This window comes from Pseudoduganella sp. GW821-FHT12E03, assembly GCF_058807115.1.
Window position 1 is genome coordinate 139,513 of sequence record NZ_JBXAQJ010000001.1, and the last position, 57,671, is coordinate 197,183.

The following is a 57,671-nucleotide window of genomic DNA, read 5'->3' on the forward strand; positions in this document are numbered from 1 at the left end:
CCTTGTCTTTGGCCAGTTCTTCGCGGCGGGCGCGGATCGGCGCCAGCAATTCCTGCAGCACCACGTCCAGGCGTTTCTTGACGATGGAGTCGCCCAGGCCGCCGCGCTGGTAATGCGCTTTCATTTCAGCCAGCGCCGCCTTGTCGTTGTCGAACGCATCGAGGTAAATAAAGGCCACGTTGCCTTCCAGGTGGCCGGGATCTTCCACCTTCAGGTGCAGCGGATCGGTATACACTTTTTTCACGGCGGCGCGGATTTCGTCGGCGGTCGCGCCCAGGTTGATGGTGTTGCCCAGCGATTTACTCATCTTGGCCTTGCCGTCGGTGCCCGGCAGGCGGCCGATTTCCGGCACCAGCGCCTTGCACTCGACCAGCACTTCCTGGTTATACGTGCGGTTAAAGCGGCGCACGATTTCATTGGTTTGCTCGATCATCGGGATCTGGTCTTCGCCGACCGGCACCACCTGCGCCTTGAAGGCCGTGATATCGGCCGCCTGGCTGGCGGGGTAGGTCAGGAAACCGGCCGGGATATCGCGCTCGAAGCCGCGCAGCACGATTTCCTGCTTGACGGTCGGGTTGCGCTCCAGGCGCGCCACCGTGACCAGGTTCAGGTAATAGAACGTCAGTTCGGCCAGTTCCGGGATTTGCGACTGGATGAAAATCGTGGTCTTGGCGGGATCGATGCCGACCGCCAGGTAATCAAGCGCGACTTCCACCACGTTGCGGTGCACCTTGTCGATGTCATCCATGTTGTCGGTCAGCGCCTGGGAATCGGCCAGCATGACGAACTGTTTGTAGTCGTGCTGGTATTGCACGCGGCCGCGCAGGCTGCCGACGTAATGGCCCAGGTGCAGGGGACCGGTCGGGCGGTCGCCCGTCAGGATCACGGTGGGGGAGGTTGGGGCAGTGGTTGCTGCGTTGGTGACTGCGGCTGCGGGCTGGTCCATGCAAGGGTTCCTTTTGCTTGCCCCCGCTGTTGCGCCAACAAAAACGCCACCTGGCAGGGGCGGCGTTGACTAATCATTCACATCACTATTCAATGGCCGCGCTGGATCAGCGGCGCCACCAATATTGGCCACGCAATTGGCCTGGCTGGCAGAAGCGATGTGGTTGGGAAAATTTCATCCCGTTATGGTTGCACCTTGCCGCGGCCCTGTCAAGGCCGGGGCAAGGAGATCAGCCTTTCAATCGGCGCTCAATACCGGCGCGGATTGTTGGGTTGGGCATCGGCGCGGTTGGGCACGCCGTCATTGTCACGGTCGCGATCATAGCGGTTGGGGATGCCGTCATTGTCGCGGTCCCGGTCATAGCGGTTCGGAATCCCGTCGTGGTCGCGGTCACCGCGGGCCCAGCCGCCCCGTTCCGCCACCCAGCGGCCATTGCGCTCTTCCCACGTTTGTGGGCGATACACGTAGCCGGCCCGGTCACGGACCCATTTGCCGCGCATCCATACATAGCGGCGGCCATTCCAGTCCCAGTGTCCGGCCACCCAGGTGTAGCCCCGGCGCGCGTCGGGCACCACTTCCGACCGTGGTGGCGGCGGCGCGGTACGCACGATAATGGTGTCGGCCATGGTGGGCGCCGAGGTGGCGCCCATGGCGCCCGCGAAGGCGGCGGCAATCAGCAGTTTTTTCATGATGTGTCCTCCTGAACGTATGCCGCCACTGTAGGCTGGCTCTGCGGTGCGGTATGTGCGCGCACGCGCACAGTGTGGATGTTGCCGAAGGTAATCGTGTTCTGTACGATGGGACTTTGCTTAACGAGGAGCACATCCATGCCAATCCGCTTGCCGGGCGCCATGTCGTTGTCCCCGCTGTTGTCCCTGTTGTTGTCCAATGTGGCGCTGGCGCAGACGCCGCCGATGGCGCCGGACATCCCCGCCAGTTTCCAGGCCCCGGCCGGGCAAGCCGATTACATCCGCCGCGTGGTCATGATCCCGATGCGCGATGGCGTCAAGCTCAACACCATCATCATGATTCCCAACGGCGCGCAGCGTGCGCCGATGCTGCTGACCCGCACGCCGTATAACGCGGCGCGCCGCGTCCAGCGCAATGTCAGCCCGTCGCTGCTGGCGTCGCTGCCGCAGGGCGATGAATTCTTCGTGGCCGAAGGCTATATCCGCGTGTTCCAGGACGTGCGCGGCAAATACGGTTCGGAAGGCGACTATGTGATGACGCGCCCGCTGCGCGGCCCGCTGAATGCGACCAAGACCGACCACGCGACCGATGCGTGGGACACCATTGAATGGCTGGTGAAGCATGTGGCGGAATCGAACGGCAAGGTTGGCATGCTGGGGTCGTCGTATGAAGGCTTTACCGTCATGATGGCGCTGGCCGATCCGCATCCGGCGCTGAAAGTCGCGGCGCCGATGAGCGCCATGGTCGATGGCTGGCGCGGCGACGACTGGTTCCACAATGGCGCGTTCCGCATGCCGTCGCTGGATTTCGTGGCCAGCCAGACCACCGCCAAGGGGCGGGGCGAAGCCTTATCGAGCGGCATCTATGATGATTACGACAGTGTGCTGCGCTCCGGTTCCGCCTTCGGCTATGCCAAACGCTTCGGCCTGGACCGGTTGAATTACACGAAAAAACTGTTCGAACATCCGGCCTATGACCAGTACTGGCAAGAGCAGGCGCTGGACCGCCTGGTGGGCGCGCGCAAGCTGAAGGTGCCGACCATGCACATCGTCGGCCAGTGGGACCAGGAAGATATCTATGGCCCTTACGCGTCCTACGCGGCGATGGAACCGCAAGACCGCGACAACCGCATGAATTACCTGGCGATCGGCCCGTGGCGCCACAGCGGCGTCAATTACGAGGGCAGCAAGCTGGGCGCCTTGCGCTTCGAGGGCGACACGGCGCGCCAGTTCCGCCGCGACGTGCTGCAGCCATTCTTGAACCAGTACCTGAAGGATGGCGCGCCGGTGGCCGATACTCCGCCCGTGCTCAGTTACCAGACCGGCGCGGACCGCTGGCAGCGCTATGCGCAGTGGCCGCAATCGTGCGCCACGGGCTGCCCCGCCAGCGCGAAAACCTTGTACCTGCAGCCGGGCTTCGGCCTGGGTTTTGACGCGCCCAAACGCGATGGCCACGACGACTACATCGCCGATCCCATGAAACCGGTGCCGTTTGTGCCGCGCCCGGTGCGCCTGCATGATGAAAACGTGTGGAAGCCATGGCTGGTCAGCGACCAGCGCTTTGCCAGCGACCGGCCCGACGTGCTGGTGTACATGACCGCGCCGTTGACCGAAGCGCTGGCCATTGCCGGCGCGCCCCAGGTGGATTTGTTTGCCGCCACCACCGGCACCGATGCCGACTGGGTCGTCAAACTGATCGACGTGCACCCGGACGAAGTCCCGTCGCAACCGGAAATGGGCGGGTACCAGCAGGGCATCTCGATGGAAATTTTCCGTGGCCGTTACCGTGACAGCCTGTCGCAGCCGTCCGCCATTCCGGCCGGGCAGGTGCAGCGCTACCGGTTTGCGCTGCCCAATGCCAATCACGTATTCCTGCCGGGCCACCGCGTGATGGTGCAAATCCAGTCCAGCTGGTTCCCGCTGTATGACCGTAATCCGCAAACCTATGTGCCAAACATCTTTTACGCGCAACCGGGCGATTACCGCAAGGCCACGCACAGCGTGTATTACGGCGCGCAAGGCGCCAGCGCAATTGGATTGCCGGTGATCGAATACCGCCCGTAAGGAACAAGCAGGGCGGGGGCGTCAGCGCGCCCGCACGCTTTCGGCCAGCCACTCCTGCCGGTAGATGCGCTGGAACGCTTCCAGGATCGCCGGCGACTTCGCCACCTTTTCCATCAGCTCGCGCAGGGTGGCCTGGTCTTCCGGCGTCAGGGAATGACGGGAAATGTAGATGCCGCTGGTATTCCACTGCAATTCCGGAATCGGTTCCACCCGCAGCCGATCGCCGAGTCCCGCCACGCGCGGGTCGCGCTGCACCGCGCCGTGGAACGTGGTGGGGCCCATGATGGTGACGTCGATGGCGCCGGCCTGCATCAGGCGGGCGATGGCGACCGTGTCGACTTCCTGGTACAGGCGGCCCTGGCGCGCCAGTTCCCGCACCAGCCACTGGTATTGTTCACCGAAATCATAGCCGCGCACCACGGCCACCCGCAGTTCCTTGCGGTCCAGCAGCTCTTGCGCGGACGCCAGCGGCGCGCGCGCACCGTTGGCCAGCGACAGCAGGGTGGCGCGGTGGCTGATCATGGGGACGAAGATGCCGTGCTTGTCGCGCGCCGGCGTGCGCGACGCGGGCATCAGGATATCGGCCTTGCCCATTTCAAACAGCACTTCCAGCCGGGCGCGCGGCACCACGGAATACACGAACTTGCAGCCGGCTTTCAGCGCGGCGCCCTGAAACGCTTCCGGGTAAATGCCGCCCACGGCGCCATTCTCCAGCTGCGTGGTGCTCATGCCGATCAGCGCGACCGGCACCTGGATGTCGCGCGAGCAGGGCGTGGCCGTTTCGGCGTGGGCGTGGCCCGTCAGCGCTGCCGCCAGCAGGGCGGCAGTCATGAAGCGGTACATCATGCGGTTTGTCCCCGGGCGTGGCGGCGCGCGGCAAAATACCGGTAGGCCACCAGGATGGCAATGGCTTGCATGGCCGAACAGGTGAAGAAGCTGGCGCCGATGCGCCAGTCATCCGGCGGCAGATGGCTGACCTTGCCGAGCATGAAACTGCCCAGCAGCGGCATCAGGATGGCGCCCAGGCTGCTGATCGATTGCAGCGACCCCATCAGCTCACCTTGCTCGTTGGCCGGCGTGGCCTTGGAAATAATGCCTTGCAGCGAAGGGCCGGCGGCAAAGGCCAGCAAGTTGCAGCAGATGAACAGATACATCATCCAGCCCTGCGTGGCCAGGCCATACAACAGGTAGGTGACGCCGCCGGACGCCAGTCCGATCAAGGTCAGGCGCACTTCGCCGAAGACACGCATGAACACGCCCAGCAAGCCGGCCTGCACCACGGCCGCCGCCATGCCGACGCAAAACAGCGCGAGGCCGTTTTGTCCGGTACTCCAGTTGAAGCGGAAGCTGGTATACAGCACCCAGGTCGATTGCAGCATCATCTGCGCGCAGGTCATCAGCGCAAAGGCAATCACCAGGCCACGGATATCGTCCCGCGCGGCCAGCTTGATGACAGCGGCCAGCGGATTCACGCGCGCCAGCTTGAACGGCGCGCGCTGCGCTTCCGGCAAGGATTCGGGTACGCAGAAGTAACCGTACAGGAAATTGGCGGCCGACAGCGCCGCCGCCGCATAGAACGGCAATTGCAGGTTGACGTCGCCCAAGAGGCCACCCAGCATCGGGCCGGCAATGAAGCCCAGGCCGAACGCCGCGCCGATTTTGCCAAAACTCTTGGCGCGGTTTTCATGGGTGGAAATGTCCGACGCGTAGGCCGACGCCACCGACATGCTGGCCGACGACATGCCGCCGATCACGCGGCCGATGAACATGAAGGCCAGGCTGGGCGCCAGCGCTGTCGACAGGAAGTTGATGCACATGCCGGCCATCGAATACAGCAGCACCGGACGGCGTCCCACGCGGTCGCTGATCGCGCCCAGCATCGGCATGAAGATGAATTGCATCAGGCCGAATACCGCGCCCATCACGCCATACCACAGCGCCTGCGCTTCCTTGTCATGCACATATTCGCCGACCAGGATCGGCAGCACGGGCACGACAAGGCCGATGCCCAGCATGTCGATGAACACGCACACCAGGACGAAATTCAAGTTGCCTTTGGACGGCGCCGGAGTAGGTTCCACGGGTGCTGGCGTCATGCGGCGGGCACTTCAGGGCGTGGCGGGGCTCGCTGCCCACTCGGCAATGAAACTGTCGCGGAACGCGGCCAGTTCGGTCAATCGGGCCTGGCCCATGCGGCGGCCCGCCTCGGTCTGCATTTTCGCCGGCAGGGTCGCCAGCTTGACTTCGATGTGGTCGAGCGAATACATCTTGTCATCGAGTTCGCGGTGCAGCGCCATCGGGTCATCGGCGTGCGCCAGTGCGCACCCCATGCGGCCGGCCGTATAAAACATGCGGGCCAGGCCGACGGCGCCGAGCGCATCGAGGCGGTCGGCATCCTGCACGATTTTCGCCTCGATGGTTTCCGGCGTCAGGCCGGCGGAAAAACTGTGGCATTCAATCGCGTGCGCCACGGCAGCCAGGCGGTTCGACGGGAAGCCCAGCGCCGCCAACTGGCGGCTGGCCAGCAGCGCGGCCTGGCGCGAAGCCAGGTGGCGTTCCGGATGGTTTTTCGGCAGGTTAACGAGGTCGTGCAGGTAGCAGGCGGCCAGCACAACCAGCGCATCCGCTTCCGGATAATCGTCCATCAGCTGGGTGGCGTTGCGCCACACGCGATGCAGGTGATTGGTGTCATGCGCGCCATCGTCACCAAAGGCGCTGGCCGCCAGCGCCACCAGGCGCGGATGCCAACTGCTCAACAACGTATTCATTGGTCTCCAGTCATTCTGGCCACCCTGTGCTTGCGCAAGGCGGCGTTTGCCCAATTGTGGCATGGATTGCCAGTTGTGCCATAGGTGTTTTTATTGCTGCGCAAAATGTTGACGCACGGTAATATTATGGTTTCTTTATTCACTAATGTACTTACTTCTTGCAAGGAACCATGATGTCCACCGATGCGATTGCCATGACCAGTTCCGCCGACGCCGCCGAATACCTGGCCTTTACCCTGGGTAAAGAGGAATACGGCATCGATATTCAAAAAGTCAGTGAAATCCGCAGCTATGAAACGCCGACCCGGATTGCCAGCGCGCCGGAATTCGTCAAAGGCGTCATCAACCTGCGCGGCCTGATTGTCCCCATTGTCGATATGCGCATCAAGTTCGGCCTGGGCCAGCCCGGCTACAACGCGTTTACCGTGGTCATCATCCTGCATGTTGGCGGCCGCACGGTGGGCATGGTGGTCGACAGCGTGTCCGACGTGGCGATGCTGGCGCCGGACCAGATCAAGCCGGCGCCGGACATCGCTTCGGCCATGGCCACCGAATACATCACGGGCCTGGGCACGATCGAGGAACGCATGCTGATCCTGGTCGATATCGAAGGCTTGATGGGCTCGCCGGAGATGGGGCTGGCCGAGCCGCTGCGCAAGGCGGCGTAAGCGTATCAGCGCGGCACCAGCGCGGCATCAGCGGTGGTGCCGCCCGGTATTGCTCGACAGCAGCGCCGGAAAACGGTAGGCTGTCGTTTCGCGGCCATGTCCCCGCCGCTCCGCCACCACCGTGGTGGCCGCGCCACACCCTGTGGCGCCGCTATGTCCCCATCCCGCCATAGCTCCCGAGAAGTTTTCACGACCAGGAGCGAACAATGTTGAAAAAAATGACGGTAGGCGCGCGCCTGCTGCTGAGTTTCGTGTCGGTTACCGCGTTTGGCGCGATCGTCGCGGGGATCGGCATTTATAAAATGGCGCAAATGAACGAGCACGCGGAACTGGCGTACCAGCTCGATTTAATGGGAATTTCCCATATCAAAGATACCAATATTGAGCTGGCGTATATCGGCCGCGAGTTGCGTGGCGTGCTGCTGGCGCGCGACGACACGGGCCGTGGCAAGATGCGCGGGTTGCTGGAGACGCGGCGCAAGAACATGCATGCGTCGCTGGCCAAGGCCCGCCCGTTGTTTACCACCGATGAAGGCAAGGCCATGCTGGCCACCCTGGACAAGGCGCTGCCGGAATATGAAGCGGCAGTCGATGCCACCTTGCAAAAAGCCGCGCCCGGCACGCCGGAAGCGCACGACGAAGCCGTGCAACATGTGTTTACCGCGATCGCACCCAAGGTGGCGGTGGTCGATGGCATCCTGGAAAAACTCGGCGATATCAAGGAAAACAGTTCCGCCCAGTATGCGCAACTGTCGAAGGATAGCTACCAGTCCGGCCGTAACCTGATGCTTGGCCTGGTGCTGGCGTCGCTGGGCGCCGGTGCGCTGATGGGCGTGTTGCTGGCGCGCGCCCTGGGGCGCGATCTGGGCGGCGAGCCGGTTTACGCGCGGCGCATCGCCGGTGACATCGCGGCAGGCAACCTGGGCGGCAATATCGTGTTGCGCCAGGGCGATGACCGCAGCGTGCTGGCCGCCATGAAAACCATGCGCGACAGCTTGAGTGGGATCGTCAGCGAAGTGCGCACCGCATCGGACACGATTTCCACGGCGTCGGCGGAAATTGCCAGCGGTAATATGGATTTGTCATCGCGGACCGAGCAGCAAGCCAGTTCGCTGGAAGAAACCGCGTCGTCCATGGAAGAGTTGACCGGCACCGTACGCCAGAATGCGGAAAACGCGGAGCGCGCCAACCAGTTGGCGCAATCGGCGGCCCAGGTGGCGGTGCGCGGTGGCGCCGTGGTGGAGCGCGTGATGCAAACCATGGCGTCGATTAACGAATCGTCGGGCCGCATCGAAGCGATTATCGGCGTCATCGACGGCATCGCCTTCCAGACCAACATCCTGGCGCTGAACGCCGCCGTGGAGGCCGCGCGTGCCGGCGAACAGGGGCGTGGCTTTGCCGTGGTGGCGGCGGAAGTGCGCAACCTGGCGCAGCGCGCCGCCGCCGCGGCCAAGGAAATCAAGGGACTGATCGACGATTCCGTGGAAAAAGTCGGAGAAGGCGGCAAGCTGGTCGACCAGGCGGGCCAGACCATGGAAGAAATTGTCCGTTCCATCGAACGCGTGACCGGCATCATGGGCGAGATTGCCGACGCCAGCCGTGAGCAAACGCTGGGCATTGACCAGATCAACCAGGCGATTGCGCAAATGGATGAAACCACGCAGCAAAATGCGGCGCTGGTGGAGCAGGCCGCCGCCGCTGCGGGCGCCATGCAGGAACAGGCCGCCGCACTGGCCCAGGCGGTCAGCGTGTTCCGCATGGACGGTGTGCGCCATGCAGTCCATTTGTCGCTGGCCGCCTCCACCGAACGCGGCACGGCGCTGGCGCTGGCGCCGCAAGGGAGAATGTCGCGGCGGTTGCATAGCGTGTAACTGGCTGGCATGCGGCCTGCCGCAGACAATCGGCTGCGGCGCGTTGCGCGGTACATCGGGATACAGCGGAAAGCCGTTAACTGGCGCCGGCAGCCGCGCCGGGCGGGTTGTGTTGCGCGATTGCCTGCTGGGATAAGCGGTCGGCGTCGCCATTGCGGTGGCGCGGCACCCAGCGCAGCGTCACGCCGCCCAGCTGCGCCATCAGGGTGCGGACCTGGGCGCGGTATGCTTCTATGCCTTTGGCGGCCGCGCCGGCCGCGCCCACGTCGCCAATGACCACCTGGCTGTCGCCCGAGATTGCCAGCGGCGTGGCGCGGGCGGCACGCGCCGCTTCCAGCAGGGCGATTAACGCCAGGTATTCCGCATCGCTGCTGCTGCCATCGCCGGCGCGGCGGCTGATTTCCACCCGTTCACCGTGCGGCCCGCACAGCAGTGCGCCGATGCCGATCTTGCCGGGATTCGGGGTGGCGGAACCATCGAACCAGCCGCGCCAGCCGGCGCCGGCGGCGGGTTCGTGCCGGGCTTTGCGGGCCAGTTGCGCGGCGTGGCGCCGGGCGGCTTTGGCGGCGCGGCGCTGCTGGTCGAGATCGTTCAATGCAACGCGGTGGGCCAGCAAGGCCGCGACATCGGCAAAGCCGGCGCGCGTGGCCGCCTGCGCCAGCACGGCGTGCAGCGCCTGGGCTTCCGTGATGCCTTGCGCACGGGCCAGGCGGCGCGCGGCCACGCGTTCATTGTGAAAGGCGGACAGGCCGTCGTGGTTGGCAGTCATGGGAGAGCGGCGAAAAAAAACCGCCATCGTAGCAGATGGCGGCAGGGGGCAAGCAGGGCTTAATGCCGGCGCGGATTGTCCGGGCGCTCGTCGTAACGGTTCGGGACGCCGTCGCCATCGCGGTCGCGGTCACGGCGGTTCGGCACGCCGTCATTGTCGCGGTCCCGGTCATAACGGTCGGGGACCCCGTCATGGTCGCGGTCGCGGTCGCGGCCCTGGCGCTCATAACGGTCGGGGATCCCGTCGCGGTCGCGGTCGCGGCCCCGGCGCTCATAGCGGTCCGGAACGCCGTCGCGGTCGCGGTCTTCATAGCGGGCGTGGCGCTCATAACGGTCCCAGCGGCCATCTTCGCGCACCCAGCGGCCATCCCGTTCCAGCCAGCGTGGCGAGGTATACACGAAGCCTGGACGCTCGGCCATCCATTGGCCTGGCACCCATTCGTGGCGGTTGCCGCGCCATTCCCAGTACCCGCCGCTCCAGACATAACCGCGCCGTGGCGCGGGAATCACTTCATGGCGGGGAGGAGGCGGCGCAACGGTCGCATAATCCATGCGGATGTTGCCGCTGTTGAGTGAAATCCAGGTGCCTGGCTCCAGCCGCCAGCCGCTCGACTCGCGCACCCAGGTGCCGGGACGATATTGGTAGCCATGGCGTTCCGGTTCCCAGTGGCCGGATGCCCAGATGTGGCGGTGGCCGTTCCAGTTCCAATAACCCGGCACCCATACATAACCGCGGCGCGGTTGCGGGACGCTTTCGAAACGGGGTGGGGGCGGCGCATTGCCGATGACAAGGCTGACATCCACCTGGGCCAGCGCCGGGGCAGGCGCAGCGAAGCTGATGGCCAGCAACGCACATGCATATAGGGTGGGCTTGATCATGGTTTTCTCCAGTGTCATTGTCGCTGTAAATTCAATATAGCAAGCGACAATCCTGCGGAGAAAGAGAGATGCAACTTATTACAAAAGACACAGCGGCGCCACAAACATGTGTGCGCTTGCGAACAGACGAGTTAAAGGGGGAAAACGGTTCGCCTGCTACGCCAGCCGGGGCTGCGGTGCGTGCAGGCGAATGTTGTGGCGCATCATCGTTCAGATGCGGCTGGTGGCTTGGGAACCAGCCTTGCGTTCATCTTGCAGCGATTGCAGCTTTTGCTCGGCGGTCAGGCGCTTGGCGCTGACCACGATCACTTGCGTGTCTTTCACTGCGGCGTAGGCCAGGGTGGCCGGCGCTGCGGCGCTGGCGGTGACTGGCTGCGTTTCTTGTTCGTTGTCGATCACATAGTTGGCGGCGCATGCCAGGCCCAGGGTCACAACGAACAGGGCTTCAAAGTTTTTCAGGACGTTCATGATGGTTCCTTCCGTTTGTCGAGTTGTTGAATTGATTCGGTGTACTGCCTTTCGATGGTTGTACTTTAGCGAGCGCGGACGCAAGCGGCCACGGGATTGCGACGAGACGCAAATTTGACGGAATGAGTTGCAGGTAACGCGGATAAAGTGTTTTTTTCCACGCCCCCCGCTAGGCAAGGTGACACCATCACTGCGGGCGGGCGCATGCGACATCCATTTCAGCCATTTCAGTCATTACGTGCACTGTGCAATGCGCTGGCCGCGTGGGGCGTGCGGCGGCGGCGCCAGCGCAACTGGCGCGCCGGCGCTGTATCGGCGGCGGCAACGCCTTCCGCAGCCTCCGCACCCGCACCCTCAACCGCACCCACTGCATTTGCCGCGCCCCCGGCGCCGGCGGTCTATCGGTGGCGGCTGCCCGCATGGCCCACCGTGCTGGCAATCGTGGCGCCGGCATGCGCGGGTGCCGCCGTCATTGCCAGCCACGCCCTGCGGCTTGCCGATACCGGCGATACGGATGGTGGCGATACAGGCATTGCGGCGTATCGCGATGGCTTGCCTGGCGCGGTGATCGATGTGCCGGCGCAGGCGGGCGCCCATGTGATGACAGTGGCCGGTGGCCAGGTGCTGGCCTTGAATGGCATGCGCGGTCACGACCCGGTGCGGATCGACCTGTGCGGCCAGTTGCGCGCGGATGGCCGATTGCAACCATTGCGCCTGGGCCGGCACTGGGACGAATTGGCGGCGCGCGGCAAGTCCGTGCGCCATGCCTTGCTGATGTCGGGGGATGCTCCCGCCGTGCAAATTGACGGCAGGGCGGACCCGGAGGGAGCGTTGCGGCTGAGCTGGCGGGGGCTGCAGGCGTCCTGGGTGGCGCATGGGCGCGCGGGCAGTGGCAGCGCTGAAAGTCATGGTGAGCGCGCGGATGCCGGCGCTGGTTTCGGTGCAAGTGGAAGCGCAAGTGGAAGCGCAAGCGCAAGTGCGAGTGCGCGCGCCAGCGCCGGTGATGGCGAATTGTGGCGGCAAGGCTGGCTGGTCTGGGCTGGCGGCGCACTGCGCTTCGAGCGCCGGGCCGCCGCCGCGTGCCCTCAGGCGGGGGAACTGGTGGTGCAGCTGTTCCGACCGGCGGCGGCGCCGGCTGGGCGCTGCTGCACGGTGATGGCGTTTCCCCGGCACGGCGAAGTGGTGAGCGGGGTACTGCCGCCGGGACGGCACGTGGTGCCGGCCGCCCCGGTCACGCCGCGTTCCGCGCAGGAAGACCAGGCGCTGTTTGATGCGTTGCTGGCGCACGGCTTGTTGCGATTGCAGCCGGATGGCGTGCTCAGTGTCGCGCCCCGCGATGTGGCGGCATGGGCCGCCGCCGCGCCGCAAGACCGCGCCGTGCCGCTGGCAGGGTGGGACGGTGCGGCGCGCGGCGCCGATGCCATGCGCATCCTGAATCGCTTGTACCGGCAAGCGGATGGCGCGTACGTGCTGCGGCAAATTGATGTGTATAACAGCGAACGGTGCTTGCTGGCGTGGCGGGTGCCGCTGGCTGTTGCCGGGAAGCCTGCCGGTGATGGCGCATCGGCCGGCGGCATTGCCGGCGCCGCGGCGGGGGGACTCAACTCTTCCGGTGGATGGCAACTGCGGGCCGATGGCGCTGCGCTGGCCGATACCGGGGCGATGCCGGGCGCCGCCGCGCGCCTGTTTGCGGAATTGCCGCAAGGCTGGGCATCCTGGCGGCGCACCCCGGAGTGGCCGCAGGGCGCGGCGTTGTCGCTGGTTCATCCGGGCAGCGGCGCGCCGTTGCGGTTGATGGTGGCGGGCCGGATCGATGGCGTGCGCGGCGCGCGTATCCAGGCGCGGGTTGACGCCTGTACGGGCAATGGCTGCGCCACGCGGGCGGATGTCACGGAGCTGTGGCTGGAACCGGAGGGCGCCGGCCCGGTCACCGTCAGCGTGCGCCCGCTGGCGTCAGCCGTGGCGCCGGGCGATGCGCGCTATCGCCATATCCATGTCGAACGTGGCGCACCGGTTTGGCGCGCACTCGGCGGCGCCGGTGTTGCCGATACGCCGCGCCGTGTGAGCGAGGATCCGCAAGCGCTGGCCTACTCACCGGCGCACTCGCCGGGCCAGCCTCCGGGCCAGCCGCTGGGCCAATCGGTGCGGCAAGTCCGCATCGCCGACCGCAACGGCGCATCGCTGTGGTCCGATGGCGCCGCCGTGCGCGAGGCGCAGGCTGCGGGACTGTCCGCCATGCTGGGCGTGGCGCCGGAGCATGCGTCGGGCATCGCCGGCATGCTGGCCCGCATGCCCGGCGGCGGACCGCAGTCGGCGCTGCTGACGCTGGATTTGCCGTTGCAGCAGCGGGCGCAAGCCATCGTCGAGTGCATGGCATTACGGCGCGGCCGATGGGATGGCGCCGCCTGCAGCGGCGGCACCGCGCCGCCGGCGGGACGGCAGGCCGGCCTGGTGCTGCTGGACGCCCACAGTGGCGCCATCCTGGCGGCGGCCGGCGCGGGCAATGCACCTGCGGGCGCCTTCAACTGGGCTGAAGTGCGCGACTTCGACCGCGCCAATCCCGCGCGCAGCCCGCTGCGCATTCCCGCGTGGCAGCATGACGGCGGTATCCACCGCAGCCCCGGCTCCACCTTCAAGGTGGTCAGCGCGCTGGGCCTGGAACTGGCCGCGCGCCATGACAGCGAGCTCGATGCACTGCTTGAAGGCATGGCCCCGGACGGCATCAACCGCATGGCCCGCGCGCGCGGTTATGACTTCGGCACCGCGTCGCCGGCGTATCCGGCCAATGGGCGCGCCCACATCACCAATTACCGCGAACAGGGACTGGAACACCGCGCGCAAGATGGCAAGCTGGGCTTGCGGCAGGCGCTGGCGTACAGCCAGAACACGTGGTTTGCATGGGCTGCGGAATGGAGCGACCACAGCCTGCTGGGATTGCCGGAAGGCGGTATGCCGGATGTGCAGGCGCTGGAGCCCGGCGCGCTCGATACGGTGCGGCCGGTGGCCGCCGCCGCGCGCCGGCTTGGCTTCGGCGCCGCCATGCGCCTCGATGGCGGCTTGCTGCCGCCCGGCTACCGCTGGTCCGCCTATGATGCGCTGCAAGCCACGCCCTCCCGTATCGACCCGATTGAAACCCGGCATGAAGTGCGGCAAATGGCGATCGGCTTGCGCATGCAGGCGACGCCCTTGCAGATGGCGCTGGTGTCGGGCGCCATCGGCGAAGGGGCGGTCGTGGCGCCGCGCGTGCTGCAGGCGTTGAATGAGCGCGCCGCCGCGCCGGCGCGGCCGCTGCCGCTGGCGGTACGGCGGGACCGCATCCAGGCCGGCATGAAAGGGGTGATCGACAGCGGCACGGCCGCCGGTGTGTTTGGCGGACCGGCGCTGGCAACCGTACGGCGTGGCCTGTATGGCAAGACCGGCACCGCCCCCACGGGGGAAGGGGCCGCCACTGTCTGGTTCACGGGCTGGCTGGAACCGGGCACGTTGCCGGGGCAGGTGCATCGGCTGGCATTCGCGGTCTTTGTCAGTCACTCGGAAGCCAGCGGCGGCGAACACGCGGCGCCGGTCATCGCGGCGCTGCTGGGGGACGGCGTGGTCCGCGCACGGATCGGCCACATCGGGGGAACAGAAGGGGAAATTGCCGCATATCCATTGAAATGAGCGGAAGGCCGCCATGGCATCATCGTGCAGACTCCGCCGCAGTCCGCGCCTCTTGCGCGTTCCGGCAGGGTGCAAGGACAGGGAATGCGGTTGCCGGGAACACGATACCAGGAACATGGATGGGAGCATGTGCGCAAGCTGCTGGGCCGCTGTTCGCTGGCCGTGTTTACCCGCCAGCCGATGGACGCGCTGCTGGAGCCCGCGCGCAGGCCCGATGCGCTGGATGACTATCTCGAGGCGATGGCGCAGCAATTACGCGCGCCGCGCCACCAGGCGCAGGCCGCCATGCCCGGCAACAGCTATGGCGACACGGCGGGCGAACTGGCGTGCGCGCTGCTTTTTGAATTGCGGGTGCAGCCATCGTGCTGGGATGGCCTGTGCGCCGCCATCAGCGCGGAACACGCGCGCCACGGCGCTTTCTGGCAAGGCGACGCGGGCCATGCCATGTTGCGCAAGAAAGCCAACGACATGTATTCGGTGCTGCGGGACAAGGCCGATGCGGATGCCTGCCAGGCCGCCACCGGCCATCCCTGCACGCCGAACCGCATGTATACCTACCGCATGCTCGATACCGCTTATGGCGAGATCGCCCGCCTATTCGCCAACTGGCGCCACTGTGCGGCGCAGGTGGCCGATATCCTGGGCGATGCACCCGGCCTGACGCCGCAGTTGGATTCGCACCTGGATTCGGGGCCGATGGCGGGCGGCATGCCGGCCGCCGCGCGCCAGATGCAATCGATCGCCGATTGCCGCGCCGAGTGGATCATCCGCTGGAGCGCCACCCTTGAACGCCATACGGGCGCGCCGGGACCGTTGCACACCAGATCCAAACGTTTTGCCAGCCTGAAAAACCAGCCGCTGGCGATTGCCGCGATGCTGGAGGAAATCGGAGAATATGAAGCGCTGTCCGCCAACATGGGGGCGCTGGGACAGGTGCGCAGCGATGAAGACGAGGCGGCGCTGTGGCTGGAAGATTACTGGCGCGTGGTGGCGGAATCCGAAGCGGCGTATGGCGCTGATGACGGCGCTGATGATGGCGCCGGCGCCGCCGCGGACAGTGGCGGCGACACGCTGGACACGCCGGAACCCGATTTGCTCGATACCTTGCTGGCGCCGTCCGGCGCCGGATTGACGCACGATGGCGGTGATGGCGGTGAGGACGACGGCCACGATGAGGACGCCGGCGCGGAATATGCCGCTGCCGCTGCCGCTGGTCCCGGCGCCGGGGAGGGCGATGGCGACGAGGTTTCCCTGTCCCCCAGCTTTGTTAACCAGGCGGAACAAGCTGCGGCGGGACAGGTGACAGCCATCCTGGCCGGCGTCTCGCTGCCGGTGCGGCTGGCCGTGTATCACGCGCTGCTCGGGGCGCGCGACGACAGTTATCCCGCCGCGTGGCTGGACCCGGCGACCGGGGAATTGCCGGCATTGCGGCAACTGGCCGCGCTCGATGGCATCTCGATGCCGACCTTGCGCAAGCGCCGCAATGAAGCGATGGCGCTGTTGCAGCAGGCGGCCGCCAGTGGCGCCTATGGAAAGGGACAACGATGATGGATGACAAAGTACTGGAACAGGCCTTGCTGGCGCGCGCGGCGCCTGGCGACCGGCTGATGCTGGCCGATGCCGTGCTGCTGGCCGCGCTCGACGGCAGCCGCCCGCTGGCGCCGGCCGAACGGCGCGTCCTGCAGGCATCGCCGCTAACCTTGCGCCGCTTCCGGCACCTGGCGCTGCAGCGGCGCGCCGCCGCCGGCCTGTCCCGGCAGCCGGCCGCCAATGATGCCTGGTGGGATGGCAGCGGGGGGATGCTGCGCGCCGCCGCCAGTGCCGCCGTGCTGGAAGAGCTGGTGACGGATGACGGCTATTGGGCCCTGCATTTCGTACCCGACGGGAGCGCCGGCTGGCAGTTGATCGTGCAGCTCGATGCGCAGGCGCCGTTTGCCGGGCGGCTGTTGCGCGATCGTCCGCTGCTGCGCGTGGTCGATGGCGGCGGGGCGATCCTGCTGCAGGGCAGGCTCGATGCGGATGGCGAGTGCGAGCGGCCCTGGCCCTTTGAACTGGCGCCGATGGCGCATTTCCAGCTCTATGGCGCGACCTTCACCATCGAGCCGTGCACGTGACCAGCGCCATGTTCGGATTCGGCAAACCTCCCTCCGCCGTGCAGGACGCGCCGCTCGGTACCGCGCTGGTGGCGCTGCGCGTGCACGGCGAGGTGCGCCTGCCTCCGGGCTGCGTGGAACTGGTGTTCAGCGCGGCGGGCCAGGCGCGCCGCGCGCCGCACAGCCGCGCCGGCAAAGGGGAAATTGCCGTCGCCTATCATCCCGGCCCCTATGAAACCGTGTTGGCGCCCTTTGACGGCGCGCCGGAAATCGGCTTGCGGCTGCGCTACCTGGCCGATGCCGCCGATCCGCGCGTGGCGCAGCAGCGCTTCGACCTGTTTTTGTTCAGCGAAGCGGGCGAGACGCTGCCAGCCGAATCGCTGCACCAGGCCACCGCCGCCGCCGTGCGCGATGCGCTGGCGCAGGGCGCGCTGGAGTTGCCGGCTTGCACCACCGTGGAGGAATGGCATGGATTCCGCGCCGGCCTCAATGAATTGCTGTATACGCGTTTTGGCTTGACGGTGGACGATTGCGTGCCGGTCGATCTGGGGGCCGTGTGCGACTACGCCGAACTGCTGCGCGCGCGCGCGGGGCAAGCCGCCGATGCGGCCGGCGCGGCTATCCGGATGCCTGCCGGCGCGCCAGCGCCTGCGCCGGCGGGCGCACGGGATGGGCTTGGCGCCGGTGAACCGGCTGGCGCGCAGGCCGGCGCCTGGCAGAATCCGGCAATCAGCGCTGCGGGCAACGGCTCGGATGAGCGTACAACAACATCACGGGCGGTTGCGGCATTCGGCGCCAGCGCCGGCATGCCGGCCGGGCCCGGCAAGGCGGATGCATGCCCTGCCGGTACTGAAGCCACTGCCGCCGCCGCTTCCGCTGCTGCCGCCGCCGCTACTGCTCCTGCTGCAACTGCGGCAACTGCCACCACTGCCACCACTGCCACAACTGCCACAACTGCCGCCACTGCTGCAACTGCCGTCACTGCGGCAACTGCCACAACTACCGCAACTGGCGAAACTGCCGCAACTGGCGCCGCGTTATCCCGCCTTCCGCCTGAAGCTGCGGCGCTGTCTGCAACCGATGCACGCAGCGGGCATGTTGCTGTTGCAGGCGCCGGGACTGCGCTAGGCACTGGCGCCACGGTCCGGCCAGACGGCTCAGCGACGGCCGGAGCCTGCACGCGGTTATTCCCGCTATCCGGGGCGCCTGCCGCCGACGCCGACGCACACGCGCTGCGCCGCCTGTTCCTGGAATTGCCGGCATGGTCGGCCGGCGTGCGCAGGCTGGCGCTGCCGTCCGGCGCCGCTGCAGCGCGGCGCGACGTGCTGCAGCGTTGCGCATTGGCCGTACTGGACGTCAACACCATGCCGTCGCTGGCCTGGGCTGCCCCCGGCCGTCCGCTGGCGGCCGCATCGCAGGCGCGGCGCGCGGCCCACAGTGTGATGGCGGCCCAGGCGCTGGACCAGGCCTGGGCCTTGCTGGCGCGCTGGCGCCTGGCAACGCAGGAGCGTGCCGCCACATCCACCGAGGGCGCGGGTGGGCAGGCGGCGCCGCTGACAGACCAGAACGCGACTGCCGGCACGGCGTGTGCCGCCGCGCATGCGGCGTTGCTGGACGAAGCGGACCGTCTGACGGCCAACCTGGCCTTCCATCTGGCGGCGCGCCGCGCCATCGTGGACGAGGCCGGACCGGGACCGGCACGCAAGGAGCCGCAACTGTGACGACCTCCCACCCATTGCAGCGTCCCGCCAGCATCGAGTGCCGCACCCTGCTGGCCGATGGTCGCCTTGCCGTCATCACCGCCAGCCGCCGGGCACGCGCCAATCGCGCCGACGTCAAATGCGCGGTTCCCGGCGCGCCCGCGCTGGCAACGCGCATGCAGCAAGTGGTGCGGCTGGCGCGCCATACGGAAGCGCGCTTCGACAGCCGCGAACAAGTGGTGCTCAGCCTCGATTGCGCCCCGCTGGCAAGCGACCGTGGCTGGGAACTGGCGGCGGTGCTGGCCGACCGCATGGCGCGCGGCGTTTGGCGGCCGGGCCAGGGCCTGGTCGCCGCCCATGGCTGGTCCGATGCGTGGCACCAGGGCACGGCCATCACCAGCGGTGGCAATGCCGCCGCTACGCTGGCGCAATTGCTGCCGGATGCGCTGGTGCTACGCGGCGCGCTGGCAACCGGCGCACCCGATGCACCCGGCGTACCCGGCGTACCCGGCGCGAACGTGCAGGCCTTGCCGCACCTCGGCGCGCTGACCGGCCACACCGACCCCGCCGCCATCGTCTCGACCGCCCGCGCCTGGTTTCCCCTGCACAGCGGCGGCGTCCATGACAGCCTGGCCTGGGTGGAAGTCAGCGTGGCGCCGTTGCCGGCGGAGGCACAGGGATGGGATGAGGAAGACACGATTGCAGTGCCGGAACTCAATGCCACCGGTCAACTCGCCATCCGGCAAGCGCTGGCGGCCGCGCGCCATTTCGACGGCCGCGCGCTGGGCCGCTGGCGTACCGCCGTGCGGTTCAGCGAGACCCGTTTCCAGGGCAATTCCTATGAACTGGCGCTGGTGATGGCGGACCGCCTGGCGCGCGGACGGGAATTCGTGCCGCGCGGCAGGTTGATTGCAACCGGCTGTTCCGGCGCATGGCATGCCGGACGGGTTGATGCTGTGCAGGAACTGGGCGCCAAACTTGCGCTGATTGCAGCGCAGGCGGCGCCGGGTGACCGCATATTGCTGCCAGAAGGTAACATTTCCAGTGAAATTGCCGATACAGTACTAGCCGAAGTGAAACATGCGATACAGGCACGGGGCGCCACCATGGCCCGCATCGCACGGATCGGCATGATTTGAAGCCGCCCGCGCCTGCTAAAATCAAAGCAGGGCGCGGCGCGAGATAAAGTTGCAACAGGGAGACAACATGTTCCAGATGTTTGGATTTGGCGGCGCCAGGTGCCCGCGCTGCAATCAGAAAACCGCGAATGGACCCGATGCCGGTTCGGGACAGGAGGCCGCTTATTGCGGCCATTGCGGCTTGAGCCTGGGGGCGCCGCGCAGCGAACCGGTGCTGCGCGATAACCGCTGGATCCCCGCCGATGACGAGTTGGCGGTGTATTTCGGCATCAACGCCCTGTCCGGCATGTTCAATAAAATCCTGCGGGTGCCGGCCGCCACCCGGGCGTACATCCTGCAAGGCGGACAAGCCACGGAAGTGCCGCAGGGTGAATACGAACTGGAAAGTTTCTTCACCCGCTTGAATAACCTGTTGCGCGACCAGCATGCGGAAATCCTGATTACCCGCAGCGCGCCGCTGCCGGTGGACTTCGCGTTCAGCGATTTGCACTCGGCGGAATACCTGAAAGTTTCCGCGCGCTTTACGGTCGCGGTCCGGGTGGAGCACGTGCCGGCCTTCGCGCAGCATTTCATGACCACGCCGGGCGCCGTCACCACCTTGCAACTGCACGATCTGCTGGCTCCCTCGGTGCGCCAGGTGGCGGCTGAATTCATCGGTGGCCGCTCGATGCGCGACATGGGCAAAGACCCGGCCTTGCGCGCGCAGCTCGATGAACGGCTGCAGTCGGCGCTGCGCCTGCGGCTGGCCGACTTCGGCCTGGCCGCGGTGGAAGTGCAGACCCTGGCGCTGCGCCACGATAAATTCGACGCGAACCGGGAGCGGATTGGTTCGCTGTGGCTGGTGGCGGACGAACGCCACGTCCAGCTGGAGCACGTCAAGCAGCTCGATGAACTGTATAACGACGAAGAGTGGCAGGCGCTGGCGCGCGAAGAACGGAAAATGCGCACCGATTACCGGCGCGCCGAATTGCGCCAGGACGCGGCGGTCGGCAAGGCGGAACTGGCGCTGCAGGAAGCCGAACGCATGCAGGGCCTGCGGGCGCGCGAACTGGACTTGTACGCGCGCATAGCGGAATCGGCTAACCGCCAGAGCGCCATCGACAAAGGCGCGGGCGCGGAATTGGCGGCGCTCGAGCATGAACTGGCGCGCAAGAAAATGGGGCGGCTGGGCGAGGCGGCGGCGTGGGAGCAGGTGCGCCAACTGGCGCAAATCAAGCTGCGCACCGAACTGGAAGTGGCGCAGCAAGCCGCGCATGAAGAACGGCAGCTGGCCAGGCAGCGCTTCAGCCACCAGCTGCACATGCAGCAAATCCATAACCAGGTGGCGCAGGCGCTGCTGGTGGAAGATGAAGCACACCGCCGGGCGCTGTTGCTGCGCCTGCGGCAGGAAGAACTGGCGGCCCGCGATCGTGACGCCGCACTGGAAACCGAGCACCACATCGCCCGCCAGCAAGGCCTGGAATTTGCCAATGCCGCGCGCAAGCGCGAAGCGGAGCGGGTGCAGGAATGGGAAGACCGGCAGCACCTGATGCATTTGCGCGAGCTGGCGCGCACGGAAGAGGTCAAGGATGCCGCCGGCGACGTCCAGGTGGCCGAAGTGCGGCAGCGCCTCGACCAGTTGCGGCGCGAAGGCGCGGCGCAGGACGCCCTGGCCCAGCACGAAAAGCTGTTGCGCACCATCGAAGCGGACGGTGTGCATGGCCGCCAGAACCAGGCCCTGGCGCGCCAGGCCATGCTGGACCAGTTGGCGGTCGATGAACAGCGCCAGGCGCTGGCCCAGCGCGAACGCGAAGCGGAATGGCAGCGCGAATTGCGCCTGCGCGAGCACGAACGCGAAGCGCACTATGCGCAATGGAAGGGTGAACACGATACCTTGCTGGCGCAGCAGGCGCACAGCATGGAACTGGCGCGGCTGGAAGTGGCGCGGGTGGAAACCATCGGCCAGTTGTCCGACAGCGGCAAGCTGGCCCTGGCGCCGGGACAGAATGCCGCCGTGCTGGGCCAGTGGATGCGGGAACAGGTGCGCGCGGGCATGAGCCCGGACCAGTTGCGCGCCATGGCCGAAGTGGTGGGCGCCGAACACAGTGTCAGTCCGCTCGATGCGCTGCGCATGGCGCAGGAGCAGATCGCGGCCGAGCGCCAGCACCGCGATGCGCAGGAAGCCAAGGACCGCCAGCACCAGCTGCACTTGCTGCAACAGCAAAACGCCACCCATGCGCATGCCTTGCACGCGCAAATGCAACTGGGCACGGCGGTGGCGCAGGGCATGGCGGGCCGGACTGGCGCGGTTGCGCCGCCGGCCGACGCCGCCCATGTGCACGCCGCGCCGGTGTCGTACGCGCCGCACGGTACGCCGCATGGCCAGTTTGTGCCTGCGCACGTGGTGTCCGGCCAGTTCGTCGCCACGCAAGCGGCGTTGGCGGCCACGCCGGTTGCGGCGCCGTCGGGGGGGCAAAGAACTTGCGCGCACGGCCACGTGACGCCAGCCAGCCGCCCCGATGCGAAATTCTGCGCCGACTGCGGCGCGCCGCTGCCGCCGGTGGCTTAAGTGGGTCACCTGGCAACGGATCGCGGCATGCAAGCGCGCCTTTTCGCCCCCTGTGGCGTTGCAAATCCTCGCGGTGGGCCGCTGTCGCCGCAACTGGTGCCTGGCCTGGCGCAAAGAACCATGGCTTTCCTCGGTCACTCCGATTGCCAATTGACCCGCTAACCGATGCAGACTGCCAGGGAAAAAATCCGCGAATTACGTGCATTGCACGAAGACGGCTTGCTGAGCCGGCAGGAATTCGACCGCCGCAGGAATGCCATCCTCGACGCGGAATATTCGCCGCTGGGTGCGGGTTCCGCGCATCCGGACGACGGCCAGCCGCCGCGCGCCGGCCCGCACGGCAGCGAGGCCCGCCCGGGGGAACGGCCACCAGGGGGGAGCGTACGCGCCGCGGGTCGCTCTGGCGCCGCCGGCCCGCAGGGTGTGGCTGCCAGCGCCGGGACCCATGCCGGTGCGCAGGCGGGCGGCCATCCTGGCGCGCACCAGGGGCCGCAGCAGGGGCTAAATCAGGGGCTAAATCAGGGGCCGCGTCAGGGGCCGCATCAAGGAGCGCAACCCGGCGCGCATCCCGGCGCGTTCGGCGACCCCGTTGCCGCCGCCCGCGCCCACACGCAAATGGCGCCGCGCCAGGGAACGGAACTGGGGTTGATGGCGGGCCAGGAAATCGGGCCGCAAAACCGCCGCTACCGGCTGGAACGGCAAATCGGGGTCGGCGGCATGGGCCAGGTGTGGCAGGCGACCGACCTCGCCACCCATGCTGAACTGGGCCACAGCGACCAGGTGGCGTTGAAAATCCTGCCGCCGCAATTGACCAACAGCGCGTCGCTGGCCAAACTGCTGATCGAGGAAGCCACGCAGGCGCGCCGGCTGGCGCATGACAGCATCGTGCGGGTCTATGACTGGGCGCAGGATCCGGCCACGTCCAGCTATTTCATCATCATGGAATGCCTGGAGGGGCAAGACCTCGACGCGTGGCTGGCGCAGCACGGCCCCGCGCCGTGGGAGCGCATCGCGCAACTGTTGCGCCCGGTCGCGGAAGCGCTTGACTATGCGTGGGACAAGTTCCGCCTGGTGCACCGCGACATCAAGCCCGGCAACGTGTTCCTGACCAGCCGGGGCGACGTCAAGTTGCTGGACTTCGGTATCGCGCTGCGCGCGCGCAACGCCGGCAGTACGGTGGGCGTGCAGGCGCCGAACGCCGGCACCAGCGGCTACCGCGCACCGGAAGCCGGCGCCAGCCAGCGCCAGCCCAGCCCCCGGCTGGACGTGTACGCCATTGCCGTCATGATTTACCAGATGCTGGAAGGGCGCATGCCGTTCGATGGCGTGCGCACCGCGCAATTCCTGCCCTCGGCGCCGGCCGGGTTGAATAGCGCGCAGTGGCAGGTGCTGCAACATGGTCTCGCTTACGTGCATGATCAGCGCCCGGAATCGGTCACCGCCTTGCTCGATGCCCTGGTTGACGCCAGCGATGCGGCGGCGGCCGCACGGGGCGCGCAGGCGGAACGGGAACGCGACCGGGCGCGTGAACAGGCCGAGGCGCGCCAGCGCGCGGAGCAGGAAGCGGTGCAGCAGCGCCAGCAAAGCGAGCAGGAACAGGCGGCCCGTGCCGCCCAGGCACGCGCGGCGGACCAGGTGAAGCAGGCGGAACTGGCCGCGCGGCGCAAGGCCGAAGCGCAAGTGGCGGCGGTGGAAAAGGCGCGGCAAGACCAGTTGCGGCGCGAACAGGAACGGGAACAGCGCAAGCGCGCGGACCAGGAAGCGCAGGAACGCAAGGCCCGCCTGCGCGAACAATTGCTGGCGCGGCGCGATGCCGATGCGGCGCAGGCGCGGCAGGCCCAGGAAGAGCAGCAGCGCAAGGCGGCGCAATTGAAAGCCGATGCCGCCTACCGCGCGGAACAGGAACGCCACCGCAAGGACCAGGCGGCCCGCAACGCGTCGGAACTGGCGGCGCTGATGCCGTCGGCCGGCAGCCCGGTGGCCGATGCGGCGGGCGTGTTGCGCGACCGTTTCCTGGATGGTTCCGGCGCCGGCCCGGACCTGGTGCTGATTCCCACCGGGCGGTTCCAGATGGGGTCCTCGGAATACGAACGGGAGATTGCCGTCAAGGCGGGTTCCAGCAAGCCGTGGCTGGACCGCGAAACGCCGCAACACTGGGTCGGCATCGATTACCCGTTTGCGCTGGGGCGCTACCCGGTCACGGTGGGCCAGTGGCGCCTGTTCGCCCGCGCCACGGGCTGGGAATCGCTGTCCGATACCGACTGGGCGGCGCCCGGGTTTGCGCAGCAGGACGACCACCCGGTGGTGGGGATCAGCTGGTTCGATGCGCAGCGCTATGTGGCGTGGCTGTCGGAAAAGACCGGCCAGCAATACCGCCTGCCCAGCGAAGCGGAATGGGAATACGCGTGCCGCGCCGGCAGCAAGGGCGCCTTCAGCTTCGGCGACGACATCAATACGGACCAGGCCAATTTCGATGGCAATTTCACCTATGGCAACGGCGTGAAAGGCGTATTCCGCCAGGGCACCACGCCGGTCGGCAGCTTCCCGCCCAACCCGTGGGGTTTATTTGACATGCACGGCAACGTGTGGGAATGGATGCAGGACACCATGCACACGACCTATGAAGGGGCGCCACTCGATGGCAGTGCGTGGATGGAAGGCAGTGACCAGGCCCGCCGCATGCTGCGCGGCGGCGCGTGGCTGTATCCGCCCCGTTACCTGCGCACGGCGCTGCGCAATGCGTATTCCGCCGTGCTGGCCAATGACGTGGTGGGGTTGCGGGTGGCGCGCAAGCTGGTATGACGCCGCGCCGCGCCTATCCCAGCCGCCGCAATTTGTCCACCAGCGCCAGTGCCGGCGCATCGAGCGCATCGACCGCGAGGCGCGCGCCACGCCCCGCGAAGCGGTAGCGGCGCCCGGTTTTCACGCCGGTCGCGATCAGTTCGCCGGGCCCGTCGTGGATGAACACGGGGCCCGCGCTGCCGGCAACCGCCGCCGCGGCCCGGGCCGACAGGTCACCGGACGGCGGCGCGGAGCGCCCCTGCGCCGGGCGCGGCGCGGCCTGGGTCAATGCCGGCGCGGCATTGCGCGCGGCGTCGTAGCGTTTGCTTCCACAGCACATGGCAGATCCTCCTGTTTCACTCCCGGCTTGACAACGCCAGCAACGCGGCGTGCGCCGCTTCCACCAGCATGGCGGCGCCGGACAAGGCCAGCCACAGCAGCACGCCATGCCGCCAGTCCGCCGCCAGCGCCGCCGCGAACGGCGGCGCCACCCACAGGCTGACGCAATAAAAGCAATCCATCGCGCGCCCGGCCATGCTGTCCCCGGCCCAGCGGCGCAGTGTGGCGACGCTGTCCCATGGCCCGTCTTCGGCGTGCAGCAAATGGCAGACGCGCCACACGCCAACAACGGCCAGTACCAGTTCATACCAGCTCATACCAGGGCGTCATGCATTGCGCGCGCCAGCCATGGCCATGGTATTGCCGGCCGGCGCGGGCAGCGCCGTCATACCTTGCTGGTCCGGACAGATATGGGGACACAGTTCCGGCCGCAAGATCGTGAACGCAAACTCGAAAGTGTTGTGGTGCACCCAGCGCGGGTCGCTGCAGCCGTTGGTGGTGCGTTTCCAGGCGCGCAGCCGCAGCAGGTAGGCGCAGCAGACCGGGAAATCGCCGCCACGCAAGGTCACCTTGTAATCGCCGCCATACCAGTGCGGCCGGGGCGCGCCCTGGCCCAGCGCGGACAGGTAGTCCGGTCCCACTTCAAACGTGGGGTCCGGTGCGAACGTGCCATGCACGCCGGTGCCGATGTCGAACGTCAGCGACACCCCGTATTCGGCCGCCAGCGTATAGCCGCCCAGGTGGCCGTCCTGCGCGGTGGCGGGGACGGTGGCGGTGAAATGGATGGTCAGGGTATCGGATTCGGCCAGGCGCAGGATGTCGCACGCGCTGATGCAATACTGGGCGGGCGTGCCCTCGTTGATGCAAATCTTGCGGATATGGCAGTCCGGTTCATTGGTGCAGGTGTGCACGGTGCCGGGGCCGCATGGGTGCAGCGGTGTCGGCGGCAAGTGGGACATGGCCTGGTTGTCGATGCGGATACACAGCGATTCCGTGCCGCCCTGGCCGCAGGTCGGCAGCAGCCGCGCCGACGGCAGGATCAAGTCGTCGGCCGCATTGGTGGAGTAGCCGACAAAGCGTAGTTCATACAGCGCATCGGGCGTCAGCGCGCCGCTGGCCAGTGTATCGAAATAAAACAGTGTGTCGTAATCGAACCAGATCACACTGCCGCCAAAGCGCGGTATGGCAGGGTGCAGGTCTTCATAATGGCGGCGCGTGATCATGACGGTTTCGCCGTTTTTCAGGACCGGCGTGAAGGCCGGCGCGGGTGCCGGCACCGGGTTGCTGCCATCCCAGTAGCTGCGTGAAAAGCCGGCAAAGGCGGGCGCCGGCAAATCGTTCCACGGGCCGCCGTTGCGCGACACTTGCACCTTGAAGTAATCGACGTCGCTGCCGACCGCGCCACGGATTTGCAGATTGCCGTAAAACGGGCGGTCGCCCGCGGTGGCCGTCAAGGCGTAGCCCCGCAAGTCGGGCGGGCCGGCGGATTCACTGATCTGGCTGGTGGTGGTGCAGCCGACGAACGTCACCTTCAGGCATTCCGGGCATTCCGGGTCGCGGCACACGGGCAGGCAGCACGCGTAATGATTGGCCAGCAGGTTCACGTGCAGGCTGGCCGGGATGTCCCAGCGGGTTTGCTCATTGGTTTCGCTGTGGATCACGCGCACCTGCCCGTCGCACAGCTGGGTGACGCGGAACACCACGTCGGGTGTGCAATCGGCGCCATCCCACCATGGCCACACGCGCAGCGCGGCCAGTTCGCTGGACGCCGGCAACACCGCCAGCATGGCTTCGGCCGAGACCGGATCGCCCGCCACGCCGGGCACCGTGGCGGCAGGGGCGCGCAGCGCCAGGCCCGCCTGGGCCGCGATCTGCTGCAGGAAGACGGGATCCGGCTCGGGTCCCGGCGGCAGCGGCGGCAGCGTGATGCCGTGCTGTTGCAGCAGCGCGTGCACCTGCGCGGCCAGATCGGGATCGACCGCCCAGTGTTTCAGGATCCAGGGCCACCAGCGCAGGCAGCACCAGCGGAAGCGGATCGTAAAATTGCCGTTGATGTCGGTGACGGCGGAGGCGATGAAGTCGCGCCGGTACCAGATGAAGAAACGGTCCACGTCGTAGGCTTCCACGGTGGCGCCCGGAACCGGGGCGTCGCAAAAGCGGTAGTGGCCCGTGAAGGGATCGTAGTACCAGTGGCGGCACACCACGCGGCCTCGTATCGTGTAGGTGCGGCAGCAGAACAGCCAGCAAAAGTACAGCGCGGGCGTGACCTGCAGCGTACCGGCGGTGAGTGTCGCCGCCAGCGGGGGCGCGGCGGCGTCGCTGTCCGCAGGGCGGTCCTGCCCGCGCGGCGGGCCCAGGTCGATGTCGATCGCCACGTTGTCGATGGCCATCAGTTCCTGGTCGCCGATGTCCGGCCCCAGCACCAGGCGCACGGGACAGGGCCAGCGTGCGCCGGGCAGCACCAGCGGCGTGAAGCGCACGGTAAACGGCAGCGCTTCCGACAGCCCCTTGGGCGTCACGGTGGTGGAGCCCAGCACCATGCCGTCATGGAGCACCGCCACGCGCAGCGCCAGTGATGCGTCGAAGTCATCCGGGCTGACCGCGCCCAGGTCGATGGTTCCGCTGATGTCGATCGGTTCGCTCATGGCCGGCTCCCCTCATGTTGATGGTTGACTGGACTTTAGGCAGGGAACGCCGCGCGGGCCAGGTGATTGCGGCACGGGCTTGATGCGGCTCAGATGTTTGCCTGTCCAGTTCGCTTGTTGTGTTCCCCTTTATGGGGTAGGCGCGGGCGGCGCAAACGGTGTACATTGTGGTTTCTCAGACTCAAGCTTGCCAGGATCACCATGACCATTACAGTGAAACGCGACCAGTCGCTCGCCATGCGCCATATCGCCCATGTGCGCAACCACCTCATTTCCGTGGACGGCACCCTGGAAGAGGGCGGCGACGACGCCGGCCCGGGCCCGCACGACCTGTACGATGCCGCCGTCAGCGCCTGCAAGGCGCTGACCGTGGTGTGGTACGCCAAGCGCAAGGGCTATCCGGTGGAAAACGTGGAAGTCACGACGGAACGCGACGCCAGCGAAGAGCGCAAGGGCGTCTACCGGCTTGCCACCACCTTGCACCTGACGGGCGACCTGACGGACACCCAGCGCGCGGAATTGCTGTCGGCGGCGCAGAAATGCCCGGTGCATAAATTGATGACCACGGTGACCACGGAAATCACCACCGCGCTGGCGGAGGCATCATGAGCGTGTCGACGGTCCTCAAGGGCCACGAAAAAGACCTGGGCGGCGGCATGATGGTGCGCCGCTACCTGCCGTCCGCCGCCAAGCAGGCGGTGGGTCCGTTTATTTTCTTCGACCATTTCGGCCCGGTCGACGTGGCGCCGGGCGCCAACCATGACGTGCGGCCCCATCCGCATATCGGCCTGGCCACCGTGACATATTTGTTTGAAGGGGCGATGGACCACCGCGACAGCCTGGGCACGTTCCAGCGCATCGAACCGGGCGCCATCAACCTGATGACGGCCGGGAAAGGCATCACGCATTCGGAGCGCACGCCGCAAGACCTGGTGCAACAGCCGCACCGCACGCACGGCCTGCAATTGTGGCTGGCCTTGCCGCAGGCCGACGAGGAGTGTGAACCGTGTTTCGAACACACGCCGTCGGCGGCGATTCCCTCGTTCACAGTGGACGGCGCCAAAGTGCGGGTGTTGATCGGCACCGCGTTCGGCAAGACGTCGCCGGTGAAAACCTATGCCCAGACGCTGTACCTGGACGTGACCTTGCAGGATGGCCAGCAACTGGGCCTGGCGGGGCTGCCGGAAGAGGCGGCGATTTATCCGATCAGCGGCGCGCTGGCCGTCGATGGCGTGCCGCTGGCCCTGCATACGATGGCGCTGCTGGACACGCGCACGGCGCAGCGCGTGACAGCGGCGTCGGACGCGCAATTTGTCGTCATTGGCGGCGCCGCGCTGGACGGCCACCGCTCGCTGCTGTGGAATTTCGTCTCGTCGCGCAAGGAGCGGGTGCTGCAGGCGGCGGAAGACTGGGAAGCGGGCCGCTTCCCGCAGGTGCCGGGGGAAACCGAGCGGATTCCCTTCCCGAAACGGACGCCGGCCTGAATCGGCTTACGCGGCGGTCATGTCGGACGCCGCCACGGTGCTATGTACATCATCGGCGCCGGTGCGGATGATCCAGCTTTCCGGATACGGTTCGGCGGCGAAACGCGTGTGGCGGGGAATGCGGCTGAGTTTATCGAGCGTGGTCGACGGTGCCAGCGCGGTTTCCTGGCCGGACAGTTGATCCATGTGCCAGAAGCCGCCGTTATGGTGCACGATCAGCGGCAGCGCGCCGGCTTGCGGCGTGGCGATAAACGGCGGCATCGGGTAACCGGGGTGGGTGTCCGGCATCAGCACATAGAAGCATTCGGCCTGGCGGCCATGGTCGATCCGGTGCAGGATCACGCCGTGCGGCATGATGGCCGACACTTCCAGCGCCGCCACACCCTTGATGCTGGCGGTCAGTTCGATGCGCATGCCCTGGCGCAGCCGCACCGGCTTGTGCTTGCCGGGCCAGACGCCGTCCAGCAGCACGCCATAGCGCGACACGTCTTCGATTTCAAAGCCGCACAGGCCACCCTGTACGGTGCGCCGGATCACCGCATGGCGGCCGGAAACGCGCCGCGTCAGGCCGTTCGGCTGCTGGCCATCTTCGCTGTGATGCGTCAGCAGCAAATCGGCTTCCGGGTCCACCAGTTCGAAACGGCCGATCACGCATTCGTCCAGCGCGAACAGCCGGATATGGCGCTGGGCGCCCGCATCGGGCGCGGCGTTGACGAAACTGGCCATCCTGGCAGGGTGCGGGTGGGCCGGCGCCATGCGGGGCATGGCGATTTCAATCAAGTCCTCATCCCACGCGATGGTGGAAAAGCCCAGGTCGACTTTGCCTTGCGGCGCGTCCAGGTTGACATGGGCGATGCCGGCATTGCGCGCCGTGACGTCGATATCGAGGCTGTCGCCGCCCTGGGCCTGGACCCGGGCAATCGATGCGTCGTCGGCCATCACGCGCACGTTCTTGTGCGTGCTGAGGAAAATGCGGTGAATTTCCGTCAATGTCGCATCGGCGCGGGGCGCCAGGATGACAAACACGGATTCCCAGCGCCGCGCCGGCTGGCCGTCTTGCGCGCTGGTGATGATGACGCTGATCTGGTACTGGCCGTGTTCCTTGCCGCGTGATGAAAAATCAACAAACACCGGGCGCCAGCCGCCATCGGCCGCGCGGGAAAATTGCTGGCGCGATGTCCCCGCGTTCTGGATCAGTTCCGAGCGCACTTCGATGTCGAGCTGCGCGGCGCAATCGGCGGGCATGCCGCGCAAATCCATTTTCAGGGTTTGCCGTCCGCCTGCCGCGCGCGGATCGAAGCCGCTGATGTGCAACTGGGGACGGGATTTTGGCGCCAACCCCGGCAGCAAGTCCGGCGGCGCAGGCACCGCAAGGGGTGTGGCTTGCATGGCCTGGACGTGACCATGCGCCGTGGACGGAGCACGGGAGCGCATGGCACTGAGCAATTCGTAACTGGTTGGCGCGGCCGCCACAGGCTGCGGGTGGCCGCCCGCGCAGGCGGATTCGCCTGGCAAGACCCAGTACGTGCAGTGCGGATGATCCGGGTTACCGCATTTGTTCATAATTTTTCGACCGCCGACATACCCCAGAGTGTAGGTGGTTTCGGTGGTCGGTGGCAACCGCAATAGCCCTGTTTTCCTCCCCTTGTTCCGCCATTTGACGCCGGACGGCCACGCTATCGGCATGCTTGCCAGTTTGGCAAGGCGGAATCAGCGCGGATTCGCCGGCTCCACTTGCCGCCGCAGCCACAGGCTGCTGACCCAGCCTGTTAATTCCTTGCCATCGCTATTGGCATCGCTATTGCCGGCACCGGTGCTGTCCGTCCGCACTTGCCACCAGTCGCCCACACGCAGGCCGGTCGGCGTCAACCGCGCGCCCGCCGGGATGACGGCCAGCCGCGCCGCGCCGACACTGGCGCCGCTGCGCAAATTCAGGCTGCGGTGCGCACGGAATGGCGGGTTGGCTTGCGGTGGCGCTGGTGGCGTCACGGCCACGCCGGACGCCATCCGGGGCGGCGGCGGTGGCAATGCCGGGTTCGCGTCGGCGCCGTGTAAATTCAATAACGCCGGCCCCCCCAGACCGGCCGCCAGTGCCAGTGCGCCGCCGCAGGCCCACGTGCCGCCCGCCACGATCAGCGCGCCGCGCGCGGTGGGGCGGCGCCACCATGCGGCGGGCGTTAGCCGCGCCGCCAGCGCCAGCGTCAGCGCCAGGCCCGCGCCATAACACAGCGCCGGCATCAGCCAGTGCTGCATGGCCGGTGTGGCTGGTGTGGCCGATGTCATTGCCGCCAGCGCCGCGCCGCCCGGCGCCAGCGGCAGGAGCATGATCAGTAGCCGTAACAGTGTCATGGCCGCCTCACGCATCGAACCGCAAGACATAGTGGCCGGCCGCCACATGGTGCCCCGGCGGCAGCAGATAGGGCGCCTGCGCGCTGGCGGGGCCGATCGCCGCCACGAATTGCAATTGCCCGTCCAGGTGGTACAGCGCCTGGCTGGCCGCGAGGCGCGCGATGCGGACGCCCTGGGACGACATTTCAAAACTGAAGGCTTCACGCGACAGGCCGATGCGGTCTGCGCTGGCCTCCACGCCGCCACAGTGCAGCAGGCGGGGCGAATCGAGCATGCGCAGCGGGGCCAGTGCCGCCGACTGGCGGCCAAAGTGATGCCGGCCGGCCAGCGGCAATTGCACGCTGGCCGCGTGCGGCAGGGGCAACAGTGCACAATAGCGGTCCGCCATGGCGGCCGGCGGCGGCAAGACGTGGATGGCCCGGCCGCCCGCCTGCGGCAAGGTGGCAGGCGCCGCCACCGCATGCCGTCCCCCGGCGGCCAGCGTGTGCAAGCCGTCGTCGGCATCGATAGTCAACATCAGCGTATGGTCTTCGGTCAGCGGGATGTCGAGCCGCCGCGCGCCGGTGTCGCGGTAGCGGCTCAGGCGGGGCAGGGCCAGCGCCGCCAGTGTGACACGCTGGCGGGCAAGCGGAACGTAAGTCGCGTCGCTTGCGTCGTCGCGTCCTGCGGGCGCGCCATCCCGGCACGCTTGCGGCAGCGCGGTGGCGTCGGCGGCGGCTTGCCAGGCCGGCTGCTGCGAGGTGGTGTCGGCATGGCCGCTGGCGGGGCGCGGCTGCCAGACGGCGGGACTGTGCCCCGGCGCGCCGCTCGCTGCCGCGCCAGGCTGATGGCGTTGTATGCCGGGAGCGGGGCCGGTGGCGGCAACCGGGGCGGGCGCCGGGGATGTGCCTGAGGCGGCGCACGCGGCAGTCCTGCCGGCACTCCCCATGGCAGCCGCTGCGGCGGCACCCGCTGGCAGTCCTTCGGCGGTCGCCGCGTTGATCGCCATGGCCGTGCCGGTGGCCGATCCCACCGCTGCCGCTGCTGCTGCCCCCTGCGCGGCGGCGGGCGCCAGCGGCCGAGTGGCGGCCGGCGTGCTGATGCGCAGCAGAACGCTGTCATGACTTGCCTGCGCGTGGCGCGCGCGGATCACATAATGGCCCTGGGCCGCGTCGAAGCGGCATTCATACGCGCCGCGCGGGCGCACCTGCACCACGGGCTGCGCGCCAGGGCCATCGTTCAGCAGCAGGATGGCGCAGTCTGGCCCCAGCGGCCAGGATGGTGGGGCCACGCCGCCCGGCGGCGACGCTGACGCGGCCTGGCTGGCGCCGTCCATACCCAGCAGCGCCAGCCGCTGCCCCGTGTAGACCGGACAGACCGGCTTCCACGCCACGCCGTCGCGCGACAGGCTGGCGCTGAACGCAATCTTTTCCCCTTGCGCGGGCAGGTATACGGCATGGCCGAAGCGCACCGCGACGGCGCCGGGCGGCACGTCGTCGCTGCCCTGGACCTGGTAGCGCACGGTGTCGCTGCCCAGCAGGTCGGCGAAATCACGCTGGTGCAGCGCGGCCAGCGCCTGTTCCAGTTCGCGGGCGCGGGCGCCGCGCGCCAGGTGGTAATCGTCGTCGATCTCTTCCTGCGGCAGTGTGATGGTCACGTGGGCAAAGCAGCGGGTGGCGGCGTTGCCGCGCTGTTCGCGGGGACTGCGCTCGAGCAGGTCGCGCAGCAGCGGGCGGCGCGAAAACAGCGCGAAGCCGGGCGCTTGCCAGATGGTTTCCGCGCAAAAGAGGTCTGGAATGGCTTCCAGGGTGGTTTGATGGACATAGACAGGCATGACTTTCTCCTTACGACGGTTGCACGGCATCCATGCTGACCGCTAGCAGGGGGCACAGGAAAAACAGTAAATGGCTGCCGCCGGCGGACATGAAACTCATCGGCTGTCCCATCACGGGAAAGATCGCCAGGTTGGTGCCCCACGACAGTAATAAATGGCCGAACAGGAACGCCGCGCCGCCGCACAGCAGGAAGCAGCGCAGCCGTTCCCGCCACGCGGGGCGGAAGCCCTGCGCCGCGCCGGCGCGCTGGTGGCAGCGGGCCGCCTGTTGCAGCAATCCGGCCAGCATGGCGGCTTGCACGCACCACAGCAGCAAGGCGCCCAGCAAGCCGTGGCGGTACAGGAAGAACGATGGCGCAAAGTCATCTTGCACGGCGGGGATCGCGGCCGCGGCGCCGTCCGGCATCCCGGCTGAACGCAGGCCAAACAACTGGTCCGCGCCGAACCAGCCGCCGGCGGCAATCGCGTGCGCACCTTGCAGCCATTGCTGTCCCGTGTGCGGGTGCTCTTGCGGCGCCAGCCACACCTGAAAACGGTCGGCGTAAAAACTGTGCGGCAGACGTTCCAGCACCTCGGGCCCGCCGCTGCGCAAGGTACAAATGATCGCGGCCAGGGTCAGCGCGGTCACGGCGAGACCGGCGGCCAACATGGCGCGGCGCGCCGCCATCGCATATGCCAGTGCAATGCAGCCGGCCCATACCGCCAGCAGGATCAGTGGAGAGTAATCGTCGACCGACACCAGCGCCATGCCGAGCAGGGCGCAGAACAGCAGCGCGGGCGCGGCCAGCCGCAGCCAGCGCCAGCCACGGTCCGCCTGCCCGCCCAGGTGCAGCGCCAGCCCGTGCGCCGACAGCGCGGCCAGCGCCAGCTTGGCCAGTTCCACCGGCTGCATGTCGAACACACCGGTTTCGTCGCCCCACAGCGCCTGTGCGCCCAGTGCGGCCAATGCGGTGGCGGTTAGCGCGGCCAGCGCCCATTCCGCGCTGCGCTGAGGCATCGGCCTGGCCTGCCTGCCCAAGGCGGCGGGCTGCCGCCACAGCCGCCAGCCAGCCGCCAGCGCGCTGCCGATCGCCAGCAGCGCGGCGGTCTTATGGTAATGCCGCAGCCCCGACAGGTCCGGCGCCGCCAGCCCCAGCTCCAGCTGCATCAGCAAGCCCGCCATCGCCAGGACCAGCGCCGCACCCACGGCGTCCGGCACGCGCCCTTGCGGCATCCGCCACAGGGCGGCGCCCGCCGCCGCCAGCAGCAGCGACAGCACCGCCGCCGGCGGCGTGCCGCCGCGTTGTGCCGCCATCGCGGCCACGCCGGCCACCAGCACCGCGGCGGCGGCTGCCGATTGGACCAGCCACTGCCAGCGGGACCGGGTCGTCAATGGCGCGTGCTGCGCCCTGTCCTGCGCCCCATCGGGTTGCGATGCTGATGGCGGTGTTCGCGGTGGCATCGCCGGGCGGATACCTGACCGCGCACCGGCCTGCCGCTGCGTCGTCCGCATCCCGGCCAGCCATCGTGCAACGGCCAACACCAGCATGATCGCCAGCGCCACGGACAGTGCGGCGACCGCCACCTGCTGGCGCCAATGGTCACTTTGCCACCATGGCGTGCGTTGCCGCCAGTGCCAGCTGGTTGCCGCCGACGCGCTGTCCGGCATCCGTGCCTCGCTATACAGTGCGACCCGGCGCGACGGCGCCAGCGTCAATGTGTCGCCAGCTATTCCGGTGACCGCATAGCGGGCGCCCGCCACCGACAGCGACGTCACACCCGCCAGCGGCGTGTCGAGGCGGCGCGCATCCTGCGTGCCCGACGGCGTATCGACCAGCAAAGCGGTGACGCCGCCATCGAATGGCGCCCCCGCCAGCCGCAACTGGCCGGCGCCGCGCGCCACCGTGGCGGCGCCTGGGGGCAGGGCGGGCACGCCCAGGCGGTTGCCGCAATGGACATGGCCGCCAAGCGCCAGCGGCGTGGCGACAGTGGCAAAGCCCGGCGCGAAGCGGTTCCACAGGGCGGCGCCGCGCGCGGCGGCGGAGGCATCGGCGCACGGGGGCAGCGCACTGCCATCGCGGTACAAGGTGGCGCCGTCATAGCGCCACGCATGGCCGCCGTGGCGGAACGCGATGGCGCTTCGCGTTGCCTGTTCAAGCGTAAACACCGCGCCGCCGGCCTGGAATGCGCGGGCGCCGGCCAGAGGGGCGCCGGCCAGCCGCACATCGCTGCCGTCGCGCTGGACGGCGGCGGGATGCGCGGCGCCCAGGTTGCGCAGGCGCCAGGCGCCGCCGGCATCGCGGCTGAGCTGGAGGTGCGCCGCGTCGGCCCGTGGCGCGGCGAGGTCGGCGGCGCCCAGCGTGACGGCCTGGCCGGCGGCGAGGCGGACCGTCAGCGCTTCCGGGAACCAGGCTGCGGGCGCCCGCCACAGCGCCCAGGCTTGCACCAGCAATAACGCGGCCAGCGCGGCGCCGGCGGGTGAGATGGCCAGCGTCACGGCGGCCTGGTGACGCCCTGCCGGCGCGCCCGTGGTGTGCCGCGGCGCCGCGCCGGCATGGGAGGGGATGGCATGTTTCGCATGGATGGGCCGGGGGACCGTGGACACGGCAGGCTGGCGCGCCTGCCGCCGCAACGGCAACAGCTTTCCCCACAGGGCGCGCAACGCCCGGTTGAGCGGGGGCGACAGCAGCGCGAATGGGCGGCCGCTGGCGCCCCGAGGCACGGCGCCGCTCACCGCCAGCCCCCGCCGGCCGGCACAGGTTGTGCCGGGAACGCCATTGCGGGCGGCATCGCGGGCCTGACCCTTGCCACGATTGCCGACGCGCCGCCAGGGGCCGCACCCGGGCAGCCTGCCGCGCTGCCAATGGCCGCCAGCGCCCGGCTGATCTCAAGCGCATGGCGCGGCCGTGCCGCCGGATCGGGCGCGAGCAGGCGGCGCAGCAGGGCCAGCGCCGGCCCCGCCGCCGCGCCGCACGCACCGGCAAATGCCGCCATCTCGTCCGGCAGCAACGTTGGTGGCGCCACGCCGCCATGGCGCGACAACACGATTGCCGCGGCGTCAGCGGGTTCGTCACGCCGCGCCTGGCTGCACACATTCCCGTAGTGGAGCGGTACGCCGCCCGTCACCAGGAAATAAAACAGGGCCCCCAGCGCGAAATAATCGCTGGCCGCGCCGGTCCGGTAGCCGCCGCAGGTGGACGGAAAAAATTGTTCCGGCGCCTGCCAGCTGGCGGTGCCGGTATAGCTGTGCTCCTGCACGGCGGCCAGGCGCCGGTTGGCGCCGAAGTCGGCCAGCTTGACCAGGCCCAGCCGGGTATCGACCAGCACGTTGCCCGGTTTTAAGTCCAGGTGGCGCCAGCCATATTGATGCACTTTGCCCAGCGCCTGGTTCAACTGGCCCATCCACGCCAGCACCGTCGGCAGCGGCGGCTCCTGCCCGGCGTGGCGCAGCGCCTGCATATGGCGGCCCAGGTCGCAGTGCATCAGTTCCAGCGCCATCACCGGCAAGCCGCGGTGATGGCCGCAATCGAGCAGGCGCACGAGGTGCCGCCCGTCCCAGGGTTCCAGTGATTCCAGGAAATCAATTTCCGCTTCGGCGCTGGCGATCCAGCGCTGGCGCAGTTCCGGCCGCGCCTGCGCCATTTGCGCCTCGTTGACCAGTTTCAGGGCGACGTCACGCGGGCCGCCATGGCTGGCGGCGTTCTTGGCGGCGCGCCACACGGCGCCATAGGCGGAACCGCCGATCCGTTCGATCAACCGGTAATGTCCGCGTTCCAGGGGGATAATGGTGCCGCAAGCGTCCATGGCGTTCCTTTTGCGGCAACAGGCCGCGCATGGAAGTCGCTAGCGGGGGGGGAGTGAAAACGGCCTGGCGCTGGAAAGCGGCAGGCCGTGATGGCGCAAGCGGAGGGATCAGTGACCGTGGCGGTGGTGACCATGACCGTGGCCGCGTCCATGGCCACGGCCGTGACGGTAGTAATCACCACGGTATTCCTGGTAATACACCACTGGACGGGCTGGTTCCACATACACGGCGCGCGGCGCCGGACGGTAGTAATAGCGCGGCGCCGGCTCGTAGTACACCGGGGCCGGCTCATAGTAGACCGGCGCAGGCTGGGCATACACGCGAGTGGACACATAGCCACGGCCATGGCCGCCGCTCAGGCTGTTGCCGACTGCCGCACCCACCAGGCCGCCCACCACGGCGCCGCCCGAACCACCGTTCTGGCTGCCGATCGCCGCGCCGATCACGGCGCCCGCGGCGGTGTTGAAATCACGGTCGCCGGCGGCGCTGGCCGAGGCCGAAAAGGCAACGGCGCCCAGCATGGCAACGGCACTCAAAAATTTCTTGTTCAGCATGATGTGTTCCCCTTTGGCGAGGCCCGGCGGGCCCGTTCCTTTGATAGCATGGGTGCCGGGCCTTCAGGCCGGGCTTCCACAAATCAATTCATGGAAGCACTTTAGCTGCTGTAGGAAAAATCGCCCACACCTAATACATATTCTTACAAAGCATCCGGGCTTTGTAACGCCTGTTGTTCCCACTCTTGCCGCAGCAGGCTGTACACCTTGACATCCCGGTAGCGGCCATGGATGAAGAACGCCTGGCGCAGCACGCCTTCCTCGCTGAACCCGCATTTTTCGGCAATCCGCACGGAACCGGTGTTTTCCGGCGCCATCAGCAGTTCCAGCCGGTGCCACACGTGGACATTGAACAGGTAATCGACCAGCAAGCGCGTGGCTTCCGTCATGTAGCCGCGCCGCGTCAAGGTCGGGTCGAACAGGCGGTAACCGATTTCGCGGGTGGTCGGGGTGCGGCTCTTGAAGTGGGTGATGACGCCGATGATGTGGTGCGCCAGGTCTTCCACCACGAACAGTTCACTGTCTTCCGTGACGAAACCGTTTTGCATGAATTCCTTGCGCATGGTTTCCGGCGACTTGAATTGCGACGAAAAATAATCGCCCCGCGATGGCAAATCATTGGCCAGCGCGATGAAGGTATTCAAGTCGGCCGTCAGCAGGTGGCGTACCGTGCACAGCTTGCCTTTGAGCATGTCGGCGTCCGGAGTGGGGGTGTCTTTATAGTATGACAATGGCCGCGCACTGGCAACGCGGCGATGAACGCGGCGATTATTTGCAGGCCTCCTGCGCAACATTAATAAATCGGTTATTGTTTTAGTCCATTCATTGAGGAAACCCATGAAACACGCCGTATTGACTACCGTCTTATGCTGCACGCTGGGCGCCGCTACCGCCGCCCCGGCCAATGATCCCGCCACCCTGGGACAAATCCGTGATACCGCCATGAAAAGCGACTATGCGTTTGAGCGCCTGGCCGACATGACCGACTTGATCGGCCCGCGCCTGTCCGGTTCGGCGGGCGCCGCCGCCGCCGTCGAGCAGGTGGCCGATGCGATGCGCAAACTCGGCGCCAAGGTCACGCTGCAACCCGTGAAAGTGCCGCACTGGGTGCGCGGGGTGGAAACTGCGGAACTGGTGGACTATGCGGGCCGTCCGGCCGGCCTGTCGCAGCGCGTGGTGTTGACCGCGCTGGGCGGTTCCGGCGCGACGCCGGCCGCCGGCATTACCGCGCCGGTCTTGCTGGTTAAAAACTTCGATGAACTGAAAGCGCGTGCCGCCGAAGCTAAAGGCGCGATCGTGCTGTTCGACGTGCCGTTCGACCAGGGCATGGCCGACCGTGGCCTGGCTGGCCCGGCGTATGGCCAGGGCTCGAATTACCGCACCAACGGCCCGCGCGAGGCGGCGGCGCTGGGCGCGGTGGGTGCGCTGGTGCGCTCCGTGGGCGGCGCCGATTACCGCATCCCGCATACCGGCGCCACGCGCCTCAATGACAACCAGCGCATTCCCGCCGCCGCCGTGACGGCGGAAGACGCGATGCTGGTGGCGCGCCTGTTGAAGCGCGGTCCGGTGAAAATGCACCTGACCCTGACGCCGCAAACCCTGCCGGACGCCGACAGCTACAACGTGATTGCCGACTTGCCGGGCACGGAATTGCCGGACGAAGTGGTGATCGTCTCCGGCCACCTCGATTCGTGGGACCTGGCGACCGGCGCGCATGACGACGGCACCGGCGTGGCCGGCGCCATGGGCGTGCTGCAAACCGTCAAACAACTGGGGCTCAAGCCGCGCCGCACCATCCGCATGGTGGCGTGGATGAACGAGGAAAACGGCTTGCGCGGCGGCCAGGCCTATCACGCGGCGCATAAAGATGCGCTGGACAAGCAGTTTGCCGGGATTGAAAGCGATGGCGGCGGCGGGCGTCCGTTCGGCATTCGCGCCAGCATCGCGCCGCAATCGGTGAAATACTTCGCGCCGCTGCAGCAAGTGCTGCAGCCGATCGGCGCCGGCGTGTTCCAGCGCCAGGACCACCTGGGCGCGGCCGACCTGAGTTACCTGGAGGCCGGCGGCGTGCCGCTGTTCGAACCGGTGGTCGATACGCACAAGTATTTCCACTACCACCACACTCCGGCCGATACGCTGGACAAGGTGGAGCCGGACAGCCTGAAGCGCCACGTGGCCGTGATGTCCACGCTGACCTGGTTCCTGGCGAATATGGAACAGCCACTGGGCCGCGCGCCGGCGCAGGTGAAGTAATACCCGCGAGGGGAAAACACAAAGGGGCCGCCGGCCCCTTTGTTGTTATATGGCGTTCAATGGAATCTTCAGGTAGCGCACGCCGTTATCTTCCGGTTCCGGCAAGTGTCCGGCGCTGATGTTGACCTGGATCGCGGGCAGGATCAGCACCGGCATTTGCAAGGTGGCGTCGCGGCGCGTGCGCATGTCGACGAATTCCTGTTCCGACACGCCGTCGCGGATATGGATGTTGGCGCTGCGCTGGTCCGCCACCGTGGTAACCCAGGCCGCCGCGCGCTGGGCGGGCGGATAGTCGTGGCACATGTACAGGCGCGTTTCCGGCGGCAACGCCAGCAGGCGCCGCGCCGAGTGGTACAGCGTGGCGGCCGAGCCGCCGGGAAAATCGCAGCGCGCGGTACCGACGTCCGGCATGAACATGGTGTCGCCGATGAAGACCGCGTCGCCGACGTGGTAAGCGATATCGGCCGGCGTATGGCCCGGCACGTGCAGCGCGCGGGCGCGCAGGCTGCCGATCATGAATTCCTCTTCCGCTTCAAACAAATGGTCGAACTGTGAACCGTCGCGGGCGCCCGCATGCTTGAAGTTGTAAATGCCGGAAAACGCATGCTGCACGGTGCGGATGGCCGCGCCAATGGCGATCTTTCCGCCCAGTTGCCGCTGCAGGTAAGGGGCGGCCGACAAATGGTCGGCATGGGCGTGGGTTTCCAGCAGCCAGGCCGTGTTCAGGCGATGCGCGCGGATATAGGCCACCACCTGGTCGGCATTGGCGGTCGACGTGCGGCCGGACTTGGGATCGTAATCCAGCACGGAGTCGATCACCGCGCAATCGGTGCCATCGCCAGCGTGCACGACGTACGTGACGGTGGAGGTGGCGGAATCAAAAAAGGCCTGGACTTGTGGGTTCATATGCGGTCTGCGGTTTTGTGGCCGCGTCATTATAATGAAAATTCATATGGCCACGGTAGTGGCGCAACTGCAATGATACCCCCATGCTATGCTGCGGCATGCAGACCGAAGACGCTTCCCTGACTTCTCCTTTTGTTTATCTCGCCAAATGGACCGTGATTGCCAGCCTGGTGGCGGCCCTGGCCGGCAGCGCCTCGGCGCTGTTTTTATTTGCGCTCGATGCCGCCACCGCGGCGCGCCAGGCGCGGCCCGCGATCATCTGGCTGCTGCCGCTGGCGGGGTTTATCGTTGGCTGGATTTACCTGCGCTTTGGCCGCGCGGTCGAAGCGGGTAACAACCTGCTGATCGATGAAATCCATGATCCGAAGCAGGTGGTGCCGCTGCGCCTGGCGCCGCTGGTGCTGGGCGCCACCGTCGTGTCGCACTGGTTCGGCGCGTCCGTCGGGCGCGAAGGCACGGCGGTGCAAATGGGGGGCGCGCTGGCCGACCAGCTGACCCACGTGTTCCGCTTGCATTCCCATGACCGCCGCATCCTGCTGATGGCGGGCATCAGCGCGGGCTTCGCGTCGGTGTTCGGCACCCCGCTGGCCGGTGCGATTTTCGGACTCGAAGTGCTGGCGATCGGCCGCATGCGCTACGACGCGATTTATCCCTGCGCGGTGGCCGCCATCGTGGCCGATCTTGCCGCCACCGCCTGGGGTGTGCACCACCTGCATTACAGCGCGGGGCCGGTGCCGCAAGCCGGTGTTCTGGTGCTGCTGGCGGTGGCCTGCGCCGGCATTGTGTTCGGGGTGGCCGGCATGGCGTTCGCGCGCGCCACCCACGCGCTGTCGGCGCTGGCCAGGCGCCACATCGCGTATCCGCCACTGCGCCCGCTGCTGGGCGGGATCGTGGTGGCCGTGGCCGTATGGGGGCTGGGCAGCGACCGTTATATCGGCCTGGGCTTGCCGGTCATTGCCGAGGCGTTTCATGCGCAGTTGCCGCACTGGGACTGGCTGGGCAAATTCGCCTTCACCGTCGCATCGCTCGGCAGCGGCTTCAAGGGCGGGGAAGTGACGCCGCTGTTTTATATCGGCGCGACCCTCGGCAATGCGCTGGCGCCGCTGCTGCAGTTGCCGTTTGCCTTGCTGGCGGCGCTGGGTTTTGTCGCAGTCTTTGCCGGCGCGGCCAATACGCCGATCGCGTCGACCGTGATGGCGCTGGAATTGTTCGGCCCCGCGATCGGACCGTACGCGGCGCTGGCCTGTATCGTGGCGTACCTGTTTTCCGGCCACACCGGCATTTATCACGCGCAGCGGCGCGGCGATGGCAAAAGTTACCGCTGATTTCCGCTGACACCGCAGGTCAGGGCTGGTGTGCCGCAGGCGGCAAGCCGATCCCCAGGCGCGCCAGCAATGGCGCCATGTCGATGCTGTAAAAGCGGGAAGGGGCGGGGATGCGGCTGTCGCACGGCACTTCCACGGTGGCGCCGTCGTGCAAACCCAGCGCCACCTTGCCGTGTGCGCGGCAGGCATTGGCCAGGGCGGCCGGCGCGCCGGCATCCGACACCAGGGCGTGTCCTTCCACCGCCACGATGCGCATACCGTCGCGCAGGGTCTTGCAGTTGCGGCTGTAAGCAATGCGCGGACCCTGCGGATCGCTGAAGTAGCCCGGGCTGTCGCAGTCGGCCGCCATCAGCGCACTGAACGCGGCAAAACCCAGCTGCCGCTCCAGCCCGGCCGGCACGCCGCCGGCGGGGCGCAGCCAGCGGTGCTGTTGCGCATAATTCGCCAATACCGTGTCGAGCGGCGTGTCGCTGTATGCCAGCGCGGGCAGCCAGCGCGGTGTGCAGCCCGCCTTGCCGGCGCATTCCAGCGAAGCCACCGGGGCGCCGTTGCGCGCGGCGGTGTAATAGCTGTCGAGCGTGGACAGTGCCGATCCGGGCGCCAGGCCATCGCGCGCCGCCAGCGCCAGCACGTGGAATGCCAGGCCACAGTCGTAGGGCAGGCGGCCACGCTGGCGCGCGGCCACGGTGCGCCACGGTTTGCCCGCCGCCATGGCGATGCAGTGATTGAGGGCACGTTCGAGCTGGCTGTCGAGTTCCGCCGGCGCGCGCCACCCCAGTTGCGCTTCGGCGCTCCAGCGCAGGAATTCCGCGCCCCCCTCGGCCAGCAAGGCGGTTTCGCCCTGGTCTCCCGGATAGGTGGCGGGCTGCACCACGTGCGCCAGTTCATGGGCCAGGAAGCCGGGCAATTCCGCACTGGTTTGCTCATCGACTTGTGCGGGGAAGGTCAGGCGCATCAGCGTGCGGTTGCTCACATCGCCGCGCCAGGACCCCGCCGGCGCCACGCCCGTCACGGTAAAAGGCGCCTGGAACGGCTGCCGCGGCATGGCGGCGCCCAGCCAGCGCTCGACGCGCGTGGTGATGGCGCCGATCCGCGCCATCAGTGGCGCGGGCAGCGCCGGGTCGGCATAGTGGCGCGCGCCGGCCGGCAATGCGGAGGGCAGGAACAGGAGCGGCATGGCCTGGCCGGCGCCCGGCGGCAGCACGCCGGAATCCCCCAGCACCTGGCCACCGGCGACCACCGCGCCACCCGGCGCGGCAACCCGCCAGCGCACCGGGCCGCAGGCGTCCGTGACAGCAAACGCCCCGGTATGCGCATACAAACCGGCGCCCATCGGGTAGGCCCATGGATAGACCCGGTCCAGATTGACGGCCGAGGCGGGAACCCGGATGTGCAGGCTGGCGCAGGCGCTCTCCGGCGTACCCGAAGGGGCGCCATCGGCTACGCCCGGCAAGGGCGCGCGCAGGATGCGCGCGGCGTCGGTCCGCGTGCACGCGCCCATGGCTTGCCAGCCGGCGCGCATGGACTGCGCGTCGGAAGGGGCGATATCGTCATTGAGGAACACCAGCTCGCCGCACGAGGGCGGCACGTCATACTGGATGTGCAGTGCGGCCGGGTCAGGCATGGTCAGCGTAATCGTGACCCCTGCCGGTTCCGCGCTGCATACTGATGCCATCAGCGGCATCAGCAGCACGGGAAGTTGCTTCAAGACAGCTCCGCAAAAATTGTCATGGTAATGCAATTTGTGCGGACGCACACCTCAGCCCGGGACAGGACCCGGTGCGGAGGGCTTAGTTGGAGGCGATGGTGCGCGCCACCAGGTTGGTGCTCTTGCAGGCGCCAATCGAGGCGGCCTTGGAGCCGGTTTCCGCCGTCATGGCTTCTTGGCATGCGCCGCTTTGCTGCTGGCGGGCTGCATGCCCTGGAGCCATGAGGCCGTTCAGGACATAAAAGAAGTAGAAGGCAATAGCTGAGATGGCAAATGTTTTCATTTTTACTCTACCCGTTGCGTCATAGAAAAATTCTAACAGAAGTGCTCTGAGAAATGTCAAATAAAGAGCAAATATATTTAACCCAGAGAAACTTTTGATGGAAAAAAGCAACGGAATTGCTAATCTCCAGTCAGATTTTTGCTGCGACGCAAGATTTTAATTGTAATTAGGCAATTAAATTGCCAAAAGGAACACAAATCGATGTAACACACTGCTTTACCCGTTCGCGCAGTCAACTGCGCTTGTCTATGCGGCGAACTCATCCGCTACAGTTATGATGCTGCGCACGATTGGGAAATGCAATAATTACAATTGCTGGTGCAAAAATAACTACACTCTTGCAACCGATCGACGTGTTTTTGCCACGGTAAATGCTGCGCTGCAATGCAAACGGTAAATCTATTGCTGTGCGGTCACGATAGTGGCGGACGGCAATGATGCCACGCGACGATCCGCAGCACCGCATGGTGGTGTGGATAGCAGGTATGGATGCGCGGCCGGACCGGTATTGTATAGAACAAATGGAAAAATGTATCGCTCCATCTCATGCATGCCGGCGAGTTCCCCGGTCCTCGGTGGGATCAATGAATTTGGCAAATGCCAACATTGCATGGCATAATTGCGGGCTCTGTGCGCCTCGATGGTGAAATCGGTAGACACAGGAGACTTAAAATCTCCCGACGCAAGTCGTGCCGGTTCGATTCCGGCTCGAGGCACCACAGTATCTTCAAGGCTTCCTGCCGTAGTGCTCACCTACTTTTGAGCCTTTCCCAGTTCCGCAAACGCTATCCAGTTCCGCAAAATCCGTATCCATCACTTGGTGGTGGGGACCAGTTTGCCGCGGCGATGGCGAACATAATGCTGCGTCATGGTCTGGGTCGAATGCCCCAACTGGTCCTGGGCCGCCGCGATCCCGCTGGCCAGTTCTTATCGGTCGCTGCCTTTGCGCGCAGGTCGCGGAATTGGAACTGGCGAATTTTTGTTGCGATGCTCGAATGCTTTGCCGCAGCGGACGCCCGGGCGTGCTCAAACGCGTAGCGCAGTTCGGATTCGGACATGCGGCGCCCGTCCTTGTTATATACCAAAGCGCTCACTGGATGGTGAGCGGGTTATTTAACCTTGGATGCTCATTAGGCTGCGAGTGCATTGGAGCTGTCAGTAGCCTTTAAAGTCTTAAAAGTGCACCATAGCAAGGTGGCGTGCCGGTACAATCAGCTCATCCAAATGCTAATAAGCATCTCATCACTGCCTATGCTGTTAAGTCCCGGCCACTCAGACTTGGAATTCGCAGCCATGTGATCGCATAAATCACTGCCATGAGGTCTGTGCATCAGTGCCGTTTGACACAATAGGGTACTCAATTACAAGCTGATCGTGCCACGACGGTTCAGTTCGTGGAGCATGACGGCTGCGCCGCACTGTTGGGATACTGCGGTGGCGGACCACTGCCCATCTTTGACGTACTTGCCGGCCTTGTATTGGTTGGAGAAGCTCCACAAGTAAGGGCTGTTGACGGCCCGACCGCGGTAGCCAAAGCCGTTGTACTTTTCCAGGCGATACAAAACCCAAGGCAGAGACCAATCCTTCAGATCGGCGAACTTTTCATAACGCAGTGCATCAACGGCGCTGCGCTCCCAAGTAAATGGCGCTTCCCACGGCTGAGGGCGGTTGGCTGGAACTTGTCGGGTCATCTGGTTGAGGGGAACGTCGCCGTTGTGCAGGTGGCCAAGGAAATTGAAGCTGGCTTCCAAGGCGTGGATAACCCCAATCACATACCACGGTACCCCAGTGTCGGACGTGATCTCCTCATAACGTGAGCGGTTCTTGGTCAGCCGGTCGGCGTGCCATTTGACTCGACCGATGTGTTCGGGACGCACCATCAATTCGTCGAAGTGCTTCAGATATTGCTGCTTAACGCTCTGAAAGGGCGGTGCGACTGCCTTTTCCTTCAATCCCGGCAGGTCTGTTGGTCTGACTACTTCCTGAGCACCAACTTCGCTGAGCAGCAGTGCGCTACGACTGGCCAGTTCCGGTGAAACGATCGCAGCCTGATCGATAATATCGACCAACTGGGGAAAACTTTCCAGATACACGTTGTTTGCATTCAGGCCCACCACCGCCCTGGTGGATGGACCGGAAAGACCGAAGTCCCGGGCCGCCTTGGCCAGTACCTTGAGTCGTTCTTGCACTACGCGCGGCGTCAAATCCATAGACCCGGCCGGCGCATCCGCCCAAGACGGCAACGGCGCCACCAGCCCAGACAAGGTTACTTTGATGAGCGCGTTACGGCGCGAGTGATTCGGTGTCTGCATTCTTCATTCTCCGGTACTGTTGCATCAATCTGGTGGTTCAGTCGACGCCGACGAGCGTGAATGCGGCCCATGCTGCCGGAAGCGCGAACGATGAGCTGCCATCTGAACTGGTGTTTGCCATCAAATCACGCATGGCTCCTTGCAAGGCCTCCCCTCGGGTACGCTTGGGATCTTCGCGCATCAGTTCCATGGTTCGTACTGTCATTTTTTCGGCAGCGTCATCCCGCACGCGCCAATGTGACACCAGAAGCGCACGGGCGCCGGCCAGCATAAACGCGCGTGCCAAGCCGCTCAGTGCCTCGCCGTTGTTGGCGCGGCCGGCCGCCGAGTTGCAGGCAGACAAAATGACCCAGTCAGCGTTCAGGTTCAACTGCGCGACTTCGGATGCGGTCAGGAGCCCATCGTCACCAGGAGCCACGCGCGCTGTTAGCGACAGGGCAAGGGCGGGTTCGCGCAGCTTGCCGCTGAGATCGCCGCTGACTAGACCGTGTGTTGCAAACATGAGGATTTTGTAGCGGCTGAGCCAGTTTTTCGACTGGTACCGCCGCAGTTCTGACTCGGTGGCGCGCTCTGCAAGCAAGACGTCTTCGCGCCGGGCACCGAACGTGCGCGCCATGGTTTCAATCTCTTTACGCGTGCCGGGTAATTTCGCTAGGCCGCGCACGGTCATGACGTCGGCAGGCGCGGAACCGACAACGCCCGTGAAGGTCGGATCGCCCACCCCAAAAAACGGGCGGCGCTCAGGATGGTTGGCGATCGCCAGTTCGCGCAACTGGCGCAAGCTGGTCGGCGATGGCAGCAAGGACACGATGCGCTCTAGTCCAAGCCAACCAATGGTCCGCAGCACGGCAGGGTCGGCTGTGGATTGCCCGCCTGTGAATGGCCGTGTGACCAGGGCTGCATACGGCAGTGAGATAGCCACCCCCTGCGCAACAATAATCCACTTGCGTTTGTTGCGCGTGATGGCGTCGATGCCAGGCGCGCTGAACAGCGCGCGGTACAGCGCGTGGGCCGCGTTGGCGTCGTAACCATAAGCTCCCCGGGCGATGGCAGTCGTCGAACCGCTGTTGGCGGCGCGTACGACCCCCCCGTCAAGTATTTCACGCAGCCGCTTGATCTCTTTGTCGAATTCGCTGCCCGAGAGCGGCAGTTGTGCCCAGGCGCCTTCGGTGCGGGTAAGCGCCCAGACAAAACCGCGCTGCTGACCGACACCAGGCGATAGCAGCAACATCACCTCGTCGTCGCGTAGAGGCGAGCCGACGCCTTGCAGCGCAGTTAGATCCTGCGGCGATGGGTTGAGGTAAGCGAAGAATCCAGGAAAGCGCGTCTGCAAGGCGGTTCGTGCCAGAGAGATCTGGGAATCGGTCTTGAGCTGGTTTGCCTTCAAGCGTGCCAGCATGCCGTCATCGCCGCGTAGTAGCGCCTCGGTGAATTCGCGCTCCAGGCCGGCCCGCCGGGCGAGCTGGCGTTCTAGTTCCGCCGCGGCCGCCCCCGCGCCACTGGCGTTGGCCGCGCCGTGGGCGACTGCCTGAGCCAGTGCGTCGGCAGTGCCCGATGCCGCAACCCACTGGGTGGCGCGGAACGCTTCCTGAACGACAGGATCGGCTTGACCTGCGCGCCATAGGTGCGTATTCGGGGCCGTATCTGCCCAGGCAGCGCGGACCAAGGATGCCGCTGAATTGCTGACCACGCGCATGACGTGCTCACGTGTCTCCTCCGACAAGCCGGCGACCTCACGCTCAGACAGCCGCAGGCCAGTGTCGAGTGCCTCGCGCGCATTTGCCAACGCGGTCTTTTTATTCCCTCGCTCCAGCTGAATGGCAGCTAGCTGCTCCAGAATTGACGCAGTTTCAGGATGGGTATTGCCCAATTCCCGACGCCTGATGAGGAGTGCCTGCTGTGCAAGCGCTTCCGCTTCCTCATTTGCAGCTTGCGCGCCCAGATTCCTGGACAGATTGGCGAGGCTGAATGCCGTGTTCAAATGATGGTCTCCGAGGTACTTGCGGCGAATTTCCAGGCCCTGCCGCAGCAATGGGGCGGCTTCTTCGTATTTGGCCTGCTCGGTGAGGTTGTTGCCAAGGTTGTTCAACGCCGCAGCCATCTGCAGTTCATCATCGGGGGTCTCAGCACTGCGCAAAGACAGCGCCTGCCGGTACACTGATTCGGCTTCTTGGAAGCGCTGCTGGCGGTCGAGGGCGAATCCCAGATTGGTGAGTACTGTGCTGGAGCGCCTACCACTGGCAAGGCTGAGCGCGGACTTGTAGAGCGCCTCCGCTTTTGCATAGTCCCCTTGGGCAAACAGTGTAACGCCCAGATTCTGGATGAAACGCTGGCGGATATCGGCTGGTGCGTTAAGGGCATGCGCCAGCAGCAGGACTTCTTCCTGGATTGTGCGTGCTTCGCGCACGCGGCCATCCTTTCGTAGAACAATGCCGATATTGCTGATCACGGCCAGGGAGCCCGGATATCGCATGCCGAAGGTTTGGGTGCGCCAGCTGAGAACTTGGCACAGGGAGCTCATTGCTTGTTCTGAGTGGCCGTCGGCCATCTGATTGAGAGCGTTGTCGATGATGCGTCTGTTTATGGCTTCGCTCTGATCGGCGCGGATGCGCGTGTGGAGGGGGGAGGAGGCTTCCTTGCGCGGCTTGATCACCAGCGTTTCGCCAGGACAGTGCGGTTGCAAGTCGGCTATCAGGCGAGCATCGTGGGGAATCTGCGCTGCCGCAGTCTGGATGGCGCCCGTAAAGAGCAGCGCCCACCAGATGGCGAGCCTAGCCATTGCAGCGCCGTTGATTAACCTTCTGATGGACAGGCAAAGATTCACAGTATTCATTCGGCAGTCTCAAAGCGGATGATCAGGGCGCCCGTCTTTTCCTTGTTCGCGAGCATGGGCGCACTACGCACCAAGCCATTGCCGAAACCGGCAGATAGCAATAACTCGTCAAATGGACTTACGTCATCGCTCCGGGTAGGAGCAACGTGGCCCAACGACGCCAGATAACGAAAATCCTTGGCGCGCGATGCGCGCTCGTCGGCCTCGACGGCGAGCAGCAGGATGTTGCCTTGCCCCGTAGGGACCAAGCCCTGGCTTTGTGCCGACCATTCGGTATAGGCAACGGTCCTGGTCTGCCCTGGGGGAACGCGTAGTCCGGCGTAACTGCTTTCAGGATAGTCGTCAAGGAAGGTAATCTGCCGCAAGGGATCAATATACAAGGGACTAATGTCGAGAAGCCGCGTCCCGGTATTCGTGACGTGAAGAAGCACAACATCGCAATTATTGATCTTTACGGTGAGTGGCAACCGGCGGGCACTATCGAACTGGGTTTGACCCGTCTTGTCGGTATATGTTCCCTTTTTGTGTGGCAGACAATTTAATGGCGAACCTGGGGAAGGTGGGATGGTTGTCAGCTGGACGCGTAGCGCGCGCGCTATGGGGGTGCTATCCAAGCTCTTGGCGACGCGTAACAGATTGCGTCCGCGAGCGATGATCCCTAGTGCGCTGCTCATCGCTTCGGATGAAACCTGATCTGCCGCAAGGGAAAACGGCTGGCCTCCCCCGGAGGTGTTGAAGTCGCCTATAGGCGATACAAACCATAGCCGGGCATCGCGTACGACCATTCGCACGTCAGGGGTTTCACCAGCGGTGGCTTGCTCGAACGCTGCCCGCCGTTGCGTCGGTGGTAAACTAAACATGGCGTCGGCATGCTTGCGTGCACGTTCTGAAACTATGCGGTCCATCGCTGTCATATTCACGTCCGGCAGATCCGGCATAGCCGCGCGTAGACGATAAGGAATCGTTCGGCTTTCGACCCGCGCACCATAGGCATGCGGGTTCCGCATGATCTTCTTTTGCAGTGCCTTGTCGGATGAGATATTTAACAGGGATCGCTCAACTCCCGCATTGGCCATCACGGCCAATGCCAGCGGTATGGCGGCTTCAGTGCGCAAATCAACGATGCGAAAGGTGGAACCCTTATCCAAGTCGTCCAGCAAGCCCGCTTCAAGATACACCTGCTGACCGACGGACGATAGGGAATAGAGCCGAAGTCCCGATGCCGTGAAGGGCGGCTGGCTGTCGATATCGCCATCGAACAGGGGAATTGGAGCATCGGGTCCCCATTGCGTGTAGCCAGCCATTACGAAGCGGGCAAGGTCACCGTACGATGCGCTTTGCGCCGTCCTAAGTGCCTGCGCCAGATACCATGTCAGCAAACCGTGAGGCCGACTGTCATTGCCTTGAGCCCCCATCGGCATCCCGACTTCTATCGTTCTCATTGACGGCAGCGCGGCGTAAAAACCGACGAAGCGTTGTCCGGAAAACTTCAACGGGGAAACTGGCGTGCCCGGTGAAGCTGAGTGCACGCGCCTGCTGAAGCGCTTCTCCGGCACGCCCAGTTGCCGGATTGGATCGACGCCGCGTACACGAAATGGTCCGCGCGACAGGGTTCCTGCATGGCATGCGTCTGCAATCAGCCAGACGTCAGCACCGCGTGCCTGGATGCGCTGTATTTTTACCGCCAGCTCGTCATCACGGATGGCATTGACAACCTCTTCGTCGGCGTCACCCATGCCTTTGATGTCAATCGGCAGAAATATTTCATCGAGTCCGTCCGGTTCTGTATTGCCGCCCGCTTTTTCCAGTTCGGGAAGGTAAGAACCATGACCTGAAAAGAAAATGGTGACGTGATCGCCGCGGTTTGCGCGGCTGACAAGCCATTCGAGGCCGTTGAGAATCGCCGTCCGGGTCGGCACATCATCCGCTTTCAGCTTTTTTGAATAATATGCCTCGGAAAGACCATCCGCCACGACTCGCAAGTTGCCCCGGGAGTATCCCAGTTCCAATAGCGTGTTCGCCATCAGCGTGACATCGTTCTTCGCACCCGGCAGCGGCTCGATCGGGCCTGTGTAGCCGGAAACGCCCACCAGCAGAGCATAGCGTTGCGGCGTCGGCTGGGCGTTTGCGTTACCCGTATTTCCCCAAAGCAACGCGGCAATGAACGGAACGCCCCATATCGTCAGAGTGAAGTGTCGCATCACGCTCATAGCCTTCCTCCTGAATGGGGGAGTTTGAGGTACCACCGCCGCTGCGGTATGCATGGTCGTTGGATGTCGAACTGGCGCAAACTGGCAAGAGCGCAGCGCCGCGCTAGGTGGAGCAGCGCTGACCCAGTCATGCTATGGGACCCGATCAGTTTTTCGTAGCGAGTAGACATGTGTTGGATTATGCTCACGACTTCATTCCGAGGATCATTCTTTTCGTAAAATGTTGCCTTTTTCGCACAAACCAAGCTCCATCGCGGGCTCTGGTGCAAGCGGTGTTGACTCCGACCGAAAATCGGCCCTGCTGATTGATTTTTCACCCCCAAGTGCCGCGTTTGAATCAGCGGTTAACGTTGGGGTGCAGCTGGCAATTAGTTGCCTATAATGGTCATTTCCCTTCATGCAGGTACTCCAGTTTGTTGCGCCGAGTATGGTGCTTGGCGGAGTCCGATTCCGGCTCGAGGCACCAGCCAGACATGAGCATCAAACGAAAGCCCGCCCCAAGCGGGCTTTTAACTTTCTTGCGCAATCCACTGCCGCCTGCCCGGCCTCGCCCCACTGTTGCGCCGCCGCCAATCCCCACCCCGTCACCCCACCGCGCGATAGCGCACAGCAAGGTCCCCGAACCCATCAGTGTTACTATGAAAACACTGGCAGCCCCGCGCCGACGGGGCGGGTACTGCATGATGCCGCCCCGGCTTGCGTATGACGGTGGAGGGTGGCGGATGGGGGCGAGTATGGGTGTCAAGGTGCTGCTGGACTTGCTGGGCGGCGTCGCGCTGCTGCTGTGGGGCTTACACATGGTGCACAGCGGGATCGTGCGCGCGTTTGGCGGCAGGATCAGGCGTTTCCTCAGCCTGATATTGCAAAACCGCTTGCGCGCCTTTGCCGCGGGCGTGGGCGTGACGGCCATCTTACAAAGCAGCACGGCCACGGCGCTGATGCTGAGTTCATTTACCGCGTCGGGCCTGGTGGGCCTGGTGCCGGCCCTGGCGGTCTTGTTGGGGGCGAATGTCGGCACCACCTTGATCGTCCAGTTGCTGTCCTTCGATTCCTCCGCCTTCGCCCCGGTCTTGCTGATTTGCGGCGTGGCCGCGTTCAAGCGCGGCACCCGCACCATGGTCAAGGATGTGGGCCGGGTCGCGGTCGGCCTGGGCCTGATGCTGTTGTCGCTGCACTTGCTGCTGGACAGCCTGGCGCCGGCCGAGCATGCGCCCGCCGCGCGCCAGCTGTTCGCGGCCGTGACGGGGGAACCCGTGCTGGCGCTGCTGATCGGCGCGCTCATGGCCTGGGCCACGCATTCCAGCGTGGCCACCATCTTGCTGACCATGTCGCTGTCCGCCTCGAACTTTGTGTCGCCGGTGGCGGCGCTGGCGCTGGTGCTGGGCGCGAACCTGGGCAGCGCGCTCAATCCGCTGATGGAAACCGGCAGCCTGAATCCCGCCCACCGGCGCCTGCCGGTCGGTAACCTGATCAACCGGATTGCCGGCTGCCTGCTGTTCTTGCCGCTGCTGGGGCCGACCGCCGAGCTGATTGGGGCCGTCGATTCGAGTCCCGTGCGGCTGGCGGCGCACTTCCATGCCTTGTTCAATGTGGTGATGGCGCTGCTGTTCATTGTCCCGCTGTCGCGCTTTGCACGGTTGCTGGAACGCCTGTTGCCCGACGTGAAAAGCAGCAGTGATCTGTCGGTCCCCTTGTACCTGGGTGAAAGCATCAACGACACGCCGTCCGTCGCGCTGGCGTGCGCGGCGCGCGAGACCCTGCGCATGGGCGATATCGTCGATTCCATGCTGGAGCAGGCCATGACCGCGATCGTCACCAATGACCGCAAACTGGTGACGGAAGTCAGTCAAAAGGACAACGCGGTCGATGGCTTGCACGAGGCGGTCAAGCTGTACGTCATCAATGTCACGCACGGGCCGCTGGAGGAAGCGGAGGCGCGGCGCGCACTGGAAGTGCTGAGCCTGGCCATCAACCTGGAACACATTGGCGACATCATCGATAAAAACCTGATGGAGCTGGCCAGCAAGAAGATTAAGCGGCAATTGCATTTTTCCGACGAGGGCGCGCGCGAATTGCAGGAATTCCACCGCGTGGTGCGCGACAACCTGCGGCTGGCGATGACGATTTTCCTGTCCGGCGACGTGAAAGCGGCGCGCCGGCTTTTGACGGACAAGGCACGGGTGCGCGCCATGGAATTTGCCGCGGCGGAAAGCCATATCGCGCGCCTCAAGGAAGGCCGCGTCGACAGTATGGAAACCAGCACGCTGCATATCGACATCCTGCGCGACCTGAAACGCATTCATTCGCATATTTGTTCCGCCGCCTATGCCGCGCTGGAAACCGCCGGCGAACTGGAACACCAGCGGCTGCAACCCGCATCGCGGATGGCCAAGCCGCCGCAGTCGTTTGCCGTGCATGATGGCGAGCCCGTGTTGAAGGGGAAGACGCGGGCGTGATGCGGACGTGATGCGGACGAACGTGGGCCTAATGTCGGCGTAACGTGAGCGTAACGTGGGCCGGACCCGGGCGGTGCGTCAGGCCTGGCGCCGCAGCCAGTCGTTCGCGGCGGCGGCCGATGGCAAGCGCACCAGGACCAGTTCACGCGCGTGCGGCGCCCGGATGGCCAGCGCCACTGGATTGGCGCTGTGGCGTGCCGCTGCCAGCCAGCCGAGATAGGCACGGAATGCCTCCAGTGGCAGCGAGCGGCAATGCGCGTCGCTGAAGAATTCTTCCGCAAAAACGCGCACGCCGACGCGGCCAGCGACGCCTTCAGCGGCATTCCTGTGGCCGCCGACCTCATGGCGGTATACGTTCACTTGCACCAGTGCGCCCGGTTGCCCGGCCCAGGCGGCAAAATGACTCCGGTCGTGATGATCCCGCATGGCGCCGTGCACCAGTGCGTCGTGCAGGGAGGTGTCCGGCCATGCATCCAGAAATTCCACCAAGGCGACCTTGGCGGATGCCGGCAAGGCATAGGCCGCGTCATGGGACAGCTGGCGCGCACCATAGGCAAGGCGCTGGGCGCGGTCTTGCAGGTAGCTGGCGAATTCATTGGCGATCGGATGGGCGAAATGCGGCATGGGGCTTGGCCTGGATGGTCGGGACTGGAAATTCTAGCGCCACAGGGCGACCGTGATATGCCTCGCCACAATATGCCTCATGCGATCTTGCGTAGCTGGTTTGACCGCTTGCGCCGGTGCGGTTTGTTGAATATTCTTTTCAACTTGGTCATTTTCGCGATTGCCCCGCCCGGGGCGCTGCTTGCACAATTGCATGGTCATGGCGCCATGCCGGCGCCATCCGGTGCAACCGATTTATTCAGCAGCGAACACGTCCATGAACCCAGGCTTGCAACTCTTCGCCACCGTATTGCTGTCAGCCTGCGCGTTTTCCGCCCAGGCCAGCCCCGCCAGCGACATCGTCCTGTATCGCGGCAAACCGCTGCCCGCGTGGCACGTGACCGTGTCGGGCTTCGAAGGCCCCGAGCAAATCCTGCGCGGTGCTGAATTAACCCTCCCCAAACCCGCCAATTCGCAGGCGCCGGCCGGCAGCGTGGCCGCGCGCGCAGGAAAGGCCGCGGGACGCTCCGATGCGTTGGCACTGCAATGGAAAGACGCCTGGTACGCCGGCCTGCGCCTCGACGGGGGCCCGGCGCTGGACCTGCGTTCCTACACGGCCGGCGGCACGCTGGAATTCGACATCAACGTGACCGACCTGTCGCGCGGCGGTATGTATATCACGATGCGCTGCGGCCCGGAGTGCAGCCGCAAAGTGCCTTATGTGTTGCCCGGCCGCGCGCTGCAGGGCAAGGGGTGGCAGCATTTGTCGTTTGCACTGGCCTGTTTTGCCCGAGCTGGCGATGACTTCAGCAACGTGCCGGCGCCGTTCGTACTGGAAGCCAATGGCAGCGGCGAGGTGGCGCTGGCCAATATCAGGCTGCTCAAACAGGGCAAGCCGAATGCCGCCTGTCCCGATTACCGCACCGAAGCCGTGACGCCGGCGCCGCTGAGCCATGCCTGGTCGATTGGCCCGTGGGAAGCGCGCCACGAGAAAAAGCTCGCGGAAAACCGCCAGTTGCTGGCGGCCGGCAAATCACCGCGGCTGGTGTTTATCGGCGACTCCATCACAGAGGGCTGGGAAAAGGATGGCTTGCCGGTCTGGCGGCGCTATTACGCGCAACATAACGCGGTGGCGCTGGGCTTTGGCGGCGACCACACGGAAAACGTGCTGTGGCGTTTGCGGCACGGCGAAGTCGACGGCCTCGCGCCCAAGGCCGTGGTGCTGATGATCGGCACCAACAATACCGGCGACCGCCAGGACGAACCGGCAGCCACGGCGGCCGGGATCAAAGCCATCCTCGATGAATTGCGGTCGCGCCTGCCACGGACGAAAGTGCTGTTGCTGGCGGTATTTCCGCGCGATGAACAGCCGTCGGGCTACCTGCGCCGCCTGAACGGCCGCGTCAACGAACGCATCGCCGGCTTTGCGGACGGCAAGAACGTGTTCTTTGCCGACATCAACGCCGCCTTGCTGAATCCGGACGGCACGCTGTCGCGCGAAGTCATGCCGGACTTGCTGCATCCGGCCACGAAAGGCTATGAGATCTGGGCCCGCAGCATCGAACCCACGCTGAACAAATTGTTATCGGAGTAAGCCATCCCGTGAAACACCTGATCCGCAGGCTGGCCCGTCCAGCCATGTGGCTGGCCGCCGCATGGGCCGGATCCGGGCGCCGCGTCCCGCGATCGGGCCGGTGCCGGAACCCGCTTGCTGATTTCAACCGCCAGGCACAGACCGGCCAATGATTTCCCACCAGTCCGGTGACGGCGGAGACACCGCGCCGGGCCCTTTTTAGAAAGGCACAACAAGATGAAATCAGTGATGTACGGAGCGGTGCTGGCCGCCGCGGTGTGCACGGCGCCGTTCGCGCAGGCGCAAAGCAATTGCGGCGCCGGCGGTGGCGCGACCATCTGCCTGAGCGCGACCGGTTCGGGCAGCGACGTCAAATTGAGCTGGACCGTCAGCGGTTCGGTGAGCGGCGTGCAGGTTTACCGCGATACCGACAGCGACGTCAATGGCCGCTCGCGCATCGCCATCGTGAACAACGGGGTGACCAGCTACACCGACAGCACGGCCACGCCGGGCACGGTGTACTGGTATTGGGTCAAGTTCACGGCCAGTGGCGGCAGCTATAACTCCGGCGCCGCCCGCGCGGTGCGGGTCGGCGTGATGCGCAACCTCACCAGCATGCAATTGTCGGCGCAAATGGCGCCGGGCTGGAACCTGGGCAACTCCCTGGAAGCGACCGGCAGCAGCGCCTACGTGTGGGGCAGCACAAACTTTTTCGAAACCGCCTGGGGCAATCCCAAGGCCACCCAGGCCCTGTTCAACAGCGTCAAGGCGGCCGGTTTCAAGAGCGTCCGCATTCCGCTGTCGTGGAAACAGTACGCGGACGCCAACGACAACATCAGCCCGCAGTGGATGGACCGTGTGACGGAAGTGGTGAACTATGCGCACAACGCCGGCCTGCTTGCCATGATCAACGTCCACTGGGATGGCGGCTGGCTGCAGCCCACCTACGCCAACCAGGCCGCGGCGAACGCCCGGCTGACCAAGTTCTGGACCCAGATTGCCAACAACTTCAAGAACCATGACGATACGCTTCTGTTTGCCGGCACCAACGAAGTGATGGTTGACGGCAATTACAACGCGCCGACCACCGAGTACTGCTCGGTCCAGAAGGGCTTCAACCAGGCCTTCATCACCGCGGTGCGTGGCACCGGCGGCAATAACGCCAATCGCCACCTGGTCGTGCAATCCTTCAATACCAA

General features: G+C 65.9%; 42 protein-coding genes and 1 tRNA gene (2 of these 43 only partly in view). 18 read left to right on the forward strand and 25 right to left on the reverse strand.

What is annotated here, in order from left to right:
• Nucleotides 1–946, reverse strand: partial view of a tryptophan--tRNA ligase gene (trpS, locus tag AC1RRC_RS00590; protein ID WP_493053295.1) — the 5' portion only. Its footprint begins 104 nt before the window's first position; the window shows 946 of its 1,050 coding nt (coding positions 1–946); its start codon is at nucleotides 944–946; the stop codon falls past the left edge of the window.
• A gap of 248 nt (nucleotides 947–1,194) precedes the next feature.
• Nucleotides 1,195–1,635 carry a YXWGXW repeat-containing protein gene (locus AC1RRC_RS00595; RefSeq protein ID WP_493053296.1) on the reverse strand — a complete coding sequence of 147 codons (441 nt, stop codon included), beginning with the start codon at nucleotides 1,633–1,635 and terminating at the stop codon, nucleotides 1,195–1,197.
• Nucleotides 1,636–1,773: 138 nt separating this feature from the next.
• Between AC1RRC_RS00595 and AC1RRC_RS00600 the strand changes: the two genes are divergently transcribed.
• Nucleotides 1,774–3,699 carry a CocE/NonD family hydrolase gene (locus AC1RRC_RS00600; RefSeq protein ID WP_493053297.1) on the forward strand — a complete coding sequence of 642 codons (1,926 nt, stop codon included), beginning with the start codon at nucleotides 1,774–1,776 and terminating at the stop codon, nucleotides 3,697–3,699.
• A gap of 21 nt (nucleotides 3,700–3,720) precedes the next feature.
• On the opposite strand, the gene AC1RRC_RS00605 is transcribed toward AC1RRC_RS00600, so the two are convergent.
• The 3 genes from AC1RRC_RS00605 to AC1RRC_RS00615 are packed head-to-tail and all read right to left on the reverse strand — an operon-like array spanning nucleotide 3,721 to nucleotide 6,467.
• Nucleotides 3,721–4,545 carry a substrate-binding periplasmic protein gene (locus tag AC1RRC_RS00605; protein ID WP_493053298.1) on the reverse strand — a complete coding sequence of 275 codons (825 nt, stop codon included), beginning with the start codon at nucleotides 4,543–4,545 and terminating at the stop codon, nucleotides 3,721–3,723.
• Nucleotides 4,542–5,795: an MFS transporter gene (locus AC1RRC_RS00610; RefSeq protein WP_493053299.1), complete on the reverse strand. Its 1,254-nt coding sequence runs from the start codon at nucleotides 5,793–5,795 to the stop codon at nucleotides 4,542–4,544. The genes AC1RRC_RS00605 and AC1RRC_RS00610 overlap by 4 nt, the downstream gene beginning before the upstream one ends.
• A gap of 12 nt (nucleotides 5,796–5,807) precedes the next feature.
• Complete coding sequence (locus tag AC1RRC_RS00615; protein WP_493053300.1) at nucleotides 5,808–6,467, reverse strand: HD domain-containing protein; 660 nt, start codon at nucleotides 6,465–6,467, stop codon at nucleotides 5,808–5,810.
• Between the two features lie 170 nt (nucleotides 6,468–6,637).
• Here AC1RRC_RS00615 and AC1RRC_RS00620 point away from each other — a divergent pair, with 170 nt between their 5' ends.
• Nucleotides 6,638–7,135 (forward strand): chemotaxis protein CheW, encoded by a 498-nt coding sequence (locus AC1RRC_RS00620; RefSeq protein WP_493053301.1) that lies wholly within the window; start codon nucleotides 6,638–6,640, stop codon nucleotides 7,133–7,135.
• A gap of 206 nt (nucleotides 7,136–7,341) precedes the next feature.
• Nucleotides 7,342–9,006, forward strand: coding sequence for a methyl-accepting chemotaxis protein (locus AC1RRC_RS00625; RefSeq protein WP_493053302.1), 1,665 nt, complete (start codon nucleotides 7,342–7,344; stop codon nucleotides 9,004–9,006).
• 76 nt (nucleotides 9,007–9,082) lie between these two features.
• On the opposite strand, the gene AC1RRC_RS00630 is transcribed toward AC1RRC_RS00625, so the two are convergent.
• The 3 genes from AC1RRC_RS00630 to AC1RRC_RS00640 all read right to left on the reverse strand — a co-directional run bounded on the left by AC1RRC_RS00630 (nucleotide 9,083) and on the right by AC1RRC_RS00640 (nucleotide 11,121).
• On the reverse strand, nucleotides 9,083–9,775 hold the full coding sequence (locus tag AC1RRC_RS00630; protein WP_493053303.1) for a reverse transcriptase-like protein: 693 nt from the start codon (nucleotides 9,773–9,775) through the stop codon (nucleotides 9,083–9,085).
• A gap of 59 nt (nucleotides 9,776–9,834) precedes the next feature.
• The gene (locus tag AC1RRC_RS00635; protein WP_493053304.1) at nucleotides 9,835–10,653 is read right to left on the reverse strand and encodes a YXWGXW repeat-containing protein; all 819 of its coding nucleotides are present in this window, start codon (nucleotides 10,651–10,653) and stop codon (nucleotides 9,835–9,837) included.
• Nucleotides 10,654–10,863: 210 nt separating this feature from the next.
• On the reverse strand, nucleotides 10,864–11,121 hold the full coding sequence (locus AC1RRC_RS00640; RefSeq protein WP_493053305.1) for a hypothetical protein: 258 nt from the start codon (nucleotides 11,119–11,121) through the stop codon (nucleotides 10,864–10,866).
• Nucleotides 11,122–11,325: 204 nt separating this feature from the next.
• Here AC1RRC_RS00640 and AC1RRC_RS00645 point away from each other — a divergent pair, with 204 nt between their 5' ends.
• The 7 genes from AC1RRC_RS00645 (at nucleotide 11,326) to AC1RRC_RS00675 (ending at nucleotide 25,063) form a co-directional block, all read left to right on the forward strand.
• Nucleotides 11,326–14,781: a penicillin-binding transpeptidase domain-containing protein gene (locus AC1RRC_RS00645; RefSeq protein ID WP_493053306.1), complete on the forward strand. Its 3,456-nt coding sequence runs from the start codon at nucleotides 11,326–11,328 to the stop codon at nucleotides 14,779–14,781.
• Between the two features lie 84 nt (nucleotides 14,782–14,865).
• Nucleotides 14,866–16,329: a hypothetical protein gene (locus AC1RRC_RS00650; RefSeq protein ID WP_493053307.1), complete on the forward strand. Its 1,464-nt coding sequence runs from the start codon at nucleotides 14,866–14,868 to the stop codon at nucleotides 16,327–16,329.
• Nucleotides 16,326–16,895, forward strand: a complete 570-nt coding sequence (locus tag AC1RRC_RS00655) for a hypothetical protein (protein ID WP_493053308.1) — start codon at nucleotides 16,326–16,328, stop codon at nucleotides 16,893–16,895. Before AC1RRC_RS00650 ends, AC1RRC_RS00655 begins: the two co-directional genes overlap by 4 nt.
• The gene (locus AC1RRC_RS00660) at nucleotides 16,892–18,595 is read left to right on the forward strand and encodes a hypothetical protein (RefSeq protein ID WP_493053309.1); all 1,704 of its coding nucleotides are present in this window, start codon (nucleotides 16,892–16,894) and stop codon (nucleotides 18,593–18,595) included. Before AC1RRC_RS00655 ends, AC1RRC_RS00660 begins: the two co-directional genes overlap by 4 nt.
• The gene (locus tag AC1RRC_RS00665; RefSeq protein ID WP_493053310.1) at nucleotides 18,592–19,713 is read left to right on the forward strand and encodes a hypothetical protein; all 1,122 of its coding nucleotides are present in this window, start codon (nucleotides 18,592–18,594) and stop codon (nucleotides 19,711–19,713) included. The genes AC1RRC_RS00660 and AC1RRC_RS00665 overlap by 4 nt, the downstream gene beginning before the upstream one ends.
• 67 nt (nucleotides 19,714–19,780) lie before the next feature.
• Nucleotides 19,781–22,261, forward strand: a complete 2,481-nt coding sequence (locus AC1RRC_RS00670) for a coiled-coil domain-containing protein (protein WP_493053311.1) — start codon at nucleotides 19,781–19,783, stop codon at nucleotides 22,259–22,261.
• Nucleotides 22,262–22,426: 165 nt separating this feature from the next.
• On the forward strand, nucleotides 22,427–25,063 hold the full coding sequence (locus AC1RRC_RS00675; RefSeq protein WP_493053312.1) for a bifunctional serine/threonine-protein kinase/formylglycine-generating enzyme family protein: 2,637 nt from the start codon (nucleotides 22,427–22,429) through the stop codon (nucleotides 25,061–25,063).
• A gap of 13 nt (nucleotides 25,064–25,076) precedes the next feature.
• On the opposite strand, the gene AC1RRC_RS00680 is transcribed toward AC1RRC_RS00675, so the two are convergent.
• From AC1RRC_RS00680 to AC1RRC_RS00690, 3 genes are read right to left on the reverse strand one after another with little or no spacing between them, the layout of a single operon-like run.
• Entirely contained in the window at nucleotides 25,077–25,382 is a 306-nt protein-coding gene (locus AC1RRC_RS00680) for a hypothetical protein (RefSeq protein WP_493053313.1), read from the reverse strand.
• A gap of 16 nt (nucleotides 25,383–25,398) precedes the next feature.
• On the reverse strand, nucleotides 25,399–25,698 hold the full coding sequence (locus AC1RRC_RS00685) for a hypothetical protein (protein ID WP_493053314.1): 300 nt from the start codon (nucleotides 25,696–25,698) through the stop codon (nucleotides 25,399–25,401).
• 9 nt (nucleotides 25,699–25,707) lie between these two features.
• Nucleotides 25,708–28,026: a carboxypeptidase-like regulatory domain-containing protein gene (locus tag AC1RRC_RS00690; protein ID WP_493053315.1), complete on the reverse strand. Its 2,319-nt coding sequence runs from the start codon at nucleotides 28,024–28,026 to the stop codon at nucleotides 25,708–25,710.
• A 201-nt stretch (nucleotides 28,027–28,227) separates the two neighbouring features.
• Between AC1RRC_RS00690 and AC1RRC_RS00695 the strand changes: the two genes are divergently transcribed.
• Both AC1RRC_RS00695 and AC1RRC_RS00700 read left to right on the forward strand, forming a co-directional pair.
• Complete coding sequence (locus AC1RRC_RS00695) at nucleotides 28,228–28,635, forward strand: OsmC family protein (protein ID WP_493053316.1); 408 nt, start codon at nucleotides 28,228–28,230, stop codon at nucleotides 28,633–28,635.
• A complete protein-coding gene (locus tag AC1RRC_RS00700; RefSeq protein WP_493053317.1) occupies nucleotides 28,632–29,510 on the forward strand; it encodes a pirin family protein in 879 nt (292 codons plus the stop codon). The genes AC1RRC_RS00695 and AC1RRC_RS00700 overlap by 4 nt, the downstream gene beginning before the upstream one ends.
• A 6-nt stretch (nucleotides 29,511–29,516) precedes the next feature.
• Here the strand turns inward: AC1RRC_RS00700 and AC1RRC_RS00705 are convergent, their stop codons facing one another.
• The 7 genes from AC1RRC_RS00705 to AC1RRC_RS00735 all read right to left on the reverse strand — a co-directional run bounded on the left by AC1RRC_RS00705 (nucleotide 29,517) and on the right by AC1RRC_RS00735 (nucleotide 38,702).
• Complete coding sequence (locus AC1RRC_RS00705) at nucleotides 29,517–31,073, reverse strand: FHA domain-containing protein (protein WP_493053318.1); 1,557 nt, start codon at nucleotides 31,071–31,073, stop codon at nucleotides 29,517–29,519.
• Nucleotides 31,074–31,220: 147 nt separating this feature from the next.
• Nucleotides 31,221–31,859, reverse strand: a complete 639-nt coding sequence (locus tag AC1RRC_RS00710) for an SH3 domain-containing protein (RefSeq protein WP_493053319.1) — start codon at nucleotides 31,857–31,859, stop codon at nucleotides 31,221–31,223.
• Nucleotides 31,860–31,866: 7 nt separating this feature from the next.
• Entirely contained in the window at nucleotides 31,867–33,672 is a 1,806-nt protein-coding gene (locus AC1RRC_RS00715; RefSeq protein ID WP_493053320.1) for a hypothetical protein, read from the reverse strand.
• 10 nt (nucleotides 33,673–33,682) lie between these two features.
• A complete protein-coding gene (locus AC1RRC_RS00720) occupies nucleotides 33,683–36,385 on the reverse strand; it encodes an FtsW/RodA/SpoVE family cell cycle protein (protein ID WP_493053321.1) in 2,703 nt (900 codons plus the stop codon).
• Nucleotides 36,382–37,455: a protein kinase domain-containing protein gene (locus AC1RRC_RS00725; protein WP_493053322.1), complete on the reverse strand. Its 1,074-nt coding sequence runs from the start codon at nucleotides 37,453–37,455 to the stop codon at nucleotides 36,382–36,384. Before AC1RRC_RS00725 ends, AC1RRC_RS00720 begins: the two co-directional genes overlap by 4 nt.
• A gap of 108 nt (nucleotides 37,456–37,563) precedes the next feature.
• Nucleotides 37,564–38,010 (reverse strand): hypothetical protein, encoded by a 447-nt coding sequence (locus AC1RRC_RS00730; protein ID WP_493053323.1) that lies wholly within the window; start codon nucleotides 38,008–38,010, stop codon nucleotides 37,564–37,566.
• Nucleotides 38,011–38,153: 143 nt separating this feature from the next.
• Nucleotides 38,154–38,702, reverse strand: a complete 549-nt coding sequence (locus AC1RRC_RS00735; protein ID WP_493053324.1) for a GNAT family N-acetyltransferase — start codon at nucleotides 38,700–38,702, stop codon at nucleotides 38,154–38,156.
• Nucleotides 38,703–38,847: 145 nt separating this feature from the next.
• Between AC1RRC_RS00735 and AC1RRC_RS00740 the strand changes: the two genes are divergently transcribed.
• On the forward strand, nucleotides 38,848–40,263 hold the full coding sequence (locus tag AC1RRC_RS00740; protein WP_493053325.1) for a M20/M25/M40 family metallo-hydrolase: 1,416 nt from the start codon (nucleotides 38,848–38,850) through the stop codon (nucleotides 40,261–40,263).
• Nucleotides 40,264–40,308: 45 nt separating this feature from the next.
• Here the strand turns inward: AC1RRC_RS00740 and AC1RRC_RS00745 are convergent, their stop codons facing one another.
• Complete coding sequence (locus tag AC1RRC_RS00745; RefSeq protein WP_493053326.1) at nucleotides 40,309–41,169, reverse strand: MBL fold metallo-hydrolase; 861 nt, start codon at nucleotides 41,167–41,169, stop codon at nucleotides 40,309–40,311.
• 98 nt (nucleotides 41,170–41,267) lie between these two features.
• On the opposite strand from AC1RRC_RS00745, the gene AC1RRC_RS00750 reads away from it, so the two are divergent.
• Nucleotides 41,268–42,494, forward strand: coding sequence for a voltage-gated chloride channel family protein (locus AC1RRC_RS00750; RefSeq protein WP_493053327.1), 1,227 nt, complete (start codon nucleotides 41,268–41,270; stop codon nucleotides 42,492–42,494).
• 19 nt (nucleotides 42,495–42,513) lie between these two features.
• On the opposite strand, the gene AC1RRC_RS00755 is transcribed toward AC1RRC_RS00750, so the two are convergent.
• Nucleotides 42,514–44,202, reverse strand: a complete 1,689-nt coding sequence (locus tag AC1RRC_RS00755) for a hypothetical protein (RefSeq protein WP_493053328.1) — start codon at nucleotides 44,200–44,202, stop codon at nucleotides 42,514–42,516.
• Between the two features lie 82 nt (nucleotides 44,203–44,284).
• Nucleotides 44,285–44,485, reverse strand: coding sequence for a hypothetical protein (locus AC1RRC_RS00760; protein ID WP_154374146.1), 201 nt, complete (start codon nucleotides 44,483–44,485; stop codon nucleotides 44,285–44,287).
• Nucleotides 44,486–45,119: 634 nt separating this feature from the next.
• Here AC1RRC_RS00760 and AC1RRC_RS00765 point away from each other — a divergent pair.
• Nucleotides 45,120–45,204: transfer RNA gene (locus tag AC1RRC_RS00765), tRNA-Leu, on the forward strand.
• A gap of 642 nt (nucleotides 45,205–45,846) precedes the next feature.
• Here the strand turns inward: AC1RRC_RS00765 and AC1RRC_RS00770 are convergent.
• Genes AC1RRC_RS00770 through AC1RRC_RS00780 form a run of 3 tightly spaced genes read right to left on the reverse strand, consistent with a single transcriptional unit; the run spans nucleotide 45,847 to nucleotide 51,840 of the window.
• Nucleotides 45,847–46,797 carry a hypothetical protein gene (locus AC1RRC_RS00770; RefSeq protein ID WP_493053329.1) on the reverse strand — a complete coding sequence of 317 codons (951 nt, stop codon included), beginning with the start codon at nucleotides 46,795–46,797 and terminating at the stop codon, nucleotides 45,847–45,849.
• A gap of 37 nt (nucleotides 46,798–46,834) precedes the next feature.
• A complete protein-coding gene (locus tag AC1RRC_RS00775) occupies nucleotides 46,835–49,630 on the reverse strand; it encodes a CHAT domain-containing protein (RefSeq protein ID WP_493053330.1) in 2,796 nt (931 codons plus the stop codon).
• Nucleotides 49,627–51,840 carry a caspase family protein gene (locus AC1RRC_RS00780; protein ID WP_493053331.1) on the reverse strand — a complete coding sequence of 738 codons (2,214 nt, stop codon included), beginning with the start codon at nucleotides 51,838–51,840 and terminating at the stop codon, nucleotides 49,627–49,629. The genes AC1RRC_RS00775 and AC1RRC_RS00780 overlap by 4 nt, the downstream gene beginning before the upstream one ends.
• 722 nt (nucleotides 51,841–52,562) lie before the next feature.
• Between AC1RRC_RS00780 and AC1RRC_RS00785 the strand changes: the two genes are divergently transcribed.
• Nucleotides 52,563–54,296, forward strand: coding sequence for a Na/Pi cotransporter family protein (locus AC1RRC_RS00785; RefSeq protein ID WP_493053332.1), 1,734 nt, complete (start codon nucleotides 52,563–52,565; stop codon nucleotides 54,294–54,296).
• A 78-nt stretch (nucleotides 54,297–54,374) separates the two neighbouring features.
• Here AC1RRC_RS00785 and AC1RRC_RS00790 read toward each other — a convergent pair whose 3' ends face one another.
• Nucleotides 54,375–54,920, reverse strand: a complete 546-nt coding sequence (locus AC1RRC_RS00790) for a hypothetical protein (RefSeq protein WP_493053333.1) — start codon at nucleotides 54,918–54,920, stop codon at nucleotides 54,375–54,377.
• Between the two features lie 256 nt (nucleotides 54,921–55,176).
• On the opposite strand from AC1RRC_RS00790, the gene AC1RRC_RS00795 reads away from it, so the two are divergent.
• The gene (locus AC1RRC_RS00795; protein ID WP_493053334.1) at nucleotides 55,177–56,493 is read left to right on the forward strand and encodes a GDSL-type esterase/lipase family protein; all 1,317 of its coding nucleotides are present in this window, start codon (nucleotides 55,177–55,179) and stop codon (nucleotides 56,491–56,493) included.
• A 216-nt stretch (nucleotides 56,494–56,709) separates the two neighbouring features.
• Nucleotides 56,710–57,671: the 5' portion of a glycoside hydrolase family 5 protein gene (locus AC1RRC_RS00800; RefSeq protein ID WP_493053335.1), read on the forward strand. It continues 457 nt past the right edge of the window; the window shows 962 of its 1,419 coding nt (coding positions 1–962); its start codon is at nucleotides 56,710–56,712; its stop codon lies off the right edge, out of view.

Coding starts and splice junctions, on each gene's coding strand:
- AC1RRC_RS00595 (WP_493053296.1), bottom strand. CDS start 1,635: ATGAAAAAACTGCTGATTGCCGCCGCCTTCGCGGGCGCCATGGGCGCC.
- AC1RRC_RS00600 (WP_493053297.1), top strand. CDS start 1,774: ATGCCAATCCGCTTGCCGGGCGCCATGTCGTTGTCCCCGCTGTTGTCC.
- AC1RRC_RS00605 (WP_493053298.1), bottom strand. CDS start 4,545: ATGATGTACCGCTTCATGACTGCCGCCCTGCTGGCGGCAGCGCTGACG.
- AC1RRC_RS00610 (WP_493053299.1), bottom strand. CDS start 5,795: ATGACGCCAGCACCCGTGGAACCTACTCCGGCGCCGTCCAAAGGCAAC.
- AC1RRC_RS00615 (WP_493053300.1), bottom strand. CDS start 6,467: ATGAATACGTTGTTGAGCAGTTGGCATCCGCGCCTGGTGGCGCTGGCG.
- AC1RRC_RS00620 (WP_493053301.1), top strand. CDS start 6,638: ATGATGTCCACCGATGCGATTGCCATGACCAGTTCCGCCGACGCCGCC.
- AC1RRC_RS00625 (WP_493053302.1), top strand. CDS start 7,342: ATGTTGAAAAAAATGACGGTAGGCGCGCGCCTGCTGCTGAGTTTCGTG.
- AC1RRC_RS00630 (WP_493053303.1), bottom strand. CDS start 9,775: ATGACTGCCAACCACGACGGCCTGTCCGCCTTTCACAATGAACGCGTG.
- AC1RRC_RS00635 (WP_493053304.1), bottom strand. CDS start 10,653: ATGATCAAGCCCACCCTATATGCATGTGCGTTGCTGGCCATCAGCTTC.
- AC1RRC_RS00640 (WP_493053305.1), bottom strand. CDS start 11,121: ATGAACGTCCTGAAAAACTTTGAAGCCCTGTTCGTTGTGACCCTGGGC.
- AC1RRC_RS00645 (WP_493053306.1), top strand. CDS start 11,326: ATGCGACATCCATTTCAGCCATTTCAGTCATTACGTGCACTGTGCAAT.
- AC1RRC_RS00650 (WP_493053307.1), top strand. CDS start 14,866: ATGCGGTTGCCGGGAACACGATACCAGGAACATGGATGGGAGCATGTG.
- AC1RRC_RS00655 (WP_493053308.1), top strand. CDS start 16,326: ATGATGGATGACAAAGTACTGGAACAGGCCTTGCTGGCGCGCGCGGCG.
- AC1RRC_RS00670 (WP_493053311.1), top strand. CDS start 19,781: ATGTTCCAGATGTTTGGATTTGGCGGCGCCAGGTGCCCGCGCTGCAAT.
- AC1RRC_RS00675 (WP_493053312.1), top strand. CDS start 22,427: ATGCAGACTGCCAGGGAAAAAATCCGCGAATTACGTGCATTGCACGAA.
- AC1RRC_RS00680 (WP_493053313.1), bottom strand. CDS start 25,382: ATGTGCTGTGGAAGCAAACGCTACGACGCCGCGCGCAATGCCGCGCCG.
- AC1RRC_RS00685 (WP_493053314.1), bottom strand. CDS start 25,698: ATGAGCTGGTATGAACTGGTACTGGCCGTTGTTGGCGTGTGGCGCGTC.
- AC1RRC_RS00690 (WP_493053315.1), bottom strand. CDS start 28,026: ATGAGCGAACCGATCGACATCAGCGGAACCATCGACCTGGGCGCGGTC.
- AC1RRC_RS00695 (WP_493053316.1), top strand. CDS start 28,228: ATGACCATTACAGTGAAACGCGACCAGTCGCTCGCCATGCGCCATATC.
- AC1RRC_RS00700 (WP_493053317.1), top strand. CDS start 28,632: ATGAGCGTGTCGACGGTCCTCAAGGGCCACGAAAAAGACCTGGGCGGC.
- AC1RRC_RS00705 (WP_493053318.1), bottom strand. CDS start 31,073: ATGAACAAATGCGGTAACCCGGATCATCCGCACTGCACGTACTGGGTC.
- AC1RRC_RS00710 (WP_493053319.1), bottom strand. CDS start 31,859: ATGACACTGTTACGGCTACTGATCATGCTCCTGCCGCTGGCGCCGGGC.
- AC1RRC_RS00715 (WP_493053320.1), bottom strand. CDS start 33,672: ATGCCTGTCTATGTCCATCAAACCACCCTGGAAGCCATTCCAGACCTC.
- AC1RRC_RS00725 (WP_493053322.1), bottom strand. CDS start 37,455: ATGGACGCTTGCGGCACCATTATCCCCCTGGAACGCGGACATTACCGG.
- AC1RRC_RS00730 (WP_493053323.1), bottom strand. CDS start 38,010: ATGCTGAACAAGAAATTTTTGAGTGCCGTTGCCATGCTGGGCGCCGTT.
- AC1RRC_RS00735 (WP_493053324.1), bottom strand. CDS start 38,702: ATGCTCAAAGGCAAGCTGTGCACGGTACGCCACCTGCTGACGGCCGAC.
- AC1RRC_RS00740 (WP_493053325.1), top strand. CDS start 38,848: ATGAAACACGCCGTATTGACTACCGTCTTATGCTGCACGCTGGGCGCC.
- AC1RRC_RS00745 (WP_493053326.1), bottom strand. CDS start 41,169: ATGAACCCACAAGTCCAGGCCTTTTTTGATTCCGCCACCTCCACCGTC.
- AC1RRC_RS00750 (WP_493053327.1), top strand. CDS start 41,268: ATGCAGACCGAAGACGCTTCCCTGACTTCTCCTTTTGTTTATCTCGCC.
- AC1RRC_RS00760 (WP_154374146.1), bottom strand. CDS start 44,485: ATGAAAACATTTGCCATCTCAGCTATTGCCTTCTACTTCTTTTATGTC.
- AC1RRC_RS00770 (WP_493053329.1), bottom strand. CDS start 46,797: ATGCAGACACCGAATCACTCGCGCCGTAACGCGCTCATCAAAGTAACC.
- AC1RRC_RS00775 (WP_493053330.1), bottom strand. CDS start 49,630: ATGAATACTGTGAATCTTTGCCTGTCCATCAGAAGGTTAATCAACGGC.
- AC1RRC_RS00780 (WP_493053331.1), bottom strand. CDS start 51,840: ATGAGCGTGATGCGACACTTCACTCTGACGATATGGGGCGTTCCGTTC.
- AC1RRC_RS00785 (WP_493053332.1), top strand. CDS start 52,563: ATGGGGGCGAGTATGGGTGTCAAGGTGCTGCTGGACTTGCTGGGCGGC.
- AC1RRC_RS00790 (WP_493053333.1), bottom strand. CDS start 54,920: ATGCCGCATTTCGCCCATCCGATCGCCAATGAATTCGCCAGCTACCTG.
- AC1RRC_RS00795 (WP_493053334.1), top strand. CDS start 55,177: ATGAACCCAGGCTTGCAACTCTTCGCCACCGTATTGCTGTCAGCCTGC.